This is a genomic window from Mycobacterium kyogaense (assembly GCF_036946525.1).
Lineage (GTDB): Bacteria > Actinomycetota > Actinomycetes > Mycobacteriales > Mycobacteriaceae > Mycobacterium > Mycobacterium kyogaense_A.
Genome location: NZ_JAQIIY010000007.1, coordinates 284,737 through 330,118, shown reverse-complemented (window position 1 = coordinate 330,118; position 45,382 = coordinate 284,737). Strand labels below are relative to the sequence as shown.

Here is a 45,382-nt window from a genome sequence, read left to right as displayed (position 1 = left end):
AGATCGTCGACGGCATCGTCGAGGCCCTGTGTCGGGAGTTCGATTCGGCAGGAATCGAGAAAGCCCACCTGGTCGGGAACTCCCTTGGCGGATGGGTGGCCCTGGAGTTGGCGCGCCGCGGCCGCGCCAGATCGGTACTCGCACTGTCGCCGGCCGGCGCCTGGTCGACGGACCGCGATCTGCGCAGGCTGTTGCGCTTGTTCCGGACGGGCGCGATCGGCGCCCGGCACAGCGCGGTGGCGCGCCGGTTGGCCAGAGGTCCGCGCGCACGACGAATACTGCTGCGGCCCATGGCCGAACACGGCGACCGGATGACACTCGCCCAGGTCGAGGCGTCGCTGGAGGACATGGCCGGGTGCGCGATCCTGATGGATCTGCTCGCCGGGGCGCGGGATCGCGGACCGATCGCGCCGTTCGAACAGTTGGGTTGCCCGGTTCGTGTGGCGTGGGGAGTGCGGGACAAGACATTGCCGTTTCATGCGGTACGGGGTGCCGATGCTGGCCGCCCTGCCGGGTGCGCAGCTGACGATGGTTCCCGGGGTCGGCCACGTCCCGATGATCGACGACCCGGAACTGGTCGGCCGGTTGATCGTCGATTTCATTGCAGCGCAGTGATATCCCGCGCAGGCTCGACCGTCAAGGACGCCAGCCGGTCGAGGTCGGCGAGCACGCCTCTGAGCTGGTCGCGAAGCGCTGCTCGTCCCCTGCCGTCGTTCACGAGGAGTCCGCGATCGCCTGCGATCTTCATCGCGCCGTCGCGAACAGCAGCGTCGAGACGGATTCCGAACTGCTGATCCGTCCCTGGGCCAGGTACTGCCGACCGACGCCCAGCGCCTGCTTGACCACATCCCGTTCCGCCGGCGCGCCGGAGGACGCGTGGAGGACGTCGGCGACGACGGAGTACGCCTCGAAGAACGACCGCAGAATGGTCGGCGCGGTGATCGGACCCTTCTTCCGCACCATCGAAATGACACCGGCCTCCCCTGCGGCCAGCCCGTCCTCCCAGTCGCCGAGGTGCGCCAGTTCCTCGACGATGTGTTCTCGGTAGGTCGCGCTGTCCACGAAGTAGAAGTCGAACTTCAGCAGGTCGCGGAGTTCCGCCGACTGGCTCCAGAAGGCCGCACGGCGATCACCGCCGCTGCGAACCGCATGCATCAGTGCGAGTTCCACGATCGCTCGCTCGAGGAACACGTGGCTGATGGTGTTGCGGTAGTAGGCGGCTTCGTGTTCACGGTCCGGCGTGATCCGCCAGACCGGTGTCCATCCGCCGTCGATCCGCGTCACGGGATGTCCCCCCGAGATCGCATCGAGAGCCGAACCCACACCGCGCATTTCACGTAACCGCTCGGCGCTCTCCGTCACCGGCGCACCGCGACGCCCGACATAGTCGAGCCAGTCCTGGGTCGACGCGTGGATCTCCTGGAGCGATCTGGCCCGGCCCCTGTCGGCGAGCAGCACCGCGCAGATCAGCGCCGTGGCACTGACGGGCGTCGCGTGCTGGATCCGGGATCCGACCTCGAACGCCATCTTCTGCAGCGCGAGACGTCGGGGCGGCGGGTTCGGCAGCGCGTAGCTGCTGCGGCGTGCCGAGGTGCGCGCGCATGGACACCGCCTGCGGGAAGCGCACGTAGATCTTTCCGTAGTGCCGCTGACCCTGGGCCCTGATGAAGTCGACGAACCACCGCATGCCCTCGGGGGTCTTGTCGGCGCCCCGGGCGTATGCGGCGTACTCGGCGGTTTCGTGGAGCTGATCGAAGCTGATGGACACCGGCTGCAGCAGGATGTCGTCGCTGCGCGATTCGGCATAACTGTCGACGACGTAGCTGAGCAGACCGAGCCGGGGCGGCAGCATGTGACCGGTACGCGACCGTCCCCCTTCAATGGACCAGGTGAGGTTGAATCGCTTCTCCACGAGGTAGCTCACGTACCGCTTGAGCACGTATTTGTAGAGGTGGTTGTCGCCGATGTTGCGGCGGATGAAGATGACTCCCGACCGGCGCATGATGGGACCGAGCACACCGAAGGCCATGTTGATCCCGCCGAAGAGATGCGCACGCGGTAAGTGGTTGTCCCGCATCGCAACTGCGAGGACCAGGGCGTCGAGATTCGACCTGTGGGAGAACAGCAGAACCGCCGGATGAACGGCGAATGCCTCGCTCATGGCCGACACGTCGGCGTCGTCGTAGTCGAGGTCGCGTTCGAATCCCCTCCGGAAGATCATCCGCCCGAGCCACGGAACGAAGTCGACCGACCAGCGGCTCCACCCGGTGGCCATCTCGTCGAGAATGCCGCCGGCCTCGGTGAGGGTGGCGCCCGGGATGCGGCGCACCCCCTCCTGAAATCGCAGCGACGCCAACAGCTCCGGCTTCACCAGCCGCGGGGACTTGTACTCCGGGCCGAGCAGCCGGTACTCCGCCCGTTCCAGGGCCAGGCGCGCCCGCCGGATCACGAAGCCCGCGAACTCACGGTCCGCACCCGCACTCGTGATGTCGCGCCACCGCCGGTCCAGCTCGGTCACCGTCGCCGGTTCCGCCTCCACGATGCGCGCCCTCGACTGATCGGACCGTACGATCCTGGCCTGCCTGCGCGGGCTGGGACGGTAGGGATCACGGCCACTGAGCAGAGTGCCGAGCGCGCGCCAGTTCGACGCACTCTCGTCTATCGACCAGAACATTCGCACCGGAACGACGACACGGTCGCGCGATCTCCTGAGATCGTCTGCGACGAGGTCGAGCAGGGACGTCGACGGCGGACCACCGTGCGGGAGCTGGATCAGGCGCAGATCGATGTCGGGACGGGCCCGCCGCTGCTCGGCCATCCACTGTTCGACGAGCCGCCGCTCGACGCTCGACGAGATCCACGCCAGCACCAGCGCGTCCTGGGTGATTCTGAACGTCGCGATCGGATCCTCGAGCGATTTCACGTGATCGACCTATCCCGCTAGTGGTGATGGGCTTTCCGCCGTGGCGACGCGGGCGAGGATCCGGACAGCCCGGTCGACGACGGGCTTGTCCACCATCCTGCCCTCGACCACGCAGACGCCGTCACCGCCGGCCGCCTCAACAACCGTTCGTGCCCAGGCGACCTCGGTGTCGGATGGACTGAATCCGTGGTTGACGATCTCGATCTGACGCGGATGGATGCACAACTTTCCGCCGAAGCCCAAGCGGGCCGCGTATCGGGTGTCACCGCGGAGCTGGTCCTCGTCGGACGTCGCCGTGGTCACCCCGTCGAGCGGGGCCGGCCGGCCCGCGGCCGCCGCGGCCAGGATGACCGTGGCACGCGCGTGATGCATCGCATCACGATCGTCGGGCGAGACACCCAGCTCGGCAGCGAGATCAACGCTGCCGAACGCGGTCCGGACCACCCCGTCGGCGGTGGAGATCTGCTGTGCAGCAAGCACTCCACCGGCCGTCTCGATCAGCGCGACCAACCCGCCAACCCCGCCGAGCGTCGCCGCGACGTCGGACACCTGCGCCGCACAGCTCGCCTTGGGCAGCATGACAGCGCACCCGTGCGGCGCCAGCATCGCGACGTCCTCGGCGTGCCACTGCGTCTCGGTGCCGTTGATGCGGACCACGGTGGCGACGGTCCCGTCCTGCTCGCCGAGCCACGTGTCGACCGCGGCGCGCGCGGCATCCTTCGCCTCTGAGCCGACCGCGTCTTCGAGGTCGAGCACGATCGCGTCGGCGCCGCTCGCCGCCGCCTTGCCGAAGCGCTCCGGCCGATCGCCCGGCACGAACAGCATGCTGCGGGCGTTGGCGAGGGTGCCTCGCACTGGACTCAGCTCAGCACCATCGGCCGGTGCGTGGCGACGATCTTCTCGACCACCAGCTCTGCGGTTTCGGCGCAGGCGGTGGTGCCGCCGTTCGCGTATTCCTTGACTCCGTCACCGACGTTCCACAGGCCCGCGAAGGGCGTGTCGTGCGTCATGTCGTAGCCGGCGACGGCACGCTGCGGCGGCCAGTCGTCACGGGTGACCGAGATGTTGAGAATCCGTGCTCGCGAGTCGAAGTCGTCGATGTTGTCGCGCAGATCCTGCAGCAGGAACTCGGTCTCGGCCTCTTCGTCGAAGTCGCCGGTCGGGTTGTCCGGCACCGATGTCCCGACGTAGAGGTTCCATCCCGGCGGCGCCATCTCCGGGCACACGTCGGTGAAGTTGGCGATGTAGGCCAGCCGGCGCGACTTGGAGAAGCTGAGCATGCCCGGTACGTCGATGAGGCGCTCCTGGCTGGCGAAGTTCACCGAGATCATCGAGGTGGGGCGGTCGCCCTTCTTGACCAGATCCTGGTAGTCGGGCGGCACGTTCTCCTCCCCCAGCAGCGACACCGTCGCGGCGGGGCCGACGTCGCTGACCACGACGGGTGCCTCGATCCGGACGCTCTCGCCGTCGCGGGTCACGTCGATGCCGGTCACGGTGTCGCCGTCGGTGTGGATCTTGGTCACCGGGGTGGACAGCCAGACGGCGCCGCCGTTGTTCTCCACGACCTCGGCCAGCGCCCGCCAGATCCCGATCGTGCCTTCGGGGTGGAAACCGAATCGCTTGAACGCACTCTTACGGGTGAAGTAGGTGAGGAAGACCCGGGCGGGCAGATCCTCAGACCCGACGGCGAACACCGATGCGCACATGTTGCGGAAGATCCCGTGCACACCTTCGTTTTTGGTGTACTTACGCACCCAGTCCGCGGTGGACAGCTCGTCCTCGGGCAGGCCGGAGTCGTTGCGCGCGGCGCCGATGCCCTTGACGAGCTTGGCACCCTGGCGGGTCAACTTGCCGAGCAGGAAGCCCCATCCGCCACCGGTGACGTCGACGTCCTTGCCGGCGATGCGGTACAGTATCGGGGGCTGGGGCTCACGGATGTCGAATCGCGCACCCACCTCCCGGCAGGTCTGCTCGGTGATACCGCCGACCTCGATCACGATGGCACCGGTGTTGACCTTGAACCCGTCGATGTCATCGGTCGACGCGCGTCCGCCCACCTTGTCGAGACGCTCCACCACGAGGGTTCGGAAGCCCTGCTTGGTCAACCGGGCCGCGGTGAACAGTCCGCCGGCACCGGCGCCGATCACCACGGCGTCGAATCGGTTCTCTGTAGACGTCATCGTCGTTGTCTCCTTCAGGTCAGTGGTCAGTACGAGCGCGGCAGGCCGAGGGACGTCTGGGCCACGTAGTTGAGGACCATCTCCCGGCTCACGGGCGCGGTGCGCATGAGGCGGGTGATGAACCACAGTTCCGAGAGTCCGTACTCGTGCGCCAGGCCGTTGCCGCCGTGGGTCTGGATCGCCTGGTCGAGCGCCGCGAGCGCCGCCTCCGATGCGGAGAACTTCGCGATGTTGGCCGCCTCACCGGCCGACTCGCCGGCGTCGAACTGTTGGGCACTCAATGCCGTTGCCAACCGGCTCAATTCGACGTTGACGTGGCATTCGGCCAGCGGATGTGCGACGCCCTGATGCGCACCGATCGGCGTCGACCACACCGTGCGTTCCTTCGCGTAGGCGACCGCCTTGTCGATGGCGTAGCGCCCCACCCCTCCGCAGATCGCACCGACGAGGATGCGCTCGGGATTGAGCCCGTCGAACACCTGTCGCAGGCCGTTGCCCGCCGTGCCGATCAGGGCGTCCTCGCCGACCTCGACGTCGTCCAGGAACAGCGTGAACTGCTTGTCGGGCGACACGATCGAGGTGTCGATCTCCTGGTAGGAGAAGCCCTTCGCGTCGGTCGGGACGACGAAGAGCGACAGGCGCGACTTCTCCGGCGTCGACAGGTCGCCGTCGCGGGCCACCAGCAGCACCGCGTCGCACTGATCTACGGCGGAGATGTAGTACTTCGAACCGTTGATCACCCAGCCGTTCGCGGTCTTGCGCGCGGTGGTCTTGACGTTGTGGCTGTTGGAACCGGCGTCGGGTTCGGTGAGCCCGAACGCCATCTTCTGACTGCCGTCGGCGATTCCGGGCAGCCATGCCCGCTTCATCTCGTCCGACGCGTGGTGGGCCAGGATGCAGCCGCAGATCGCGGGCGAGATCACCCAGATCAGCATCGGCATGCCGTGGGCTGCAAGCTCTTCGACGACCACGACGGCCTCGGCCATGCCGCCACCGCCGCCGCCGTACTCCTCGGGCAGGTGCACCCCGAGCAGGCCTGCGGCGCCAAGATCCTTCCACAGCTCGGTGATGTCCTCGCCGGTGCGCCCGCGCTGCAGGAAGTACTGTGCGCCATGCCGTTCGGCGATGCCCGCCACGGCCGCCCTGATCGCTGCGTGCTCGTCGTTGTCGTTGATCAATCCGGACACGGTCACCGTCCTTCGAATGTCGGTCGTTGTTTGTCGGCGAATGCCGCAATGGCGCCTGCGGCGTCGCGGCTGTCGCCGGTGAGCTTGATTCCCTTGCTTTCGGCGGCGAACTGCGTCGGCAGGTCGTGGCGCCAGGTGTCGCGCAGCAATGCGCGCATCGTCGCGAACGCGACGGTGGGTCCACTGGCCAGTTCACGCGCGATCGCGGTCGCACGGTCACGCACCTGGGGGGCGGGCACGAGTTCGTTGACCAGTCCCCACTCCAGGGCTTCGGCAGCCGAGATCGGGGTGTTCCGCAGATAGGCCGCGGCTGCTCTGCGCGGACCGATCAGGCGGGGCAGGTGGTAGGTGCCGCCACCGTCGCCCGACAGGCCGATGCCGGCGAAAGCCGTGACGAAGCGGGCGTCGTCGGCGGCGACGACGATGTCTGCCGCGTAGACGTATCCCAGACCTCCGCCGGCCACTGCCCCGTGCGCCGCGGTGACGATCGGGGCATCGATACGGCTGAGGATCTCGAAACCCTCGTGGAACGGTGTCGTCATCGCCTTGAAGAGATCGCCGAACTGCTCGGCTCGTCCGTCGAGGAAGTACGAGATGTCTCCGCCCACGGTCAGCGCGGGTCCGTTGCCGCAGATGAGTACCGCACGCACGGACCGGTCAGCCGCAACACGCCTGGCCACCTCGAGCGTGTCACGACCCATCTGCAGATCGATGGCGTTGCGCTGCTCGGGCCGGTTCAGGCAGATCGTCGCCAGACCGTTGTCGACGCGGTAGTCGATGGTCTTCGGTGGACCGGTGCCCTCCAGCGCCGCATGCCAGGCTGCGGTGTCGGTGAGCTGATGCAGGGACGCGATCCGACCCTGGCCGTCGAACTCGAGGACGTGCACGAACGCCGCGTCAAGCTCGGAACCGGACTTGCGTGCCACCCCGCGGTAGGAGCCGATGACGGCGAGACGGCCGTCGGCGAACTCCTGGAACTCCGACGGGACGGCGCGGGCCCTGAAGTGCTCACCGATCCGCCCCCAGAGGTTGGAACGCATCGCGTCGGGCCCCAGATGCGTACCGCCCATGTTCAGTGGCATCCCTGCCGCGGCGTGCCCGACGAAATCGGGGGCCAGGAGTGCGTCGAGGGTGTCACGGTCGCCGGCGGCGAGCGCCTCGTAGAGCCGCTGGGCGGTGTGCACTCCCCGGTCGTGTGTGGTGTCAGCTCGCACGGGATCAATTGGCATAGCGCACAATCGATTCGATCACTGCGGCCGGCTTCTGCGCACCCTCCACCTCGATGGTCGTCACCAGCGTGGCCTGAGCCGCGTTGTCCAGGGCACTGATCTCACTGATCACCGACCGGGCACGGAGCTTCGCGCCGACCGGAACAGGCGTGATGAAACGGACCTTGTTGAATCCGTAGTTGATCGCCATCGCGACGTTGTCGACCCGGTAGAGATCGTGCATGAACCGCGGCAGCAGCGAGAGTGTCAGCAGTCCGTGGGCGATGGCTCCGCCGAACGGGCCGTCTGCCGCGCGTTCGGGGTCGACATGGATCCACTGGTGATCATCGGTCGCGTCGGCGAACCTATTCACCCGCTCCTGGTCGATCTCCAGCCAGTCGGTGGGACCCAGCTCCGTACCGGCAGCTTGTGTGAACTCCTCGAGGTCAGCGAAGACCAGCATGTGTTTCCCTTCCTCCGTCATACGAGTTGGCCCACGGGGCGGCCATCCTGGATCTGGTCGAGATACTCGGCCATCCCGTGTAATTCGAGTCCGTCGTCGGTATGCCAGCGCACGACCGATTCCACGATGCGCGTGTGCGCAGCCCCGTCGGCCGAGCGATGTCGGAGTGGGACCGACGACAGGGCGACGCCGTCGAATCGCCACGATCTGTGCTCACCGTGCGCGATCACCGACATCGTGCGCTGGAAGTCGTCGTCGTCGCGTCCGGTGGTGATCTCGACGTCGACGCAGGGATGCAGTCGGCCGTCGTCGAACACGAAGCCACCGCGGCGACTCGTGCCGTCGGGATCTCCGAAGTACGCGACCATGAAACCGCGCGTCGCCGACGAGCCGTGGAGCCAGCGATAGAACCACGGGGCCTGCCACGACCTGGGGCCCCACGAGTGATCGCGGAGTCCATGCCCGCTGACCATGAAGGACTGCTGGCCCAGGCTGATCCGGCCACGTGCGGTGGCGAGCTGCTCGTAATGATTCGGAGCAAAGGATGCGCCGTCACCGTCGAAGGTCTGCTCGTGCGCTGTTGTCAGTGCGTTGTACTCCAGTGCCACTGAGCATTCCACCGTCGGACTGGTGCCCAGAGCTCGCTTCGGGTCGATCATGCTGCGAGGGTCGGCGAGAACGCTGACGTCGCCGACGAACACGACGCGCAGCGTGCGCATGGGCTCGGCGACCTCGATCGCCAGGCCGGCTCCGACCATGGCGTCGTTACTGGTCACCTGTGGACGTGCATACCCGAACGCGAGCGACCCATCTGGTAGGTAGAGACAGACGGTGCGCTCACCCATTCCCTCGTTGGGTCGGTTGGCCAATCGGAGGAAGCCACCGATGCGCTGCTGCGGGTCGTAGAACTGGAAGTACATCGACTCGTTGAAGTTCTTCTCCGGCCCCACGGTGTGGGTGTAGTCATCCAGGACGCCGATCATCGAATCCTCCCGAGAAGCTCTGCAGCCGAGATCAACTCGTGTTGTATCGCCAAGTCCACGTCGGCCGGCTGATGCTGGTGCTCGCCCGAGGTCCGCCGGGTTGTCTCCATCGCCTGCAGCAGCGTTGCCGAGATCCAATGCGCCATGCCGCGGTGGAAGTTCAGGTCGCCCAGCGCGATACTCGTCCGAGACCGGTAGATCTCGACGAGCTCGTATCGATCCGGGACTCCGTCGCCTGGGGTCGCCGCCCAGCTGTTCACCAGCCAGGCAAGGTCTGACAGAGGATTACCCACGGTGCAGCGGTCCCACCCCAGCAGGCCGGTGACCCGGCCGTCGCCACAGAGGACATTCTGGAGCCGAAAATCGCCGTGCACGAGCGTCGCTCGGGGCTCATCCCGGGGCCGCGTCTGAATCAGGCGGGCTCGTACCGCACGCCATGCGGAGTCGTGTGCGCCTCCGCTTCCGGATCGTAACCACAGGTCCGTCATACTCGCGAACTGTCTGTCCAGGTGACCCGCGGCGAACCGCGGTATGGCGGGGATGACCGGGGTGTCGTGCAGGCGAGCGAGCAGATCGATCACCTGGATCACGAGACTGCGACCGACGATCGGCGACAGGTGGCTCGTGCCGTCACCGAGTGGGCTTCCGTCCACGCACGTGGTGACGACGAAGGAACCGCCCCGGCAACCGTCGTCGTATCCGACCACGTCGGGTACCGGGAGCCCGTCGCGCCTCAGGGCGTCCAGCACTGCCACCTCGCGGGCGAATCCCCGCGTGTCGGCCCGCTCCCGCAGGATCCACCGATGCCGTGCCTGATCGTGGACGAGCCAGGTCACGATCGTCAGCGCCGTCGACATCTTCGTCATCGTCAATCGCCCGCGGACCGGCACATCGCGGCTCTGCAACCAGCCGGCCAGAGCACGAGGGCGCGCGGTCATCGACCGCGGCGGCGCGTCGGGGACTGTGGCAGCTGATCGCGCCATCGACAGTGCCACCTCCGAGATCGTGCCCACTCGCGTTCCCCGGTCGCGACAGCGACCGACCCGTCCAACCACGCTAACACAGCTTTCTAACTTGTGTTAAATTTTCTTGTGGGGTCATCGGACGGTCATCGGACAGGAGATTCGGTTGTCGCAGCGAGCCACGTCGGAGCAGTCCGATCTCGCGGTGGAGCACATCGCTGACCACGTCATCCGAGTGCCGCTACCCCTGCCGCTGCCCGACTTGAAGGTCGTCAACGCCTACGTGATCAAGGGCGCCGACGGTGTCACGCTGGTCGACCCGGGCTGGGCGATGGAGCACTCCGAGAGCACCCTGCGTGCGGCACTCGATGCGGTGGGCCTGCACCGCCGGGACGTCCGCCGCATCCTCGCGACCCACCAGCACTGGGATCACTACTCGCTCGGCGTGGTGTGGCGGGATCGGTACGGCATCGAACTCCTGCTCGGGCGAGAGGAACGGCACAGCATCGAGGCTTTCGATCCCGCGGAGGGAGTGCATCCTCGTCAGCTGCCGATGCTCCGCGCGGCCGGCGCGGCCGAGCTGGCCGACCACGTTGCGCGCCTGCAGTGGGAACCCTACGAGCGAGACGTCGCGTTCTCCCCTCCTGACCGATGGATCGACGACGGTGACGAAATCGACTGCGGGGGAATTCGGATCGTCGCGCGCGCAACGCCCGGCCACACCCGCGGTCACGTGGTCTTCGACGACGTCGAGCACGGACTCGTCTTCAGTGGCGACCATCTGCTCCCGCGGATCACGCCCTCGATCGCATTCGAACGCGCGCCCGGCCCCCTGCCGCTGCGCTCCTATCTGTCGTCGCTGCAACTGTTCGTCGACCTCCCTGACGCACGCATGCTGCCGGCGCACGGACCCGCCGACCGCGCGACCCGCGCGAGGGCCCTCGAGCTGCTCGACCACCACCGCGACCGCCTCGACCAGGTCGCCGATCTGGTGGCGGCCGGCGCGCAGACGGCGTTCGACGTGGCTGGACGGATGGTCTGGACGCGGCGAGAGCGATCCCTCGACGAGCTCGGCGTCGTCCATGCGATGACGGCGGTGCTCGAAGTCCAGTCGCACCTGCGCCTGCTGGTCTCGCGGCATTCCCTGACGGTTCAGGACGAGGACGGTGTCGAGCTCTTCGCAGTTGCCTGAGCGACCGGTGAGCGCTGCAGCCGCTCGACGAGCCGATACTTCTGGACTTTTCCGGTGGGCGTGGTCGGGAGATCGTCGGCCGCCATGAACACCACCCGCTTGGGCACCTTGAATCGCGCCAGCGCCTGACGGCAGAGCTCGAGCACGTCGTCCTCGTCGATCAGCGCTCCGGGTGTTCTCACCACGACGGCACAACCGATCTCACCCCATCGGTCGTCCACCAACCCGATCGCGTAGACCTGACTGATGTCCGGATGTGCGGCGAGAAGGTCCTCGATCTCCTTGGGCATCACGAGTTCGCCGCCGCTCTTGTAGAGCTCCTTGCTGCGTCCCGTCACTTCCAGGTATCCGTCGGCACGTACGCGGCCGAGATCGCCGGAGTGAAGCCAGCCGTCGTGTAGGCATCGGGCCGTTTCGACCGGCCTGTTCCAGTAACCGCTCATCGTGGTCGGGCCGCGGGAGACGAGTTCGCCTTCGGCACCCGGCGCGAGGAGCTCGCCGCTGTCGGGATCTGCCGTCCGGTACTCCACGATGTCACCCCCTCCACCGAGTCCGGCGGCGCCCGCCATCTTCGGCCGGCCCACGGTCTCGGACGTCAGCTCGAGCGGATCCTCGGGCCGGGTGAGCGTCATCGCGCCACCGCACTCGGTCATGCCGTAACCGGTGACGATCTCGGAGACGCCGAATTCCTCGGCGAACCTGCGCCACAACCACACCGGAGCCGGCGCTGAACCGCACAGCACCGCCCGCAGCGAGGAGAGGTCGACGCCGTGTCGAGCGTGGCTCTCCACCATGGCCACCGCCATCGTCGGGACACACAGGAGGTCGGTCGCCTGGTGGACGGCGACACCCCGGAAGTAACCTTCCGCGCTGAACGACGGTTGCAGCACGACGGCGCCTCCGACGAACATCGACGACAACAGACCCTCGATGTAGCCGAACATGTGGTAGCACGGCAGCGAGAACAGGATGCGACGACCATCCTCGTAGGCGCGGGTGAGCGCCGAGGCATACGCCGTCCGCAACACGGCATCGTTGGACACCACAACGCCTTTGGGTGATCCCGTGGTCCCGGAGGTGTAGAGCATGTCACCGGCAGCGGCTGGGTCCACGCTCGAATCCGGTTGCGACCGCTGCTCTCCGAGTGCGGCGAGCTGTGTCAGCGTGTGCGCTCCACGCCGCGGCGGCGCATCGACTTCGAGCACCACGACGTCGCGCAGATTCGGCACCGGGTCGTCGGCGGCCGACCGCTCCGCGAAATCCGGCCTGTCCCAGCCGGGCGCGAAGGAGTCGAACATGGCCTGATAGTCCAGGGATCCGAACGCCGTCATCGACACGATCACCCGGCATCCGGAGTCGGCGACGACGAAACCCAGTTCGCGCTCGCGGTAGAGATAGTTGAAGGGGACGGCGACGGCCCCCAGCCGGGCGATCGCGAACTTCACCGGCACGAACTCGGGATAGTTGGCCATCACCATGCCCACGCGATCGCCTTCTCGGACACCCAGCGCGTGGAGGCCGGCGGCCAGCCGCCGCGACTGGTCGGCGACGTCTGCGTAGGTCGACGTCGCGGAGTCCGAGATCACGAACGGTCGATCGGCGTAGGCCTGCGTGCAGTCGTCGAGCCACTGCGCGAGACTGCGGGGCCGCCACACCGGAAATCGGGCGAGCAGTCGCTGCCGTCGCCGATCGATCGAACTGGGCGCGGTCATATTTCGCGGAGCCGCTGATCCACAGCTGCGTCGCGCAGCGCGAATCGCTGCACCTTCCCTGTCGGGGTCATCGGAAAGTCGTCGACGACGAACCAGCGTGACGGCACTTTGTAGCCGGGGAGCTGGGACTTCGCGAACTCGACCAGGTTCTCCCGCAGCCCAGGTCGAGCACCCGGCTTCAGGCGGCACGCCACCGCGACGACTTCACCCCAGCGATCGTCGGGCAGCCCGAGTGCCACGACGTCGCTGACATCCTCGTGGCGCCCGATCACGTTCTCGACCTCGGCGGGAGCGATGTTCTCACCGCCACGGATGATCAGTTCCTTCAATCGTCCAGTGACCCTGAGGAATCCCCGATCGTCCATGACACCGAGGTCGCCGGTCCGCACGAAGCCGTTGCCGTCGAGAGCGCGTGCGGTCGCCGCCGGATCGTGGAGGTACTCGACGAACTGCTGGTAACCGCGCGCGCAGATCTCGCCGATCTCACCGACGCGCACCGTGCGGCCCGTGTCAGGGTCGATGATCTTGCACTCCACCTGCGGCAGCGGCCGCCCGACGGTGATGAGCTGATCCTCGCGGTCGTCCTGCGGTCGTGTCATCGACAAGACCGGGGCGAGTTCGGTCTGGCCGTACAGATTCAGGACCTCGGCTCCGAAGACCGTGGAGACACCGTCGATGAGCTCCGCCGGGACGTTCGCGGCACCGCCCATCACGACATCGAGAGTCGGTGCGGCATCAGCACTCGCGCGCTGTTCGTCGAGCAGTGCCGTCAACAGAGTCGGAACGTAGAACAGCACGTCGACGTTCTCGTCCCGCAGGGCGGCCAGCGCGTCAGACGGGACGAACCGCTGGGACAGGATCGAGACACCGCCCACCCACAGCGGTCCCAACGTCGCGATCACGCAGCCCGCCGTGTGGAACAGCGGCAGCGGGTTGAAGCACACCGCGCCGGGCTGGACACCTGCTGCTTCCACGGTCAGCTTCGCCACGTTCACCAACGCTCGGTGCGTCAGCAGCACGCCCTTCGGTCTGCCGGTGGTGCCCGACGTGTACTGCAGCATCACCGCTGCGTCCGGATCATCAGGTGGGACAGGGCTTTCAGTCCGGGGCTGGCTACCGCTGAACTCGTCGAGCGACATCCGCGTGATGTCGGGGATGTCCGCGCAGACGCGATCGGCCACGGTCGCCATGTCGTAATCGCGGCTCACGCATGCGTGCAGGAGGAGCGACGCTCGACTGTGCCTGAGGGCGTAGTCGAGTTCGTCGTCTCGCAACACGGGGTTGAGCGCGACGAGCACGACGCCCGCTAACGCGGCTCCGTACTGGATGACCGTCCACTCGACGACATTGGGAGACCACAGCGCGACGAAACCGCCAGCTGGGACGGTAGCGCGGAGCACGGCGGCCGCTCGGGTGGCTTCGTCGAGCAGCTCGCCGTAGGTCAGCCTCGTCACGACATCGCTGCCGTGGCGTACCCCGACCAGAGCTTCCCGGTCGGGATGCTCCGATGCGCGCACCGAGAGCAGACCGCCCACCGTGTGTTCCGACAGAGGCACGGTGCGATCTGCATCCAGCTGGGCAAGGTCACCAGGGCGCAGGACGGACGTCACCGCGTCTTCCGTGCTGCTCATCGAACACCTCCCTGACGCGCTGCGTCGAACACCTCAGACGGGGTTGCTCCCCAGCGTGGCGTCCGACATGTCGTTGATGACGCCCCACTGAGCGCCGATCTCGGCAAGAGTCGGCGGGCTGCTGAACGTGACTCCCGAGTTCTGGAACTGGGCAACGCGCTGCACGAGGCCACCGCCGACCACGAACACCGAACCCGTGTCGGTGTTTTCGTCCGAGCAGAGGTAGCCCACGGCCGGCGCCACCAACTCGGGGTCGAGTTTGTCGAGCACCTCCTGCGGTGCGATGTCAGCTGTCATCCGGGTCGCTGCCAGCGGCGCGATCGCGTTCGCGGTGATGCCGTACTTGGCGCCTTCGATGGCCAGGGTGTTGATGAGTCCGACCAACCCGGCCTTGGCCGCGCCGTAGTTCGCCTGCCCGAAATTGCCGTAGAGACCGCTGGTCGAGGTGGCCACGACCACACGGCCGAACTTCTGCTCCCGCAGATGCGGCCAGGCAGCGCGGACGACGTGGTAGCCACCGTAGAGGTGGACCTTCGCCACGGCATCCCAGTTGTCGTCCGTCATCTTGTGGAACGCACCGTCACGCAGGATTCCGGCATTGCTCACCACACCGTGGACGGCGCCGAACTCCGTGAGGGCGGTCTCGACGATGGCGGCAGCGCCGGCGGGATCGGCGACCGAATCGTAGTTGGCAACCGCACGCCCGCCGGCGGCCTTGATCTCGTCGACCACGGTGTCGGCCGCGGCCTGGCCGGCGCCCGACCCGTCACGCGAGCCGCCCAGATCGTTGACCACGACCAGGGCCCCGTTCGCGGCGAGGAATCGCGCGTAGGACCGGCCCAGACCACCACCAGCTCCGGTGACGACGACGACTTTGTCTTCCACTCCTGGCACGGACGCTCCATCCTCACGCTCTCGACATTCGCGTTGAATCTACGTTAAAAAATTTTGATCAGTCAAGACAGGGCCGACCCAACAGTCGGTGGCGCCAGTGGCAGATGGCTACCGACCGGCATCGAATCCGCAGCAGAAGAGTCGCGCCGCTCAGGCGAGGACCGCACCGCCGAACCATCGGACGAGTAGCAGCGCGACCTCGACATCGAGGCGGTCCTCGGCCACCTCACGGCCCCGCCGTTCGATGGCGCGCTGGACCCGGTACTTGACCGAGTTGACGTGCAGATGCTGCAGGTCAGCGGTCGCCTTGAAGCTCGATGCGGACCGGAGGAAGAGCTGCAGCGTCTCCCGGAGCCGCTCGGTGGCCTCATTGTCCTCTGCCAGGTCACCGAGCACCGAGCGGACCCATTCCCGCGCTCCGTCCAGGTCTTCGCGGAAACGCACCGCCACCTGGACTCCTGGGTCGCACGCCGCCGTGAACGACGGTGTCGGCAGTGACGACGCCAGCACCGTGGCCCGCACATCCAGCGCCTGTCGATGCGCGCGCCGAAATCCGTTGAGCCCCCGCATGGGATTGCTCATCACCACGCGCGGCGCGTCGGGCTGCGCGTCGACGAACGACCGGACCCGCATGTGCACATCGGCCACCAGAGCGTCGTCGACGCTGAACCACACCCAGCCCGACAGCCCGTCGGCCGCCACGAACAGCGGACGACCAGCGGGAGCCACTGCGTGGCAGAGGAGACCCGCGAAGCGCTCGAGCCGAGTGAGTTCGTCACCAGCCGCCGGGCCGTCGAGCCACACCACCAGCGCCAGGTGCGTGCGGGCGAACGGATACCCGGTCGCGGTGGTCATCTCGTCGACGTCCACGTCCGGGGCCTCGAGGGCCTCGCGGACACGCACGGCGCGAAGCCGGCTCTTGTTCGTCAACCACCGATCGCGCTCCTGCTGATGACTGTCGAGGATCTCCTCCATCGTGGAGTCGATGTAGGCAAAGGACACTGCCGACAGCCGTTGGAACACATGGAGTCCCAGTTCAGAGTCCAGGTTCGCCGTCGCGATCTCGGCCACCAGACGGTCCAGCAGAGCCCGATGCCCCAGTCGGTAACCGCGAACCAGGGTGTTGGCAGGTACTCCTCGCTGCGCCATGCGACGCGCATGCTCCAGAGCCGGAGTCGGGGGCTGGATCTTCTCGACCGGTATGCGATGCCGGATCGCCGGCAGGTAGGCGGCGAGATTGCCTTCCACTGCGTCCCGCAGCAGGTCCAGCAATTCCCCGTTACCGCCGATCTCGGCGAACTCACCGACGAGGATCTCCTGCACCGAGTCCACGATCTCGCCGAGCCTGCCGTCCAGCCGACTGACGATCGCCGCGGCGTGCTCGGCCACGACGTCCACCTCGCTCGCACGTGACTCCATGGCACCCGACCCTAGAGCCGGTTCACTCACACAGCGTCGGAAACCAGGCGCCCGAAACCCAGTTGTCGGTTCCGGCCAACTCGAGCCGCAAAGTCGTCCCCGACTTCGTCGCATGGTGACGTAGCCGCCCCCGGAGCCGCCTTCGTAACGTCGAACACGTTGCGCACCATCGCCGACCGAGGAGACACCATGAGCATCGAAACACCCGGAGGAGGCCGCCACATCGTCGTCGGTTCCGCGTCAGAGATCGGCGAAGCGCTCGCGGTCCGACTGCTCGACTCCGGCGCTGAGGTCATCGGCATCGACCACGGGACGTCGCCGGCATCGGTGTCCACGTGCTTCGACATCGACCTGTCGAATGAAGATCAGATCGATGCGTGCCTGGGCAGGATCGACGGCACGTTCGACGGCCTCACCTACATCGCGAGCGCACCGTCGATCGCCGACCCCGCCCGCATCGTCACCGTGAATGCGCTTGCGCTACGGCATATCTGCGAGTCGCTCTACGAACGCCTCAACCCCGGTGCCTGCGTCACCATCGTGGTGTCGACCGCGGCGATCGACTGGCCCACCCGGTTGCCCCTGATCGACGAGCTGCTCGCCGCCGAGAGCATCGACGAGGGTCTGCGATGGTTCGCCGACCACAGCGCGGATCTCGACGCCGCGTCGTTCTCCGAAGAGGTGGCCACCGTCTACGCGCAAGCGATGGGGCTGGTCCTGGCCACGCTCGGAGTGCGCATCAACGCGGTGCTCTGCGGGCCGGGACCGTCGACCGTATCGGCGGACGACGACGACTTCACGCGCGTGCTCACCCCCTGCGGCGTCGCCGATGCCATTGTCGCGCTGCAGTCGGGCGCATCCCGGTGGATCAACGGGCACGCGCTCGTCGTCGACGGCGGAGTGACCGGCGCCGCGCTCACCGGAGTCATCAGGAGGCCGCGGGTGCGCAGCCTCGGAGTGCCGTCCCTGAGTGCCTGACCGTCAGATCCCATCGAAACCCCGGAGGTTTTCTCATGCAGAGGCTCTCGAGTCTGGACGCGCAGTTCCTCGCGGCCGAGGTCGGCAACTTCGGCGCGCAGTACTGCGGCGTCGCGATCTACGAGACAGACGACCCCGAGACCATCAGCGCTGTCTCGATGACGAAGCGGGTGGCCGAGCGCATCCACGCGTGTCCACCGCTGCGGTGGCAGTTGGTCACCGTGCCACTCGATCTCGAGCATCCCGTATTCGCCGAGGTCGCAATCGATCTCGACGATCACATCTCCGAGGTGACACTGGCCGAGCCCGCGGACGAGGCGGCGCTGGCCGACGAGGTCGCCGCGATCATGGCGACTCGGCTGAGCCGCGACACACCGTTGTGGCGGCTGCGCGTCGTGCACGGGTTGCCGGGACGCACCGCAGTGGTGTTCACCCTGCACCACTCCGTGGTCGACGGGATCGCCGCCGGTGAGATCTTCTCGATCTTCCTCGACCAGGCCGATCCCGACCTGTTCACCGGAGCGGTCGAGATGACGACGGACGACCCCAATCGTGCGGTCCTGGCGCTGTCCGGGCTGGCGTCGATGCCCATTCGGAGCGTGCGGGCGGCGCTGGCAGCGCCGAAGACGCTGGGACACCTCGATCAGGTGCCACCCCTACGGTCGCTTCCGGGCGTGCAGGCGCTCAGCAGAGCCGTCAATCCCGCCGCTCCCCGACAAGCATTGGTCGCACCGCGGACCCGCTTCAACACCAAGCTCGGACCGACGCGCTCGGTGGCCTTCGGATCCGTGAGCCTCTCCGACGTCAAGGCCGTCAAGAACGCGTTCGGGATCACCGTCAACGACGTCGTCGTCGCCATGTGCGGGGGTGCGCTGCGGCGGCGACTGCTCGCCACCGAGGAGCTACCAGACGATCCCCTCGTGGCGTACCTGCCGATGTCGACCCGGGCGCCCGATGCCGCCGAGCGGTTCGGCAACGCCATCTCCTCGATCATCGCGCCGCTGCCCACCCACCATGACGACCCGCGCGAACGCCTGTCATTCGCCCACGAGTGGATGCGTCACGCGAAGGCCCGTATGCGGGAAGCGCCACCGTCTCTGTTGAGCGACGTCAACGACCCCATCCCGAGCCCGGTGTTCGGGGTCGCGGCCAGGGGTCTGCTCGGAGTGGTCGCCTCAGGACTCGTCAAGCCGCCGATCAACCTGATTCTGTCCAACGTCCCCGGGTCGCCGACGACGCAGAGTTGCCACGGGGCACCGCTGCAGGCCCACTACCCGATGAGCGTGGTGTTCGACGGCTTCGCCTTGAACATCACGGTCGTCAGCTACTGCGACCAGATGGACATCGGCATCGTCGGTGACGGTGACGCACTGACCGACGCTTGGGACTTGTTGCGCGACATCGAAACCGAGCTCGACGAGCTGGTGTCTGTGGCGACCGGCGATCACGAAGGCGCAGGATCATGACCGACCAGGAATTCACCACCGACCTCACCGTCGTCGAGCGTTGCGACGCCGCCGACAGCGTCGTCGTCCTGACGCTCTCGGACGCCGACGGCCGGGACCTGCCGACGTGGTCGCCGGGGGCACACATCGATCTCCTCCTCGACGACGGACTCGTCCGTCAGTACTCGCTGTGCGGTGACCCTCGCGACTCGGGCCACTGGCGCATCGGAGTTCTGCTGGACCCGAACAGCCGCGGTGGATCGCAGTTCGTCCATGACCGGTTGGTCACCGGCAGCACAGTGCGGGTGCGTGGCCCGCGCAACAACTTCCCGCTCACCGACGCGGACACCTACCTGTTCATCGCCGGTGGAATCGGGATCACGCCGATCATGGCGATGGCCGAAGAGGCGCACCGATCCGGCAAGGACTGGTCGCTGCTCTACCTCGGACGCAGTGCCTCGACGATGGCCTTCGCCGACAACCTGGTCGAGCGCCACGGCGACCGCGTGCGTCTGTGGCGCGACGACGAGAACGGAATCTTCGACATCGCAGGAGAACTCGCCGACCCCCGGGAGAACACCCTGGTGTACTGCTGCGGCCCCGAACCGCTCCTGGCCGCGGTCGAACAACACTGCGGCGCATGGCCGGCCGGGAGTCTGCACGTGGAGCGGTTCACGGCCAAACAGTTCGACGAGCCCGACGATGGCGGTCTCGAGTCCTTCCAGGTGGTGTGTCGCAAGTCCGCCATCACCGTCGACGTCTCCGCCGACACATCGATTCTGGAAGCCCTCGAAGACGCCGACGTCGAGATCTTCTCGTCCTGCCTCGAGGGCGTGTGCGGGACGTGTGAGGCATCGGTACTGGAAGGCGATCCAGAGCATCGGGATTCGGTCCTCACCAACGACCAGCGAGCCGCCGGCGATGTCATCTTGACCTGCGTCTCGCGGTCGCGCTCACCGAAGTTGGTGCTGGACCTGTGAACTCACTCATCGACCACCGGATGGAAACGGAGAACTGACCCATGACGATCACCGACGACTTCACCGAGGTCGACCTCGACACCGTCGACCTCACCGATCTTCGCTATTTCGAGTCAGGGCCACCGCACGCGTTGTTCGCCCGGATGCGCGAGCAGTCGACGCCGCACTGGAACCCCACGGACGGCGACGAACCGGGGTTCTGGTCGTTCACCAAGGCGGCGGACATCGCCGCGATCAGCCGCGACCCCGCGACGTTCTCGTCGGCGCGCGGCGGGGTCTTCACCACGGCGCAGGGCGCCGTGCCGATCGAGGTGCTGCGCGTGGTGATCCTCGGCATGGATCCGCCGCAACACACCAAGGTGCGCAACATCGTTCAAGCCGTCTTCACGCCGAAGCTGATTCGACAGAAGGCCGACGAGGTCCGCGGCACCGTCACCGAGTTGATCGACGAGGTCATCGAACGCGGTGAATGCGACTTCGTCGACGACATCGCCGTCGAGCTGCCCCTGCGCGTGATCGCCGACATGCTCGGCGTGCCTCAGGACGATCGCAGGCAGCTGTTCGAGTGGACCAACAAGCTGTCGAAGGCGGCCGCGACGGCCGATCCCGCGCTCGGGCTGGGCGCCCTGATGGAGATCGGCGGGTACCTGACCACGATCACGGCCGAGCGCGCGGCCAACCCCGGCGACGACCTGATCTCCCGGATGATCGCCGCCGAGGTCGACGGCGAACGCCTGTCGGAGGCCGAGGTCACCTACTTCTTCGCACTGCTGATGTTCGCGGGCAACGACACCACCCGCAACACCGCATCCGGCGGGATGCGGGCATTGATCGAGCACGGTGCCGAGTACCGCAAGCTGGTGGCGGACCCCTCCGGTGTCGGCAATGCCGTCGAGGAGATGCTGCGGTGGGTGTCACCGATCGTGTACTTCACGCGGGTGGCGCAGAAGGAAACGGTCGTCGACGACCATCCTGTGAAGGAGGGCGACCGGGTGGCGCTCTGGTATCCGGCAGGTTCGCGGGATCCCGAGTTGAACGACGATCCCGAACGCTTCGACGTCTCCCGGAACAAGGCCGCGCACCAGGCATTCGGTGGTGGTGGCGCGCACTTCTGCATCGGAAACCCCTTGGCGCGACTCGAACTCACGACGCTCATCGACGAAGTGGCCCGCCGGATACCCGACATGCGCATCACCGGGGAGGTCACCAGGTTGGTCTCGAACTTCTCCAACGAGCTGACGTCGATGCCGGTCGCCTTCACCCCCGGCCCGCGCAGCACGGCGTGAGGGACCGGCGGCTGCGTTCAGCCAGTGGTGAGTGTCTTCTAGTGGGTGCGCCGCTCCCTCGACACCACCGACACGAACGACACGCAGCCGCCGGGCCGCCCGCCCAGATTGTGGGTCAGCGCAGTGTGCGGGTCGGACAGCTGACGCGCACCTGCCTGCCCGCGGAATTGGAGCCATGCTTCGTAGAGCATGCGCAGCCCGCTCGCTCCGACCGGATGGCCGAACGACTTCAGGCCACCGTCGGGGTTGATCGGCAAGCGCCCGTCGGCGTCGAAGTCACCGCCGAGGACGTCCTTCCACGCGTGCCCGGGCTCGGAGAACCCCAGGTCCTCCATCAGGACGATTTCCGTCGGGGTGAAGCAGTCGTGGACTTCTGCCAGCGACAGTTGATCGGCGGGACGGTCGATACCTGCCTGTGCGTACGCGTCTTTCGCGGCTTTGACCACCTCGGGGAACGTCGTGTAGTCGTACGCCGGATCCATCGAGCCCTTGGTCGATCCGGCTACCAGCGCCAGAGCTTCGACGAACATCGGGGTGTCGGTGTACTCGTGGGCGCGATCGGCAGGCACGATCAGCGCACATGCCGCACCGTCGGACACTCCGGAGCAGTCGAAGACGCCCAGCCGGCCGGCGACCTTGGCGGCACCGTCGATCGTCTCCCGTGACACGGGAGACCGGAACTGCGCCTTGGGATTGCGCGTCCCGTTGTCGTGGTTCTTCCACGCCACGTGGGTCATCGCCGCCCGCATCTCGTCCGGATGCACCCCGTGCCGCGCGCAGTAGGCGGGATCGAGCAGGGAGAACGCCGCCGGGGCGGTCATGGAGATCTCGGGGGCCGTCCCGTCACCGGGTGGGTCCTGCCGGAGCAGGCCGGAATATCCGGAGTCCTTGAGCTTTTCGACGCCGACTGCCATCACGACGTCGTACGCGCCTGCAGCCACCGCATAGCAGGCGTTGCGGAACGCCTCCGATCCGGTCGCGCAGAAGTTCTCGACCCGCGTCACGGGTTTGTCGTCGGTTCCGATGGCCCGGCTCAAGGTCAGGCCGCCCAGCCCGGAACTCAGAGTGCCCAGCCAGTAGGCGTCCACGTCGTCGCGCGCGACACCGGGCAGCGAGGCCAGACACTCCTGGTAGGCCTCGAGGATCAGGTCGTCGGTGGAGGCGTCCCACCGCTCACCGAACGAGCTGCACCCCATCGCGACGACGGCGACCTTCCCGGCGATCCCGTTACTCGGCATCCTGCACCGCCTTCCAGAAGTAATCGTGAACGTCATCAGCGGTGAACAGGCGGCGGAACTCGAAGTGCACGCGAGCGCCAACCGTGAGCTCCTCGGGCCGTGCATCGGCGACCTCGAGCGTGCACCTGCCGCCGCCGTCGACATCGACGACCGCCTGGACCATCGGCGGCGAGGGCGAATACGCCAGTCGATCGACCGTGTACGTGACGATGCGACCCGTGAGCCTGGCTGCGCGTACATCCGTCATGTCGTCGGCCGTGCGGCAGGACCGACACACCCGCACAGGTGGCAGATGGGTGAAACCGCAGACATTGCAGCAGCTTCCGGTGAAGCCGAACTTGTAGCGCTCCGACCGCCCCGCCGGTGGTGCGGCGGCGCGCTCCGGCTCCGGGCGGCGCGGCGGCTCCATCGAGATCAGGCCGCGCCACGACAGGTAGGTCAGGTGGGGTACCTCGATTCCGCCGTCACGCTGTTCGAGCAACGGCGTCGGCTGCCGGTGCGACGACACGTGCTCGGTCGCGCGGAACAGGACCGCGTCACAACCGTCGGTGGCCGAGAGCAACAGAACGGTCTCACCAGGCTCGACGACGTCGAGTACACCGCACAGCGCGATCAGCGGATCGGCAGCACCCGAGTGCCCGATGGGTGACGAGGTGACCGACTTCTGGCCTTTCACCAATGTGGCAGCCCGCTTGATCACCGCGGTGTTCGGACAGGCGATGACCACGTGGTCCGGATCGGGAACGCCTGCGGCGTCGAGGACCTCGCGCGCGGTCTCCCGGATCAGGGCGGCGTATCGGTCCGCACCGAAGCGTTCCTCCCACTGGTGACCGGTCGCCGACGACGGGGTGCGCCAGCGGTCGAGGAACTCGGCGGTGCGTGAACTCGCTGCGACGACGTCGGCAATGCTGTCGCCCGTGCCGAACAGCAGGGCGGCCGCCCCGTCGCCTCCCGCGCGCTCGTCGGAGGACCCGGGCTTGCCGACACGCACATCGGCGGCGACCACGAGTCCCCCACCCGCCGCGGCGGCGCGCACAGCGGCCATCGTGCTGCGCGCCGTTCCCCCGAGGTCGGCGGCGGGCACCGTCTCCGCGAGTGCGAGCGCGGCGTGGATCGCGGTGGCATTCGTCTTGTCCGCGTACGCCGGTGTGCTGGTCGCGAAGTACAGCAGGGTCGGCGCCGAATCGACCGGTGCCACTGTCCCTGCGGCAGCGGCAGCCAGTGTGGTCGAGTCCTCGTCGTAGGAAGCGACGACGCGATCACCGCGCCGCAGACCGATGTCACGACCGGCGAGGCGGTATCTCGGGAGGTGGCTGGCGTACCCGAGCAGCCCGACGGTCACGTCGCGCTCCGGAACGCTGCGGCCAGACCCTGGCCTCCGCCGATGCACATCGTTTCGAGGGCGAGTCCACCTCCGCGGCGCGCCAATTCGTGGAGCATCGTGGTCAGGATGCGCACGCCGGTGGCACCGATGGGGTGACCCAGCGAGATCCCCGAGCCGTTGACGTTCAACCTGTCGTCGACGTCCTCGGCCTTCAGACCCCACCCCGACAGCACCGCGAGCACCTGCACGGCGAATGCCTCGTTGATCTCGATGAGAGCGAGGTCGTCGAACGTCAGACCGGTTCTGGCGAAGAGCTTCTCGACGGCACCGACGGGGCCGATGCCCATCCGCGACGGCTCACACCCGGCGGCGGCCCACCCCTCGAAGTAGCCGATCGGCTCGAGACCGAGTCTGTCGAGTTGGTCCTCGGCGACCACGAGACACGCTGCGGCAGCGTCATTCTGTTGGCTGGAGTTGCCGGCTGTCACCGTGCCATCGGGTTGGATGGTCCGCAGCCGGGCCAGTGACTCCGGGGTGGTGTCGGGCCGGACACCTTCGTCGCGGTCGACGACGATCGGATCGCCTCGCCGCTGGGGAACCTCGACGGGCACGACTTCGTCGGCGAACACTCCGGAATTCCATGCCGCTGCCGCGCGCCGATGGCTGCGCGTGGCGAATTCATCGGCCGCGGACCGGTCGATGCCGTAGTCGGTCGCCAGGTTCTCGGCGGTCTCGATCATTCCGCTGATGGCACCGAACCGCCAGATCGGTTGGGAGAGTTCACGCCCGCGGTCGAGCCGGTCGTAGAGCACCTGATTGCCGGCGCGTGCGCCCCATCGCGCCGTGGTCGTGTAGTGCTCGATGTTGCTCATCGATTCGACACCGCCGGCGAGGACGACGTCGGCGGCACCGGTCTGGACCATCATCGCCGCGGTGATCACCGCCTGGAGTCCCCCGCCGCACCGGCGGTCGATCTGCAGGCCGGGAACGCTGACGGGCAGTCCCGCGTGCAGGGCCGCCCAGCGGCCGATGCACGGGGCTTCCGAGTTCGCGTACGACTGGGCGAACGTGACGTCGTCGATGGCCTCGGGCGCCACTCCGCTGCGGTCGACCACTGCCTTGATGACGTGCGCCGCGAGGTCTTCGGCACGCAGCGGCCGGAGGCTGCCTCCAAAGGTGCCGACCGGTGTGCGCAGCGGAGAGACGATCGCTGCGCGTCTCACTCGTCACCTCGCCAGCGGTCAGCCGACGGATCGAGCAGGCCGTCCAGTTTGTCGTCGCGCAACCACACCAGCGCCTCCAGTTCCAGTGCGTCGAGGAATCGGACCCGTCCGGTCCGCAGATCCTCGACTCGCAGGCGCGGCGAGTTAGCCTCTTCGTCGATGCTCACTGCCACTTCGGCGAATTCGCTGCCGATGATCGCCCCCACTCCCGGCAGCGACACCGTTGCCGAACCGTCGAATCGAATGCCCATGATGTCCCCTAGACGAGGTAGCTCAAGGTGTGGATCGGCTTGTCCGCGTCGACCAACTGCACCTTCTTGAAAGCCATCCGCAGCTCACCGTCGACGCGGCGGAGCCGGTAGGTCGTACGACCACCCCAGATGCGGTTCTCGCGCGGACGCGACTCGATGACGATGAAGTTGGCGCCGACCTCGAGATCGACTTCGCCCCGGGGGTTCTCGCGGCCGCCGAGGAGTTCGATGTTGCTGATGAGGCGGCGCAGGTGTGATGGTGGCGCCTGAGCGTAGCGGCGTCCCGTCCGGACCTGCTTGAGCCGGGTCGAGATGCGGCTGCGGTTGTCGTAGATGATCGACATCGTGCGGGCTGGATCAGAGTTCCCCATGTCGGCGGGCACCCAGTAGAGGGCGTCGTCGGTCCACAGCGCTTCCCAGGCGTCGTAATCGTTCTCGTCGGCATGGCGCGCCTCGCGATAGAGGAACTGCTCGATGTCCGGCCGGTCGAAGCCCGCGGGAACGGGACCGAGTTCGGTGGTGTTCAGCGATGCCGTCATCGAGATCAGTCCTTCTCCATCAACGACCGGTAGTGCGTCCAGAACCCGCGCATGCCCGTCTCGTCGGTGTTGGTGCCGATGGTGAAACCGTTCTCGTCGTGCGTCTCGCGATTGAGGCCGCGCCGTACGTCCAGCCACTCCGGGCTCAGTGCGGCGATGCCCTGCTGGTTGCGTTCGTACATCTCGGTGTCGTCGGCCAGCAGCATGCCGGCCGGCCCCACCGAGCCGATGCACTGGCTGACCATGCGGCGGTTGAGTTCTGGTGCACCGGCCAGCTGCACGGCGGTGGCGTACTGCACGCACTCGTCGACGGCGACAGGTTGGATGTTGAAAACCTGGATCTCGGCGATGAACAGGTTGGGGAAGATCATCACGTGGGGTGCACCCTCGATGAGGATCTGCTCGGCGTCCTCGCCGTACGTCTCGCGCATCGCGGCGACATAATCGGGCACCCGTGACTCGGTGGTACCGAACCATCGCATCGGTTCGGCGTACTTGCGGAACTCGGGCCGTAGGTCGTTCTCACTGTGCCCATTGCCGAGATCCCGGGTGACGGCGATCGACGAATCGCTGTACAGCGGACCGATGGTGCTGCCGGTGACACCGAAGATCGATCCGTGCACGAACTGGGGGTGGTACCCGTCGGTCTCGTTCTCGGCCAACAGTTTCCAGTTCGCCGCCGCGCGGTGTTGCAGCCATCCCGCGGTCAGCTCGACACGGCCCTGGGGCGAGAGCCGGGTGAGCCGGTCGATTTCACCCGCGGCGGCACCGAGGTGCTCGAGAAGCGACGGGCCGTCAGGAGCGAAGCTGCCGAACACGAAGCCGCCGTAGGAGTCGACGCGCGGCACCCGTCCCATGGCGAGATCGAGCTTGCGGCCGCCGTAGCCCTTGAAGAACGGGAAGCCGATCAGATCGCCGTCGTTGCGGAACGTCCAGCCGTGGTAAGGGCAGCGGAAGGTGCTCGAGTTGCCCTTGGCGTCGTCACACACCTGATTGCCGCGGTGCGCGCATCGGTTGAGCAGCAGGTGGATCTCGCCGTCGCGATCGCGCGTCATTATCACGTCCTGCGGCCCGAGCTTCTTGCGCACGTAGTCGTTGGGGTGCGCGACTTCGCTCTCGTGCCCGACGAAAACCCATGTGCGATACCAGATCTTCTCGAGCTCCTCGGCGAAGATCGACGGATCGGTGTACAGGGATCCGTGCACCTTGTCGCGGTGGATGAGGCTGGAGTACCTGCTCCCGGTCCCCGCGGCCGGATCGATGACCGATGTCATGGATGCACTTCCTTCCGTTGCCCGAACACCGGGCGGCGTTTCTGCTGAAATGCCGCAACGCCTTCTGCGAAATCGTCACTGCCGAACAGACGAGCCTGATGGTCGGCTTCCAGGTCGAGAACGTCGACGGGCGGCAACCCCGGTGTCACCGCGAGCAGCGTCTTGATCACCCCGTAGGCCCGCCGGGGTCCGGCCGCCAATCGGCGTGCGTCCGTCAGCGCCGCCGACAGCGCCTCTCCCGGTTCGACGAGAGTGTCGGCGAGCCCGCACTCCACCGCCTGACTCGCACTGATGGGCTCGGGCAGCAACAGCATCTGGCGTGCCCGGGCAACGCCCATGCGCCGTGGCAGTGAGGAGAAGCTGCCCATGTCCCCGGCCAACCCGACGTTGGTGAAAGTCGTCGCGAACCGGGCATCCCGGGCGACCACGACACGATCACACGCTGCGGCCAGCGCCGCGCCCGCACCGAAAGCCGCACCCTCGACAGCGGCGATGACTGGCTTGGGCGTGTCCCAGATGGCGCGGATGACGCGCTGCGCGAGCTCTGCCCGGTCTCGCGCGTCCTGCTCGGACATCACCTTCATCGTGCTGATGTCGCCGCCCGAGCAGAAGGTGGTCCCCGCACCGGTCAGCACGATGGCGCCCACATGGTCATCGGCGTCGGCGCCCACCAGCGCCTCGGCCAGTTCCAACCGCAACGGGATGTCGATCGCGTTGCGCCGCTCGGGGCGGTTCAGCGTGATGACGCGGACCGCGTCCTCGTCGTGGGTCAGGACGTTCATCGGCCCGTGTACCTGGGCGGGCGGCGTTCGATGACCGCGTGCAGGCCTTCGAGCGCGTCCGCCGTGCCCGACAGTTCCGACACGATGCGCGACTCCTCGGGAAGCCGCTCCTCGATGGACGCCCCGACACCCGCCCACACGAGTCGTTTGGTGGCCGAGAGCGCCAGCGTGGGCATCGCCGCCAGATCCGCGGCGATACGCTCGGCACGCTCGGTGAGCTGTTCTGCGGGAACGACTTCGGTGATCAGCCCGATGTCCGCGGCCTCATCTGCGGTCAACGTCGGGTTGGTGAGCAGGATCCGCAGCGCCTGGCGTAGTCCGACCAGCTGGGCCAGCGTCACCGACGACCCACCGTCGGGCGCCATCCCGACCCGTACCGCACCCGAGAAGAACTTGGCCGAGTCCGCCGCGACGACGATGTCGGAGGCGCAGACGAGCCCGAGCCCACCTCCACCGGCCGCGAAGCCCTGGACGGCCGCGACCACCGGCACGCGCAACTGGATCAGCCCCGCCGTGGCGAGTTGCAGCCACGTCGTCGCCTCACGCAGGTAGTCCGGCAGCGCATCTCCCTTGGACGCGAACGTGCGGACGTCACCGCCGGCGCAGAAGTTCTTCCCCGCGCCGGTCAACAGCACGACCTTGACCGCGGGGTCGGCGTGGCAGGCAAGGATCGCCGCGTGCAACGCCTGCAGCGTCTCGACGTTGAGCCCGTTGGACGTCTCGGGCCTGTTCAGCCGGATGGTGGCTACGCCGTCGGGGGCGACGTCATGCACCACCGGCGCGTCGACGGTCGTGGTCATGTGCGGACCTCCCTGCTGTGGAACGCGGCTACTCCGTCGGCACCGGCCTGGCCGCAGATCCGTGCGACGACAGCGTCGGTCTCGTCGGCATTGGCTCGGGCCAGGCTGACGGCCAGTCCGTCGGTGACGAGCCGCTTCACCGCACGAAGTGCCGCACGATCGCGCCCGGCCATGGCTGTGACGAATTCCTCGACGGCGGAATCGAAGTCGTCGACGGGATACGAGCGGTAGGCCAGTCCCATCGCGACGGCATCGGATCCGCGGAGCTTGTCTCCGGACAGGATGATGCCGAGCGCCTGTTGGCGGCCGACGAGGCGGGGTAGCCGTGCGGTACTCCCCCCGCCGGGGATCATCCCGAAGTTGATGTGATTGTCCGAGATGCGGGCCTTGTCGGACACCAGCACGATGTCGGCCGCTTGCATCAACTCGAAGCCGCCGGCCATCGCGACGCCCTCGACAGCGGCCACGACCGGGACCTTCGCGTGTTCGATCCCGTCGCATGCGGATTTGAACGTGGTGAACAATGCCCGCAGTGCCGCGGGCCCTTCGCCGCGCAATCGCTGCACCTCGTCGAAATCACCTCCGGCGCAGAAGTTCCCGCCCGCGCCACGAATGACGATCACGCTGACGTCGCGGTGGTCACCGAGGTGGCTGACGGCGCGCTCGAGCGATGTGGCCAGATCGAGACTGATCGCGTTCATGCGGTCCGGCCGGTTCAGGGTGATCCGGCCTATTCCGTCGGCGATGTCGACGACGACCTGATCTTGGGACATGCTCACATGTACCTCCCGCCGCCGACCTCGATGACGGTGCCGGTGATGTAGCTCGACAGCGGGGATCCGAGGAACACCACTGCGCCCGCGACCTCGGCGGGCTCGCCGGCGCGCTTCATCGGCACATCCGCCTCGCGCTGGGCGAAGACGTCGGGCGGCATGGCCGCGGTCATCGGCGTACGGATCAGTCCGGGTTGGACCGCGTTGACCCGGACGTTGTGGTGGGCCACTTCCTTGGCAGCCGCCTTCGTGAGTCCGACGATGCCGGCCTTGGCCGCGCTGTAGTTGGTCTGGCCGGGGTTGCCGGACTTCCCCGACAGCGACGAGATGTTGACGATGCTGCCCGATTTCTGTTCCCGCATGACCGCCGACGCTTCACGGACGCCCAGCCATGTGCCGCGCAGGTGCACCGAGATCACCGCGTCGAAGTCCTCGACCGTCATCTTCTTCATCGAGGCGTCGCGGGTGATGCCGGCGTTGTTGACGAAGACGTCGATGCGGCCGTGCTGATCCACTGTCTGCCGAATCAGCGAGCGGACCTGGTCCTCGGAGGTGACGTTGCAGGCCACACCCGTGGTCTCGGTGCCCTCTCCCGCAATGCCCTCTCCCGCGATGTCCCTCGCTGCCCGCTCCGCCGCGTCCCCGTCGAGATCGGCGAGCACCACGCGAGCACCGTGCTGGTTCAGCGTGCGGGCGATCTCGAACCCGATCCCCTGTGCGGCACCGGTCACCACGGCGACCTGGTTCTCCAGCAGGCGCTCCATCCGCACTCCCTTTCGGCACAGGACCTGATCTCGATGCCGGATCGACGTAGACAAATGTATCCGGAATTTCTAATCTAGGTTAAATCACTAGGTCGGTGTCGATCAACTACGCATCCGGCCGGGAAGGATCATCGTGGATCTCGGATTCGCCGACGCACGGGTGGTCGTCACAGGTGGGGCGTCGAACATCGGACGCGGCATCGTCCACGAGTTCGCCGCCGAGGGTGCGCGGATCGTCCTCAACGACATCGACGAGGCGCAAGCCAAGCAGGTGCACGACGAGGCCATGGACCTCGGTGCGTCAGCCGTCGAGGTCGCCATCGCCGACCTCACTGCGCCCGGCGCGGCGGATTCGGTGGTCGGGTCGGCAGTCACCCGATGGGGCGGCGTCGATGTCCTCGTCAACAACGCCGGCTGGAGCGTGCCCGGTTTCGTGGCCACCGACACCGACCGTGCCAAGTGGCAGCGCACCATCGAGGTCAACTTCTTCAGTGCGGTCGCCGCGACGCAGGCCGCCATCGGACCGATGAGGGACGCCGGTGGGGGGTCCCTGGTGTTCATCGCCAGCGACGCGGCGTTCGGCCAGATCCGGCAGGGCGTCTACGGGGCGTCGAAGGCCGCGATGGTGGCGTTCGCCCGCACCACGGCGAAGGAGCACGGTCGGCACGGGATCCGATCGAACATCGTCTGCCCCGGTCTGGTGATGCCGGAGGGGCCGGAGGCGGTCGGGGCGACCAGCCTGTGGGCCGCCGGCGAGGACGAAGTGTTCAATCCCAAGCAGATCGACTTCATGCTCAAGGACACGCCGACACGACGCCTGACCACGGCCCAGGACGTGGCGCGGGCCGTGTTGTGGTTCGCCTCGCCCGTAGCCGCGCGGCAAGTGACCGGTCAGATGATCTCCGTCAGCGGTGGCTACACGATGCCCTGAGTCACACCGGGTCGAATTCCGACACCAGCCACTGCCCGTCGACCTTCTCCAGGTCGACGCGGACCACGGACGAGGTATTCACCGGTGCGTCGTTGCCGACGGTCGACATCTGGTTCACGAAGACCATGACGGTGGCGTGCGAACCCGTCGCCGACACCGACGCCGCCGCCGGCACACTCGCCACCGCGGAGATCTTCTGCTCCTTCGCGCCGGGGATGACGACGTCGTGGATCAACTGGCCGTAGGAATCGCGGAACGATCCGGTGAGGCGGGACTGCGCGCCCTCGAGCGTCTGTTGGACGTTGTCGGGCTGATAGGACAGCATCGCAATCGTCGAGTCCTTCGCGGCAGCAACCGATTCCACGGCGGCAACCTGAGCCTCGTGATTTCGGCCGTCCATCCACTTCAACCATCCCGCACCTGCGGCGGCGACCAGGGCCAGGCCCGGCACCACTCCGTACACGAGCACCTTCTGCCAGCGCGACGGTCCGGTGACTTCAGCGTCGGTGGCTTCGGTGTCGGTGGCTTCGGTGTCGGTGTCTTCAGTGTCTTCAGTACCTTCGGCCGAGACCTCGATCTCGGCCTCGTTCTCGACGGTCGTGGTGTCGTCTGTCTGCAGTGACATGCTGGCAATCCTCACTGGGTGTGGGTCATGGCACGAACGTCACGTTCGACACCTTGTACTCGTCGGCACCGGTCTTCTGAACCGAAATCCTCATCCGCCACGAGCGCGGGTCCTGGGGTGTGCCGTCTGCCACGGTGGTCTTCACCTTCACCGCGACGAGAACCTGCGCATCAGAGGCAGATTCGGATTCCATGCCCGCGTCGATCACGGTGCCCTCCGACGTCGATCGGGCCTGCTTCACGACGTCGACGAACGGCTTCGCGCGACTCTGGAAGTCGTCGTAGAAGGTTCCGCTCGCCGAGTCGAGAATCCGCGCCACGTCCTCGTCGACCTTGCGGTAGTCGATGGTGGTGAGGTTCACCGCACCTTGTCGAGCGACTTCCAGGAACGCCTGGCTCCGCTGCTCGTTCTTGTGCTCGTCGTAGACGCGGTAGCCGGTCCACCCGGCCAACCCGGCGAGCGCCACGAGCGCCGCGAGTCCGACCCCGAGGGCCGATGTGATCGGTGATCGTCGCCGTGGCCGCGACGTGTCATCCGATTCCTCCTGCGTCACTTCGTCGTCGGTGGCATCAGCATCGTCTGCCATGTCTTCTCCTGTGCGTTCTGGGCGAGATCGGACTGTGTGTAGACGTGACCGTCGGGGCCCACGTAGCGGCCGGTCGCCGGGTCGTATTCGGCGACGGCGAGAGGTGCCGCAGGCGGGGCGGCCTCCGGCGCAGGGGCGGTGCCGGTTCGCGGCTGCGGAACCGGCTGCCCGGTCGTCGTCGCGTTGGGATCGCCCTTCCAGTAGGTGCCCTCGTTGAGCGGCACGTAGTTCTCGTCGCTCTCACACATCTGCGCTGTGGGCGCGCGCTTGCCCGGCCGATCGAGGCAGGGGTAGTTACGCGCTCCGCGCACGTTGAACATCGAGTCCTGCGGAACCCGGCAGTAGAGATCTCCGGCGGGACGATCGGGGTAGTCGGTCAGGCTGGTCGCGCGAGCCTGGTTCGGTGGTAGGTAGCCGGTGGTGCATGGCGGCGGGAGGTTGAGGTTGAGGTTGAAGCTCAGGAAGGCACCCTTGTAGTCCTGCTTGGTGTTTCGGTTCGTCAGACCCGCGGCCTGGACGATCTCGACCGCGGACGGTATGAGCACGAGCAACTGCTCGAGCGCCGGCTGGTAGGTGACCGCGACGCCACCGAGGGTGACGAGGTTGGCCATGATGACCGGCAGGGTGGGTTGGAGCCGGTCGAACAGCTGCCGCACCTCGTCGGCGGCAGCCGGTCCGCGCTCCAGAATCCCTTGCAACGAGGAGTTCTGGTCACGAAGCTGGCCGGTGATCGACGCCAGGTTGGCCGCCCACGCATCGATCGAGCCAGCCGTGTCGGACTGCGAATCGAGGATCGGTCGCGAGTTGTCCACGAGGTTGGTCAGCGCGTCGAGGTTCTTGCGCGCGTCGATCGCCAACTGCGTGGAACCCCGCACGAGACGAGACAGATCTGGGCCGAGCCCACCGACCGCGACCGACGCCTCACTGACCGCGGTCTGGAGATTGTCGTCGGGGATGGCTTCGAGCCCCCTGTTGGTGGAGTCGAGCAGCGTCCCGATGTCCGGCGGGACCGACGTGCGACTCTCGGGGATCACGTCGCCGTTCTTCAGCGCGGGGGCACCGTCGCTGCGCGGGAGGAGGGCGACGTACTGTTCTCCGACCGAGGACTGACTGTGCACCTCTGCCGACAGATCGCTGGGGATGTCGATACCGGACTTCAGGGACAGAACGGCTTTCACGCCGGTGCTGTCCAGATCCACCGACTGCACCCGGCCCACCTCGGTCCCGCGGTAGGTCACGTTGGCGTTCTTGTAGAGGCCTGCCGCCTGCGGAAGATCGACGGTCACGGTGTAGTGGCCGACGCCGAACAACAGGTTGGGCAACCCCATGTAGTTGAAGATCATGATGGAGCCACCGACCAGCGTGATGATCGCGAAGAACACGAGCTGGATGGTGATTCGCCTGCTCAGTACCATCTACGGCCCCTGATTGAGGTGGTAGGGAACAACGAGGGGGTTGGCCGCGGTGTACGGGCTCGGGAGTTGACCGATGGTGCGGCCCCACTGCATCTCGAGCTCGGTGAGGTCACCCTCGAACCGCGTTCCGGTGAAGAACGACGAGTCGATGCGACTCAGCGTCAGGTCGATGATCGCGGTCAGGTTCGCGTAGTCACCGCGGAACCACTTGTCCAGCGTCTCCTTTGCGAACGGGTAGACGGCGAAGAAGCTCAAGGAGCGGGTCAGCGCCGGGCCCGCATCGGCCAGCGACTGCAGAACCGGGCCGATGTTCTTGAGCTCCGCGACGAGCGCCTCTTTGGTCTGGATGCTGGTGTCGGCGACCAGCGCGCTGAACTTCCCGAGCTGGTCGAGGGCATCGACGAGGGTCTCGCGTTCCTTCTTCAGCACATCGAGCGCCTGCGGGACCGTCTTGAGCGCACGGTCGACGACCGGCCTCTGCTCGGCGAAACCCGACACCAGGTTGTTGAGGCTCTCGGTCGCGGCGATGATGTCGTTCTTCTGGTCGTTGGCGTAGCCGATGAATTGGTCGATCTGGGTGATCAGACTCCGCAGATCGCCCTCACGTCCGGCGAACGCGGTGCTCAACGACGTTGTGATGTCTTGGATCTGGCCGATTCCACCACCGTTGAGCAGCAACGAGACCGCGGCGAGCGTCTGTTCGGTGGACGGGTACGCGCCGCCTGAGGTCAGCGGTATCACGGATCCCTCGTGCAGACGTCCGCGCGGGGCGGTGCCCGTGGGCGGCGCGAGCTCGATGTGCAGCGAGCCCAGCAGGCTCGTCTGACCCACGGTCACCGTCGAGTTCTCGGGCAGATCGACATTCCCGTTGAGCCGCATGGTCAGCAGCGCGTGCCAGTCCTGCCGCTCGATCTTCGTGACGGTCCCGACGTTGACATCGCCGACGCGCACGCGGGAGTTCTGCTGGATGTTGTTCACGTCGGGCAGTTGTGCCGCAATCGTGAACGCGCCCGGCCCATCTCCTTCCGTGCCAGGCATGGGGAGCGAGTTCAGGCCTCGCCATCCGCAGCCGGCCGAGACAAGCGCGGCGAGGACGGCGATCCCCACGGTCCGCGCGACCCGCGTGCCCAGAGCACTCATGATCCACCTCCCGGCGGTGTCATCATTCCCGCGATGCCCGCCGACGGGTTCGTCGGTTGAGCCTCGGCAGGCAGCAACGGACCCTGCCCCGGCGGCAGAGGTGTTCCCGGCGGCACACCCGGCGCCGCGGCAGGCACCGCGGCAGGACCGGCGGGAGCCGGATTGGGCTGCGGCGGAACGTAGTCCGGTCGCATACGTGGATCGGCGTAGGTGACCTCGTTCGGCCGCGCCACGGTGCCCACGAACGGGTTGAGGCCGACGGGGAAGAAGTTGTACTGCCGGTTCTTGATGATCGGTGCGAGGTACTGCACGCACAGCTTGGACGACTGTTCGGCGCCCAGGCGCGAGGCGGCCTGCACGGCGCCGCAGATGAAGCTGATGGGATCGCTGAAGTTGTTGGTCGACAACGCCCCGCTCAGCGTGCCCTGCGCCGGTTGGTAGATGTTGAGGAAGTTCTGCAACACATTCGGCGAGGTGTGCAGCAGTTGCTTGATGTCCTCGACGCTGCCGACGAGTGCCTGTGAGACCGACGCCAGCTTGTCCGACGTGACACCGAGCGCCTCGCGATTGTCCGCCACGAAACTCTGCACGTCGCCGGACACGTCGGATACGGATTTCAGCGCGTTGCTGATCTCGTCGGGGTCGTCGGCGAGAGCGTTGGTGATACTGGCGAGATTGACGTTCAGTTGCCGCATCACATCGGAGCTGTCCTTCAGTGCGGAGACGAGCACGGACAGATTCCGCAGTGTGCTGAAGAGGTCGCCGCTGTGGTCGCCCAGCGCCGACATCGCCTGCGACAGCTTGATCAACGCGTCCCGGATGTTGCCGCCCTGGCCGCGCAGGTTGTCGGCGGCGGTGTTGATGAGCGATCCGAGCGTGCTGACCCCCCCGGGCTGCGTCGGTTGCAACTCGTCGGCGAGGCGCTGCAGCTGGGTGCGTACGTCGTCCCACTCCACGGGTACCGCGGTGCGTTCCCGGGGGATGACGGTGCCGTCGGTCATCTCCGGCCCACCCTGGTAGGCCGGAGTGAGCTGAATGGAGCGCGCTGTCACCAGCATCGGCGCCAGGATCACGGCTTTCGCGTCCGCCGGCACCTTCTGCCCCTCGACGGAGAAGCTGACCTTCACTCGCTGCGGTTCGACGTCGATGCGGTCGACCTCTCCGACGCGAACGCCGAGAATGCGCACCTCGTCGCCGACGAAGAGACCGTTGGTGTTGTCGAAGTACGCCGCGAGCTTCAACGTGTTGGCCGCGGATGTCGCCGTGATCGCGACGAAGAGCCCCGCGATCAGGATGACGATCGAGACCACGGCGACAGCGACGCGTGTGCGCACCGGCCGACTCACTGGCCACCTCCCGCTGCTGCGATCGGCCGGCCGTCGGGACCGACTTCTCCGGGTGCGGGGACGAAGACCGGCGCAGGCGTCGGCTCCGGTGTGGACTGCTGGCCTGGCAACGCAGGTGCGGGCGGTCCAGGCGGCGGCCCGCCAGGCGGTCCCGGCAGCGTGGGTTCGCGGTACGGATAGCATCCGGTCGGGCCGGGTAATGGCACACCGGGTGGCCCACAACCGGGATCGCCCGGATTCCCGGTGATCGCGTCCGGGATCGTCAGTCGCGGCTCACCGCCCTGACCGGTGCGTGGATACTCCACCGGCAACGACGGGGTACCTGGCTGTCCCACTTGAGGATTGGTGCGCTCCGACGGAGCCAGTACATGCGGGTCGAGGCCCAGGTCGGAGAACGCGGCGTCGATGAACGGCTGGATGAACTGGCCGGGCAGCAGGTTCGACAGATACGCCTTGAAGAAGGGGCCCGAAGCCACCGACTCACCGAGTGCGAACACGTAGGTACCCAGACCCTTGATCGACTGCTGGACTTCGGCTTTGCGGTTGTCGACGATGGTCAACGCGCCGTTGAGCTTGTCCAGCGCCGGCTTGAGGGTGGTCCGGTTGTCCGCGATGAGTCCAGAGACCTGCTTCGCCAGGGCCGAGATGTTGTTCGAGATCTGGTCCAGTGCAGTGCGTTGCGCCTCGAGCACCACGAGCAGTCCGTTCGTCTCCCGCACGAGTTGGACGATCTTGTCGCTGCGTTCGGCGAGCACGGTCGTCGCCTTGTTCGCATTCGCGAGAAGGTTGCGCAGCTCAGCGTCGCGCTCGCTGAGCGTGTCCGAGAATCTCGCGACGCCCTCGACGGCGACCTTCAGATCAGCCGGGGTGTCGCGGAACGTGTCGGACAGGGTGGTCAGGGAGTTCGACAACTGGTCGGTGTCGAGTCCACTGATCTGAGCGGTGATGTCGCCGATGGCGTCGGGCAGTTGATACGCCGATGTCGTTCTCTCCAAGGGAATGACGCCGTCCTGTTCGCCGTCTCCGCGCGGGGTGACGTCGAGGATCTTGGCGCCCAGCAGGCTCTTGGTCTTGACGGCGGCTTCGGTCCGGTCGCCGAGGTGGATGTCGTCGGACACGCGGAAGCGCACCAACACCCGCGGTCCGTCGAGGCTCACGCTGTCGACCTTTCCGACCTCGAGACCGGAGACCAGAACGGCGGCACCGGAGGTCAATCCGCCGGCTTCGGCGAAGTACGCCTCGTAGGAGTGGCTCGGCGAGACGAAGGGGATCTTGTCGTAGTTGAGCGCTGCGGTTCCGATGCCGACGACGCCAATCACGCCGATGGCACCGATGATCAGGGGGTTGCGTTCCTGGAAGGACTTCACTTGGGTGTGCACCGTCCCGAGCTCTGACCGGCGAGCTTCACGTAGACCGGCTGCCCACCCTTGCCGTTGAGCTTGAGCACCAGATCGCAGATGTAGAAGGAGAAGTAGTCGCCGTTGAGTCCCTGACGTCCGAGGATGCGGTAGGACTGCGGCAGCGTTGCGAGCAGGTTGTCCATGTAGTCGTGGTCGGCGACGACGATGCCGGCGGCGCGGTCGGTCTCGCCCACCACCTTCTTGAGCGGCGGTCGTGCCTGTGCGAGCAGATCGGCGATGCTGGATGCCGAGGCGTTCGTGTACGCGACCGCATTGGCGAGATCCTGGCTGCGACCCTCCAGGGTGTGCACGATGTCGGTGAGTGCGTCCACCGCTGACCCGAACTGGTCCTTCTGATCGCCGAGCGACCCGAGAACGGTGTTGAGGTTCGTGATGACCTCACCGATCAACGTGTCACGGTCAGCCAGGGTGTTGGTCAGCGCGGCCGTCTGAGCCAGGAACGAGCCGACCGTTGCGCCCTGCCCCTGCAGCGCGGAGATCAGCTGGCCACTCAGGGCGTTCACCTGTGTGGGGTCCAGCGCCCGGAACAGGGGCCGGAAGCCTCCGATGAGGGCATCGAGATCGAGTGCCGGCGCTGTTCGATCGAGCGGAATCGTCGCACCCGAAGCCAGGATTCGCGGCGATCCCGCGCCTTGTTCCAACGACAGGAACCGCCCGCCGATCACGTTGTCGTACCGGATCGCTGCTCGGCTTCCCTCGGTGAGCACCACGGAATCGTCGGTGGTGAAGTCGACGGTGACCGTGCTGTCCGGGTTGATCGCGATGCCCTTGACCTTGCCGACCTCGACGCCGGCGATCCGGACGAAGTTGCCCGTCTCCAGCCCGGTGACGTTGGTGAAGACAGCGCGGTAATCCTTGGACTCACCGAACCGGAACTGGGCGAAGATGGTCAGCAGCGAGAACGCACCGAACAGGGTGACGACGACGAACACGGCAAGCCGCCAGGCGGCGCCTGACAGATTGTCTTTCATCTAGGAGACCTCTCCGATGTGGTCGGCTGTGGATGTCACGGCGCGGGCGGATTCGCCGGTGGGACACCGGGATACAACGGTGTACCGTCCGGCCCGTACTGCGGCGCACCGTAGGGGGGTGCCCCCGGGTACGGGATGGGGCCGGGCGCCGGACCGCCTGGGTACCGGATTCTGGGCTCTTCGGGGTACGCCTTGGTGACCGGGAACCAGTTCGCTATACCGGGGAACCCGATTCCGGGGTTGGGTCGGTTGTCGAGCCCCGTGCCCCATCCTGTGTCGGCGATGACCGTGCGCACCGGCCAGTTCTTGGAGACATCGGGCAGTGAGCCGCACCCGCCGGCCTTTCCACCGCTCCCACCGGTCGCGGCGACCTTGGGCAGGTTGTCGGGATAGCGGTAGGGATCGTCGCCGAGAAGCAATGCGGCGTCGACGATCAGCGACTTGCCGTTGGCGCCGCCGGTGTAGTCCGCCTGCCCGAAATCGAGTGCGTTCTTCCCGCCGAGCAACACACAGGTCAGTTCCGGGTTGTACTTCATGAACAGATCGGTGGTGGGTACGAGGGTGTTGACGGCCTTGACGAGGTTGTCCTTGCTGGGTCCGATCAGGTCGATACCGCTGCGGGAGAAGCCGACCACGTTCAGCAGGAGCGCGTCGAGTTGCTGCGCGCGCGACGACACGGTCTCACTCGTGGTCGCGGCGGCGTCGAGCACCCGGATGAGGTCGGGTGCGGCCTGGCCGTACGCCTGGTTGAACCGGTCAAAGGCCCGCCAGTCTTCTCGGATGGTGTCGGACCGCTGGTTCAGCGCCGTGAGCACCTCGTTCGCCGCGGTGGTGGCTTCGCCGATGCGCGGACCCTGGCCGCGCACACCCTCGGCGAGTGCCGACAGCACCGAGTTCAACTTGGCCGGATCGATCTTCTCGATCACGTGGACGAGATTCTGGAAGACGGTGTTGACCTCGACGGTGACGTTCTCCGAGCGGAGCACCGCGCCGTCGGCGAGATGCTGCGCCGACGGGTCCGAGGGCACGATGAAGTCGACGTACTTGGAGCCGAACACCGTCGTCGACGCGATGCGGGCCTCGACGTTGGCCGGGATGTAGCCCACCTTGTCCGGGTCGATCTCGAGCTTCAGGGCGACGGGATCGTTGCCGCCCGTCACCGCGCCGACGCGTCCGATCTGCACGCCGCGCATCTTCACCTTCGCGCCCACCTCCATCACGAGGCCGGCCCGGTCGGACATGAGGGTGACGGGTACGTAGCTGCGGAACGAGCCGTTGAAAAGTGCTCCGACAAGGACGATCACGGCGACGACGGTGACGATGAGGATCGCTGTCCACCAGTCGGCGTGGATGCGTGACTCGCCAGCTCTGCGACTCATCTACTCACCCTGCGAGATTGAAGTTGCCGGTCTTGCCGTAGATGGCAAGCGTGACGAGCAGGGTGACGCAGACCGCGACGACGAGTGAGGTCCTCGTGGCCCGCCCCACGGCTTCGCCGACGCCGGCGGGACCACCGGATGCCGTGAAGCCGTAATAGGTGTGCACCAGCATGATCACCACCGAGATGGCGACTGCTTGCAGGAACGACCAGACGATGTCGGTCGGGATGAGGAACGTCCGGAAGTAGTGGTCGTAGACACCGGTCGACTGACCGTAGATCACGGTGGTGCCGAACCGGGCGGCCAGGAACGACATGAGGACCGCGACGCAGTACAGCGGGATGACCACGATGACACCGGCGAGGACACGGGTGGAGGCGAGATAGGCCAGCGAGCGAACGCCCATGACCTCGAGTGCGTCGATCTCTTCGTTGATCCGCATGGCACCGAGCTGCGCGGTGGCGCCCGCGCCGATCGTGGCAGCCATAGCGATCGCCGCCGTCAGCGGGGCGATCAACCGGACGTTGAAGTAGGCCGACGCGAAGCCGGTCAACGCTTCGACACCGATCTGCGCGAACTGGTTGTAGCCCTGGACAGCCACCAGCGCACCCGTCGAGATGGTCAGGAATCCGACGATGACAACTGTTCCGCCGATGACGGCAAGAGCACCCGTTCCGAGGCTCATCGCCGCGATGAGGCGCACCAGTTCGGTCTTGTAATGCACGAAGACATCAACGGTGGCCTTGAGCGTGCGCCCGTAGAACTGGGTCTGCTCGCCGACGGCGGTCCAGCCGGCATGCCAGCCGGACAGTGTTCGCTTCAGCCGTGGATAGCGCTGCGGGAAAGCTGATTTGACGCTCACATGTTCACCTTCACTCCCATGGCTGTCATGAAGATGTTGATGACGAACAGAGCCAGGAAGGAGAACACCACCGTCTCGTTGACGGCGTTGCCGACGCCGGCCGGTCCGCCGCCCACGGTCGTGCCCATGTAGCAGGCGATCAGACCCGCGGTCATGCCGAACAGCGTCGCCTTCACCAGAGCGATGATCACGTCGCCGGCGCCGGTCACGAGAGTGAGGCCGGCGACGAAGGCTCCCGGGGTGACGTTCTGGAAGAACACCGAGAAGACGAACCCGCCGGCGAGACCGACGAGGACCACGGTGGAGGACAGCAGGAGCGCCACGACGGTCGCGGCGAGGACCCGGGGCACGACGAGCGCCTGGATCGGATTGATGCCCATCACCCTCAGGGCGTCGAGCTCCTCACGGATGGTGCGGGCACCGAGGTCGGCGCACATCGCGGTGGCGCCGGCGCCGGCGACCACCAGCACGGTCACGATCGGACCGATCTGGGTGACTGCGCCGAAAGCTGCTCCCGTTCCGGAGAAATCGGCGGCGCCGAACTCCGCGAGCAGGACGTTGAACGTGAAGACGGTGAGCACGGTGAACGGGATGGTGAGCATCAGAGTGGGCAACATCGAGACCCTGGCGACGAACCAGGTCTGCAGGATGAACTCCCGCCATGCGAACGGCGGCTTGAACGTCATGACGGCCGTGTCGAGCGTCATCGCGAAGAAGCCGCCGATGGCGCGCATCGGTTTCGCGGCACTGCTGGTGTCGAACACTGACGTCCTTCGCTTCCTTCGTACGGGCGGTGCGTCCGAACCTTGTTCTCGTCACGAATGCGTGGTGCGTGACCCGGCTCACTAATCGAATCGAGATTAAACTAGAAAAGAATGCCGGGGGCAAGCGAATCGCAACGTACATCAAGACCCGCCGGCAACTCTGCACACCGTCGGGCGTTTGACGCAAACGTCAAGATCAAACGTCCTTCGTACTGCTGAACACGGTGTCTGGCAGCGTTACCAGCGACGAACCGAGCTGACCGCCGCGCCGTCGCCGCGCGATGGCGATGTGGAACCGTCCGGAAGCCGCGGAAATCCGGATACGACCGGTTTTAATTCCTGATAAATTCGCGGACATGTCGACCGCTTCGATCCCGCATCCCACCGACCCGACGTACGCCGCGGCCTACTCGAAGGCGTGGACCGAGGATCCCGACCACCTCGTCGACTACTTCGCCGAAGACGGCACCTACACCGACGTGGCGATGAGCGGAACCTACCGCGGTCGCGACGGAATCCAGCGCTTCCACCGATGGATGCTCAAGTTCTCGCCAGACTCGGTGATCGACTTCTATTCTCCCGCAGTCCAAGAGGACCGCCTGTACCTGGAGTGGACCTGGAGCGGCTCGATCGACAAACCGTTGCGACTGCCGTCGGGCCAGTTCGTGGATGCCGCCGGGCGCCACTTCAGCGTCACGGGCATCGCCTCGTGCCGTTTCGACAGTCACGGCAAGCTGACCAGCCACCGCGACTTCTGGGACGTCGGCCTCCTCGTCGAGCAGATCGGTCACCAACTCGGAGTCGTGGCCACCGCGAACTCCTGACCCGTCGGAGCGCACGCAGCGTGTGCGTACCGTCGTCACCATGGACACGCGCGCCGAGGATCTGCCCCTCTCCGCCAAGGCCTCGCTCTGCAGCGGCGCATCGTTCTGGCAGACCAAGGCGGCCGACGGACTGCGCGCGATCACCCTCACCGACGGCCCGCACGGAGTTCGCGTTCAGCACGCTGCGGCGGACCATCTGGGTCTGGGCGCCAGCTCGCCCGCGACATGCTTCCCACCCGCAGCGGGACTGGCACAGAGCTGGGATCGCGATCTCGTCCACCGGGTCGCCGGAGCGATCGCCGACGAGGCACGGTCACTCGGGGTGAGCGTCGTGCTCGGTCCCGGCGTGAACATCAAGCGCGATCCCCGGTGCGGGCGGAACTTCGAGTACTTCTCGGAAGACCCTCTGCTCAGTGGCACCCTCGGAGCCGCATGGGTCAAGGGACTGCAGGAACGCGGCGTCGGTGCCTCCGTCAAACACTTCGCGGCGAACAACACCGAGACCGACAGGATGCGCTCCGACTCGCAGGTGGACGCACGGGCGTTACGCGAGATCTATCTGAAGAGCTTCGAGAAGGTCGTCACCGAAGCGCGGCCGTGGACCGTCATGTGCGCCTACAACAAGGTCAACGGCGTGTACGCGTCGGAGAACCACTGGCTGCTCACCGACGTCCTGCGCGGGGAATGGGGATTCGACGGTCTCGTGGTCAGTGATTGGGGTGCGGTCGCCGATCGGGTCGCTGCGCTGACGGCCGGCCTCGACCTCGCCATGCCCGGTGGTGACCCGTCGCTGGACGACGACGTCGTCGCTGCCATCCAGGCGGGCCGGCTCGACGAACACCTGGTCGATGAGTCCGCCACCCGCGTCCTGCGCCTGTTGCGGCGCGCGGCAGCCGCGGAACCGGCCGGCATCGATCGACAGGCCCACCACCTTCTCGCCCGTGAGGCGGCGACGCACAGCATCGTGCTGCTCAAGAACGACGCCGCCGTTCTCCCACTCGGAGACGCCGAAAACATCGCCGTGATCGGTCATTTCGCCGTCGAACCCCGTTATCAGGGAGGTGGCAGCTCACACATCAATGCGGCGCAAGTCGATGTCCCCCTCGAGGAGATCCGCACCCGCGCCCGTGGACAGGTCGTCTACGCCGAAGCGGATGACACCGCGGTCTCTGCCGCTCGTACCGCCGACGTGGCCGTGGTGTTCCTCGGCCTCTCCGACCAGGACGAGTCGGAAGGCTACGACCGCACCCACATCGACCTGCCGGACGAGCAGATCCGCGTGCTGGAGGCCGTCTGCGCGGTACAACCCCGCACCGTCGCAGTGCTCTCGCACGGCGGCGTCGTCCGCTTGACAGAGGTGAACCGCTGCGCCGCAGCCATACTCGACGGTGCACTACTCGGCCAGGGCGGTGGCGCCGCGATCGCCGATGTTCTCTTCGGCGTCGCCGACCCGTCGGGCAGGCTGGCCGAGACGGTCCCCGCCCGCCTGCAGGACGCACCGTCGTACCTCACCTTCCCCGGTGAGCACTCCCAGGTGAGCTACGGCGAGGGCATCTTCGTCGGCTATCGCGGATACGACGCGCGAGACGTCGAGGTCACCTTCCCGTTCGGGCACGGGCTGTCCTACACCGACTTCCACTACAGCGATCTCGCCGCCACGTCCGACCACGACGGCATCACGGTCTCGATCACGGTGACCAACGTCGGGGATCGCGACGGCCGAGACGTGGTCCAGGTGTACCTGTCGTTTCCGGAGTCGACCCTGCGTAGGCCACCCCAGGAGCTGAGGGCGTTCGACGTCGTCGAACTCGGGCGCGGCGCGGCCACCACGATCACCATGCACATCCCTCGCTCCGACATCGCGCACTGGGACGACCGAGTCGGGACGTGGGCGGTGGAGGGCGGTCTGTGCCGCGTGCGTGCGGGCCGCTCGAGTCGGAACATACTGTGCAGCAGCGACGTTCAGGTGATCGGCGACGCCACGCATCCGCCGCTCACCGCGGACTCGACGCTGGGTGAGTTGCTCTCCAATCCTGTCATCGGCCCTCGGCTGGCAGAACAGTTCCAGGCCATGGCTCCCGGAGACAGCCTCGGGACCGACATGCTGAAGATGATCTCCTCGATGCCGCTGAGTCGGCTGAAGGCCTTCGGCGCAGGGGAGGCCGTGGCGGCCGTCGAGCAGATGCTCAACGGCGACGGGGAATCCCCGTAGCCCACAGCGCCCACGCGATCAGCACAGGTTGGAACAGCAGCCTGACGAACCGGCTGGTGTCACTGTTCAGCCCGAAACCGTCTGCATGATTAACGAACTGGGCGATGTTGCCCGGGAAGATCAGCACGAAGAACGCCGCGAGCAGCCTGCCCACCAGGACCCGGTCCCGCTGCAGCACCGCGAGCCCGACACCCAGGGTGATCTCGACACCTCCGGAGGCCATCACGACGCCGTCGGCATCCATCGGCACCCACGTGGGTACCTGCGCCTGGAATTCCTCACGCGCCCAGAACAAGTGGCTGAGTCCCGCGAAGATCATCGCCCCGGCGAGTGCGAGGCGGGCGATGGTCCGCAGACGGGTGGTCGGCGGCGGCGCAGGCAGATCAGACACGGGTGACCCTTTCGTCGTTGTCACGGCAGGTGTTCAGTCGGGTGTGCGCGCGTAGAGGTCGGTGGTGATCAGATGCAGAGCGTCCCGCAGCGCGGCGAGATCGG

Annotated in this window: 42 protein-coding genes and 2 pseudogenes (1 of these 44 cut by a window edge); 10 read left to right on the top strand and 34 right to left on the bottom strand. The window is 66.8% G+C overall.

Annotated features, from left to right (window positions below):
* Nucleotides 1-2 precede the first annotated feature (2 nt).
* Nucleotides 3-443 (top strand): annotated as a pseudogene (locus tag PGN37_RS27270) (alpha/beta fold hydrolase); the annotation flags it as partial.
* A gap of 34 nt (nucleotides 444-477) precedes the next feature.
* Nucleotides 478-615: an alpha/beta fold hydrolase gene (locus PGN37_RS05870; protein WP_335330077.1), complete on the top strand. Its 138-nt coding sequence runs from the start codon at nucleotides 478-480 to the stop codon at nucleotides 613-615.
* On the opposite strand, the pseudogene PGN37_RS27265 reads toward PGN37_RS05870, so the two are convergent.
* The 8 genes and pseudogenes from PGN37_RS27265 to PGN37_RS05830 form a co-directional block, all read right to left on the bottom strand.
* A pseudogene (locus tag PGN37_RS27265) lies at nucleotides 599-2,923 on the bottom strand (glycerol-3-phosphate 1-O-acyltransferase). The gene PGN37_RS05870 and the pseudogene PGN37_RS27265 overlap by 17 nt on opposite strands.
* A gap of 9 nt (nucleotides 2,924-2,932) precedes the next feature.
* Entirely contained in the window at nucleotides 2,933-3,748 is an 816-nt protein-coding gene (locus PGN37_RS05860) for an HpcH/HpaI aldolase/citrate lyase family protein (RefSeq protein ID WP_335330098.1), read from the bottom strand.
* Between the two features lie 35 nt (nucleotides 3,749-3,783).
* Nucleotides 3,784-5,103, bottom strand: coding sequence for a phytoene desaturase family protein (locus PGN37_RS05855; protein WP_335330076.1), 1,320 nt, complete (start codon nucleotides 5,101-5,103; stop codon nucleotides 3,784-3,786).
* A 26-nt stretch (nucleotides 5,104-5,129) separates the two neighbouring features.
* Nucleotides 5,130-6,290: an acyl-CoA dehydrogenase family protein gene (locus PGN37_RS05850; RefSeq protein WP_335330075.1), complete on the bottom strand. Its 1,161-nt coding sequence runs from the start codon at nucleotides 6,288-6,290 to the stop codon at nucleotides 5,130-5,132.
* A 2-nt stretch (nucleotides 6,291-6,292) separates the two neighbouring features.
* Entirely contained in the window at nucleotides 6,293-7,504 is a 1,212-nt protein-coding gene (locus PGN37_RS05845) for an enoyl-CoA hydratase-related protein (RefSeq protein ID WP_442932857.1), read from the bottom strand.
* A gap of 4 nt (nucleotides 7,505-7,508) precedes the next feature.
* On the bottom strand, nucleotides 7,509-7,961 hold the full coding sequence (locus tag PGN37_RS05840) for a MaoC family dehydratase (RefSeq protein WP_335330073.1): 453 nt from the start codon (nucleotides 7,959-7,961) through the stop codon (nucleotides 7,509-7,511).
* 17 nt (nucleotides 7,962-7,978) lie between these two features.
* The gene (locus PGN37_RS05835; protein ID WP_335330072.1) at nucleotides 7,979-8,944 is read right to left on the bottom strand and encodes a DUF7064 domain-containing protein; all 966 of its coding nucleotides are present in this window, start codon (nucleotides 8,942-8,944) and stop codon (nucleotides 7,979-7,981) included.
* The gene (locus tag PGN37_RS05830) at nucleotides 8,941-9,957 is read right to left on the bottom strand and encodes a phosphotransferase family protein (protein WP_335330071.1); all 1,017 of its coding nucleotides are present in this window, start codon (nucleotides 9,955-9,957) and stop codon (nucleotides 8,941-8,943) included. The genes PGN37_RS05835 and PGN37_RS05830 overlap by 4 nt, the downstream gene beginning before the upstream one ends.
* 115 nt (nucleotides 9,958-10,072) lie before the next feature.
* Here PGN37_RS05830 and PGN37_RS05825 point away from each other — a divergent pair, with 115 nt between their 5' ends.
* Nucleotides 10,073-11,098, top strand: coding sequence for an MBL fold metallo-hydrolase (locus tag PGN37_RS05825; protein ID WP_335330070.1), 1,026 nt, complete (start codon nucleotides 10,073-10,075; stop codon nucleotides 11,096-11,098).
* On the opposite strand, the gene PGN37_RS05820 is transcribed toward PGN37_RS05825, so the two are convergent.
* From PGN37_RS05820 to PGN37_RS05805, 4 genes are all read right to left on the bottom strand, one after another.
* Nucleotides 11,059-12,810: a class I adenylate-forming enzyme family protein gene (locus tag PGN37_RS05820; RefSeq protein ID WP_335330069.1), complete on the bottom strand. Its 1,752-nt coding sequence runs from the start codon at nucleotides 12,808-12,810 to the stop codon at nucleotides 11,059-11,061. The two genes, PGN37_RS05825 and PGN37_RS05820, sit on opposite strands and share 40 nt — an antisense overlap.
* Complete coding sequence (locus PGN37_RS05815) at nucleotides 12,807-14,441, bottom strand: class I adenylate-forming enzyme family protein (RefSeq protein WP_335330068.1); 1,635 nt, start codon at nucleotides 14,439-14,441, stop codon at nucleotides 12,807-12,809. Before PGN37_RS05815 ends, PGN37_RS05820 begins: the two co-directional genes overlap by 4 nt.
* A gap of 33 nt (nucleotides 14,442-14,474) precedes the next feature.
* Nucleotides 14,475-15,335, bottom strand: a complete 861-nt coding sequence (locus tag PGN37_RS05810) for an SDR family NAD(P)-dependent oxidoreductase (protein ID WP_335330067.1) — start codon at nucleotides 15,333-15,335, stop codon at nucleotides 14,475-14,477.
* A gap of 150 nt (nucleotides 15,336-15,485) precedes the next feature.
* Nucleotides 15,486-16,754, bottom strand: coding sequence for a PucR family transcriptional regulator (locus tag PGN37_RS05805; protein WP_335330066.1), 1,269 nt, complete (start codon nucleotides 16,752-16,754; stop codon nucleotides 15,486-15,488).
* 189 nt (nucleotides 16,755-16,943) lie between these two features.
* Here PGN37_RS05805 and PGN37_RS05800 point away from each other — a divergent pair, with 189 nt between their 5' ends.
* Genes PGN37_RS05800 through PGN37_RS05785 form a run of 4 tightly spaced genes read left to right on the top strand, consistent with a single transcriptional unit; the run spans nucleotide 16,944 to nucleotide 21,443 of the window.
* Nucleotides 16,944-17,732 carry an NAD-dependent epimerase/dehydratase family protein gene (locus PGN37_RS05800; protein ID WP_335330065.1) on the top strand — a complete coding sequence of 263 codons (789 nt, stop codon included), beginning with the start codon at nucleotides 16,944-16,946 and terminating at the stop codon, nucleotides 17,730-17,732.
* 35 nt (nucleotides 17,733-17,767) lie between these two features.
* Nucleotides 17,768-19,198, top strand: coding sequence for a wax ester/triacylglycerol synthase family O-acyltransferase (locus tag PGN37_RS05795; protein ID WP_335330064.1), 1,431 nt, complete (start codon nucleotides 17,768-17,770; stop codon nucleotides 19,196-19,198).
* Entirely contained in the window at nucleotides 19,195-20,157 is a 963-nt protein-coding gene (locus tag PGN37_RS05790) for a PDR/VanB family oxidoreductase (RefSeq protein WP_335330063.1), read from the top strand. Before PGN37_RS05795 ends, PGN37_RS05790 begins: the two co-directional genes overlap by 4 nt.
* Nucleotides 20,158-20,198: 41 nt before the next feature.
* Nucleotides 20,199-21,443: a cytochrome P450 gene (locus PGN37_RS05785; RefSeq protein WP_335330062.1), complete on the top strand. Its 1,245-nt coding sequence runs from the start codon at nucleotides 20,199-20,201 to the stop codon at nucleotides 21,441-21,443.
* 38 nt (nucleotides 21,444-21,481) lie between these two features.
* Here the strand turns inward: PGN37_RS05785 and PGN37_RS05780 are convergent, their stop codons facing one another.
* From PGN37_RS05780 to fabG, 10 genes are read right to left on the bottom strand one after another with little or no spacing between them, the layout of a single operon-like run.
* Nucleotides 21,482-22,681 carry an acetyl-CoA acetyltransferase gene (locus PGN37_RS05780; RefSeq protein ID WP_335330061.1) on the bottom strand — a complete coding sequence of 400 codons (1,200 nt, stop codon included), beginning with the start codon at nucleotides 22,679-22,681 and terminating at the stop codon, nucleotides 21,482-21,484.
* Entirely contained in the window at nucleotides 22,671-24,023 is a 1,353-nt protein-coding gene (locus tag PGN37_RS05775) for an OB-fold domain-containing protein (RefSeq protein WP_335330060.1), read from the bottom strand. The genes PGN37_RS05780 and PGN37_RS05775 overlap by 11 nt, the downstream gene beginning before the upstream one ends.
* Complete coding sequence (locus tag PGN37_RS05770; protein WP_335330059.1) at nucleotides 24,020-25,228, bottom strand: acetyl-CoA C-acetyltransferase; 1,209 nt, start codon at nucleotides 25,226-25,228, stop codon at nucleotides 24,020-24,022. Before PGN37_RS05770 ends, PGN37_RS05775 begins: the two co-directional genes overlap by 4 nt.
* Entirely contained in the window at nucleotides 25,225-25,479 is a 255-nt protein-coding gene (locus PGN37_RS05765; protein ID WP_335330058.1) for a hypothetical protein, read from the bottom strand. The genes PGN37_RS05770 and PGN37_RS05765 overlap by 4 nt, the downstream gene beginning before the upstream one ends.
* A gap of 8 nt (nucleotides 25,480-25,487) precedes the next feature.
* Nucleotides 25,488-26,018, bottom strand: coding sequence for an aromatic-ring-hydroxylating dioxygenase subunit beta (locus PGN37_RS05760; RefSeq protein WP_335330057.1), 531 nt, complete (start codon nucleotides 26,016-26,018; stop codon nucleotides 25,488-25,490).
* Nucleotides 26,019-26,023: 5 nt separating this feature from the next.
* Complete coding sequence (locus tag PGN37_RS05755) at nucleotides 26,024-27,292, bottom strand: aromatic ring-hydroxylating oxygenase subunit alpha (RefSeq protein WP_335330056.1); 1,269 nt, start codon at nucleotides 27,290-27,292, stop codon at nucleotides 26,024-26,026.
* A complete protein-coding gene (locus PGN37_RS05750) occupies nucleotides 27,289-28,074 on the bottom strand; it encodes an enoyl-CoA hydratase/isomerase family protein (protein WP_335330055.1) in 786 nt (261 codons plus the stop codon). The genes PGN37_RS05755 and PGN37_RS05750 overlap by 4 nt, the downstream gene beginning before the upstream one ends.
* Nucleotides 28,071-28,874, bottom strand: coding sequence for an enoyl-CoA hydratase/isomerase family protein (locus tag PGN37_RS05745; protein ID WP_335330054.1), 804 nt, complete (start codon nucleotides 28,872-28,874; stop codon nucleotides 28,071-28,073). The genes PGN37_RS05750 and PGN37_RS05745 overlap by 4 nt, the downstream gene beginning before the upstream one ends.
* The gene (locus tag PGN37_RS05740; RefSeq protein WP_335330097.1) at nucleotides 28,871-29,647 is read right to left on the bottom strand and encodes an enoyl-CoA hydratase/isomerase family protein; all 777 of its coding nucleotides are present in this window, start codon (nucleotides 29,645-29,647) and stop codon (nucleotides 28,871-28,873) included. The genes PGN37_RS05745 and PGN37_RS05740 overlap by 4 nt, the downstream gene beginning before the upstream one ends.
* A 2-nt stretch (nucleotides 29,648-29,649) precedes the next feature.
* Nucleotides 29,650-30,411 (bottom strand): 3-oxoacyl-ACP reductase FabG, encoded by a 762-nt coding sequence (gene fabG / locus PGN37_RS05735; RefSeq protein WP_335330053.1) that lies wholly within the window; start codon nucleotides 30,409-30,411, stop codon nucleotides 29,650-29,652.
* Nucleotides 30,412-30,544: 133 nt separating this feature from the next.
* Here fabG and PGN37_RS05730 point away from each other — a divergent pair, with 133 nt between their 5' ends.
* Complete coding sequence (locus PGN37_RS05730) at nucleotides 30,545-31,342, top strand: SDR family NAD(P)-dependent oxidoreductase (protein WP_335330052.1); 798 nt, start codon at nucleotides 30,545-30,547, stop codon at nucleotides 31,340-31,342.
* 1 nt (nucleotide 31,343) lies between these two features.
* Here the strand turns inward: PGN37_RS05730 and PGN37_RS05725 are convergent, their stop codons facing one another.
* Genes PGN37_RS05725 through PGN37_RS05680 form a run of 10 tightly spaced genes read right to left on the bottom strand, consistent with a single transcriptional unit; the run spans nucleotide 31,344 to nucleotide 41,821 of the window.
* Complete coding sequence (locus tag PGN37_RS05725) at nucleotides 31,344-31,967, bottom strand: hypothetical protein (RefSeq protein ID WP_335330051.1); 624 nt, start codon at nucleotides 31,965-31,967, stop codon at nucleotides 31,344-31,346.
* Nucleotides 31,968-31,992: 25 nt separating this feature from the next.
* Nucleotides 31,993-32,553 carry a tetratricopeptide repeat protein gene (locus tag PGN37_RS05720; RefSeq protein ID WP_335330050.1) on the bottom strand — a complete coding sequence of 187 codons (561 nt, stop codon included), beginning with the start codon at nucleotides 32,551-32,553 and terminating at the stop codon, nucleotides 31,993-31,995.
* Nucleotides 32,517-33,968 (bottom strand): MlaD family protein, encoded by a 1,452-nt coding sequence (locus PGN37_RS05715; protein WP_335330049.1) that lies wholly within the window; start codon nucleotides 33,966-33,968, stop codon nucleotides 32,517-32,519. The genes PGN37_RS05720 and PGN37_RS05715 overlap by 37 nt, the downstream gene beginning before the upstream one ends.
* Nucleotides 33,969-35,108: an MCE family protein gene (locus PGN37_RS05710; RefSeq protein WP_335330048.1), complete on the bottom strand. Its 1,140-nt coding sequence runs from the start codon at nucleotides 35,106-35,108 to the stop codon at nucleotides 33,969-33,971.
* On the bottom strand, nucleotides 35,105-36,442 hold the full coding sequence (locus PGN37_RS05705; protein ID WP_335330047.1) for an MCE family protein: 1,338 nt from the start codon (nucleotides 36,440-36,442) through the stop codon (nucleotides 35,105-35,107). Before PGN37_RS05705 ends, PGN37_RS05710 begins: the two co-directional genes overlap by 4 nt.
* Nucleotides 36,443-36,450: 8 nt before the next feature.
* Nucleotides 36,451-37,833: an MCE family protein gene (locus PGN37_RS05700; RefSeq protein ID WP_335330046.1), complete on the bottom strand. Its 1,383-nt coding sequence runs from the start codon at nucleotides 37,831-37,833 to the stop codon at nucleotides 36,451-36,453.
* Entirely contained in the window at nucleotides 37,818-38,846 is a 1,029-nt protein-coding gene (locus tag PGN37_RS05695; RefSeq protein WP_335330045.1) for an MCE family protein, read from the bottom strand. The genes PGN37_RS05700 and PGN37_RS05695 overlap by 16 nt, the downstream gene beginning before the upstream one ends.
* Nucleotides 38,847-38,881: 35 nt before the next feature.
* On the bottom strand, nucleotides 38,882-40,225 hold the full coding sequence (locus PGN37_RS05690) for an MCE family protein (protein WP_335330044.1): 1,344 nt from the start codon (nucleotides 40,223-40,225) through the stop codon (nucleotides 38,882-38,884).
* A 4-nt stretch (nucleotides 40,226-40,229) separates the two neighbouring features.
* Nucleotides 40,230-41,087, bottom strand: a complete 858-nt coding sequence (locus PGN37_RS05685; protein ID WP_335330043.1) for an ABC transporter permease — start codon at nucleotides 41,085-41,087, stop codon at nucleotides 40,230-40,232.
* Nucleotides 41,084-41,821, bottom strand: a complete 738-nt coding sequence (locus tag PGN37_RS05680; protein WP_335330096.1) for an MlaE family ABC transporter permease — start codon at nucleotides 41,819-41,821, stop codon at nucleotides 41,084-41,086. Before PGN37_RS05680 ends, PGN37_RS05685 begins: the two co-directional genes overlap by 4 nt.
* Before the next feature lie 386 nt (nucleotides 41,822-42,207).
* On the opposite strand from PGN37_RS05680, the gene PGN37_RS05675 reads away from it, so the two are divergent.
* Nucleotides 42,208-42,675 (top strand): nuclear transport factor 2 family protein, encoded by a 468-nt coding sequence (locus PGN37_RS05675; protein WP_335330042.1) that lies wholly within the window; start codon nucleotides 42,208-42,210, stop codon nucleotides 42,673-42,675.
* Nucleotides 42,676-42,715: 40 nt separating this feature from the next.
* Nucleotides 42,716-44,887: a glycoside hydrolase family 3 C-terminal domain-containing protein gene (locus PGN37_RS05670; RefSeq protein ID WP_335330041.1), complete on the top strand. Its 2,172-nt coding sequence runs from the start codon at nucleotides 42,716-42,718 to the stop codon at nucleotides 44,885-44,887.
* Here PGN37_RS05670 and PGN37_RS05665 read toward each other — a convergent pair.
* Nucleotides 44,862-45,278: a DoxX family protein gene (locus tag PGN37_RS05665; RefSeq protein WP_335330040.1), complete on the bottom strand. Its 417-nt coding sequence runs from the start codon at nucleotides 45,276-45,278 to the stop codon at nucleotides 44,862-44,864. The genes PGN37_RS05670 and PGN37_RS05665 overlap by 26 nt on opposite strands.
* 33 nt (nucleotides 45,279-45,311) lie before the next feature.
* On the bottom strand, nucleotides 45,312-45,382 hold the end of the coding sequence (locus PGN37_RS05660; RefSeq protein ID WP_335330039.1) for a MarR family winged helix-turn-helix transcriptional regulator. 367 nt of this gene lie beyond the right edge of the window; the window shows 71 of its 438 coding nt (coding positions 368-438); the start codon falls outside the window, past its right edge — the gene reads right to left on this strand; the stop codon is at nucleotides 45,312-45,314.

What these genes read in the sequence shown, in the direction of transcription:
- PGN37_RS05870 (WP_335330077.1), top strand. Translation starts at nt 478, where the DNA reads ATGCGGTACGGGGTGCCGATGCTGGCCGCCCTGCCGGGTGCGCAGCTG.
- PGN37_RS05860 (WP_335330098.1), bottom strand. Translation starts at nt 3,748, where the DNA reads ATGCTGTTCGTGCCGGGCGATCGGCCGGAGCGCTTCGGCAAGGCGGCG.
- PGN37_RS05855 (WP_335330076.1), bottom strand. Translation starts at nt 5,103, where the DNA reads ATGACGTCTACAGAGAACCGATTCGACGCCGTGGTGATCGGCGCCGGT.
- PGN37_RS05840 (WP_335330073.1), bottom strand. Translation starts at nt 7,961, where the DNA reads ATGCTGGTCTTCGCTGACCTCGAGGAGTTCACACAAGCTGCCGGTACG.
- PGN37_RS05835 (WP_335330072.1), bottom strand. Translation starts at nt 8,944, where the DNA reads ATGATCGGCGTCCTGGATGACTACACCCACACCGTGGGGCCGGAGAAG.
- PGN37_RS05820 (WP_335330069.1), bottom strand. Translation starts at nt 12,810, where the DNA reads ATGACCGCGCCCAGTTCGATCGATCGGCGACGGCAGCGACTGCTCGCC.
- PGN37_RS05815 (WP_335330068.1), bottom strand. Translation starts at nt 14,441, where the DNA reads ATGAGCAGCACGGAAGACGCGGTGACGTCCGTCCTGCGCCCTGGTGAC.
- PGN37_RS05805 (WP_335330066.1), bottom strand. Translation starts at nt 16,754, where the DNA reads ATGGAGTCACGTGCGAGCGAGGTGGACGTCGTGGCCGAGCACGCCGCG.
- PGN37_RS05800 (WP_335330065.1), top strand. Translation starts at nt 16,944, where the DNA reads ATGAGCATCGAAACACCCGGAGGAGGCCGCCACATCGTCGTCGGTTCC.
- PGN37_RS05795 (WP_335330064.1), top strand. Translation starts at nt 17,768, where the DNA reads ATGCAGAGGCTCTCGAGTCTGGACGCGCAGTTCCTCGCGGCCGAGGTC.
- PGN37_RS05790 (WP_335330063.1), top strand. Translation starts at nt 19,195, where the DNA reads ATGACCGACCAGGAATTCACCACCGACCTCACCGTCGTCGAGCGTTGC.
- PGN37_RS05785 (WP_335330062.1), top strand. Translation starts at nt 20,199, where the DNA reads ATGACGATCACCGACGACTTCACCGAGGTCGACCTCGACACCGTCGAC.
- PGN37_RS05780 (WP_335330061.1), bottom strand. Translation starts at nt 22,681, where the DNA reads ATGCCGAGTAACGGGATCGCCGGGAAGGTCGCCGTCGTCGCGATGGGG.
- PGN37_RS05765 (WP_335330058.1), bottom strand. Translation starts at nt 25,479, where the DNA reads ATGGGCATTCGATTCGACGGTTCGGCAACGGTGTCGCTGCCGGGAGTG.
- PGN37_RS05760 (WP_335330057.1), bottom strand. Translation starts at nt 26,018, where the DNA reads ATGACGGCATCGCTGAACACCACCGAACTCGGTCCCGTTCCCGCGGGC.
- PGN37_RS05755 (WP_335330056.1), bottom strand. Translation starts at nt 27,292, where the DNA reads ATGACATCGGTCATCGATCCGGCCGCGGGGACCGGGAGCAGGTACTCC.
- PGN37_RS05750 (WP_335330055.1), bottom strand. Translation starts at nt 28,074, where the DNA reads ATGAACGTCCTGACCCACGACGAGGACGCGGTCCGCGTCATCACGCTG.
- PGN37_RS05745 (WP_335330054.1), bottom strand. Translation starts at nt 28,874, where the DNA reads ATGACCACGACCGTCGACGCGCCGGTGGTGCATGACGTCGCCCCCGAC.
- PGN37_RS05740 (WP_335330097.1), bottom strand. Translation starts at nt 29,647, where the DNA reads ATGTCCCAAGATCAGGTCGTCGTCGACATCGCCGACGGAATAGGCCGG.
- fabG (WP_335330053.1), bottom strand. Translation starts at nt 30,411, where the DNA reads ATGGAGCGCCTGCTGGAGAACCAGGTCGCCGTGGTGACCGGTGCCGCA.
- PGN37_RS05725 (WP_335330051.1), bottom strand. Translation starts at nt 31,967, where the DNA reads ATGTCACTGCAGACAGACGACACCACGACCGTCGAGAACGAGGCCGAG.
- PGN37_RS05720 (WP_335330050.1), bottom strand. Translation starts at nt 32,553, where the DNA reads ATGGCAGACGATGCTGATGCCACCGACGACGAAGTGACGCAGGAGGAA.
- PGN37_RS05715 (WP_335330049.1), bottom strand. Translation starts at nt 33,968, where the DNA reads ATGGTACTGAGCAGGCGAATCACCATCCAGCTCGTGTTCTTCGCGATC.
- PGN37_RS05710 (WP_335330048.1), bottom strand. Translation starts at nt 35,108, where the DNA reads ATGAGTGCTCTGGGCACGCGGGTCGCGCGGACCGTGGGGATCGCCGTC.
- PGN37_RS05695 (WP_335330045.1), bottom strand. Translation starts at nt 38,846, where the DNA reads ATGAAAGACAATCTGTCAGGCGCCGCCTGGCGGCTTGCCGTGTTCGTC.
- PGN37_RS05690 (WP_335330044.1), bottom strand. Translation starts at nt 40,225, where the DNA reads ATGAGTCGCAGAGCTGGCGAGTCACGCATCCACGCCGACTGGTGGACA.
- PGN37_RS05680 (WP_335330096.1), bottom strand. Translation starts at nt 41,821, where the DNA reads ATGCGCGCCATCGGCGGCTTCTTCGCGATGACGCTCGACACGGCCGTC.
- PGN37_RS05675 (WP_335330042.1), top strand. Translation starts at nt 42,208, where the DNA reads ATGTCGACCGCTTCGATCCCGCATCCCACCGACCCGACGTACGCCGCG.
- PGN37_RS05670 (WP_335330041.1), top strand. Translation starts at nt 42,716, where the DNA reads ATGGACACGCGCGCCGAGGATCTGCCCCTCTCCGCCAAGGCCTCGCTC.